Genomic DNA, 57,671 nt, shown 5'->3' with positions numbered 1-57,671 from the left:
CGTTCGCGCGGGAAAGGACCTCGGTGGCGCGGCAAACGATAGATAAACAGGCGATCGTCGAAGCGGCGTATTGCATGGCTTCGGAAAACGGCCTCTCGTCGCTTGGGATCCGCGAGGTCGCTACGGCGTGCGGCGTGTCGGTCGGCACCATCTACAACCACGTTGCCTCGAAAGGCGGCTTGATCGCCGAAGTCGTTGCCATGTTCTGGCGAAACTCGCTAACGGCCGCGGCGTGCAATCCCCTTGAAGACGAGGATTTCGTCGAGTACGTCGAGCGCGTATACGAGGCCATGCGCAATGCGCTCGCAGCGTTTCGATCGGATTGGCTGCCAGAGATCAGGGCCATGATGCTGAGAGGCGAAGCCGTAGGGCACGAGCGCGAAAAGCAGGTGTTCGCGCATATGGGCGATGGCCTGACGCGCGTGCTGGAGTCGGATCCGAATGCCGACGTCGGAAGGCTGGAGGGCATGGCGCCTGAGGATGTCTCGGGGTTCGTGCTCGATTCGATGCTCTCTGCGCTCAGCGAGGGCGCGTCGAATTGCCGTGTGCTCGCTTCGCTGCTGCGCGCTTCGCTCTACGATTCGAGAAGGTAGGTCTCTGCAATGGGTGTGCTTAAAATAGCGACGGAGAAGCTGCTCTTGGTGGCGGGCATCGTCTGGATGATAGCGGGACTCAATATCGCCAATATCGGCATAGGGGCGTATCTCCACGAGGCCGGATGGATATTCTGGGTGCTGCTTGTGGGGACCGTCGTCATCTTCATCGTATTCCACATCTTCGTGTTTACGAAGATGGTCGGCAAGCATGCTAACAGGATCAGGGGCTATGCGGATGATCGGACGCACATCTGGAAGTTCTTTGACAAGAAAGGCTACCTCATCATGGCGTTCATGATGGGCGGCGGTATCGCGCTTCGCATGTCGGGTCTTGTACCCGAATGGTTCATCGCCTTTTTTTATACGGGGCTCGGCCTTGCGCTCGCCGTTGCGGGCATAAGCTTCATCATCCGTTATTTCAAAAGCTCGGATCCGTCGTGTCCCGTCGTGCCGAAGGGTGCCGGGGCCGGGAAAACGACGTCAACGAAACAGTGACGGGCACGCCGCTCTCGAGCCGATTCGTTTACCATAAGGAAAAACGTCTCGAAAGGAGTATCCGGTGCCGAAACTGTTCGTCGTCGAAGACGACGCATCGCTGAGAACGGAACTCCTGCACGTTTTGGAGCTTCAGGGATACCAGTGCGCCGCAGCCGTCCGATTCGATCGCACGGTTGACGAGATACTCGAATACGGTCCCGATTGCGTTGTCCTCGACCTCAAACTGCCCGGAACATCGGGATTCAACATCGTGCGCGACCTTCGGGCAAAAAGCCAGGTTCCCATCATCATGCTCACTTCGTCCGATAGCGAATTCGACGAGCTCATGAGCATGAATCTCGGCGCCGACGACTATGTGACGAAACCCTACAATCCGGCTATTCTGCTGGCGCGCATCCAATCGGTGCTAAGGCGGACGCAACGCCATGCGGCGCCTTCGAGGATAACCCATAAGGGCCTTACGCTCGATTTGGCGAAAGGGGTCGTAACAGCAGGCGACCTCAGCATCGATTTGACCCGAAACGAGCTGAAGATACTCGCCTTACTCATGGAGAACCACGATACGATCATCTCTCGTCAAGAGATCATGAACGAGCTTTGGCAATCGGACGAATTCGTTGACGATAATACGCTGACGGTGAACATCAATAGGTTGCGCAAGAGCCTCGAGCGCGTGGGGGTTACCGACTACCTGGTCACGCGGAGGGGCCAAGGCTACCTTGTCTGAGAGGCGTTTATGAAGCTGTCGGAATACCTTGTCGACAACGTCGTATCGCTTGCGGCGTGGGTCGTTGTCATAGCCGTCATCGGTTGGATGCTCGCCATTCTCGGCGTGGGAACTTCCGCGATCCTGTTCTTGGCGGCCATCATGGTTGCCTGTCTCGCGCTTACGACGGTCTACGGGTACGCGAGACGCAGGCGCTTCTACGACGAGCTCGATGCGATCGTCGAGTCGCTGTCGCGGCAGACGGAAGCCTATCTTGCCGCCGAGCTCATCGAGCGCCCGTCGTTTCTCGAGGGGCGCGTCGCCTACGATGCGATCGGTGCGGCGGGAAAATCCATGAACGACGAGGTGGCGCGCTACCGCGACATGGTAAATTCGTATCGCGAGTACGTAGAGACGTGGATTCACGAGATAAAGACACCGATAGCGGCCGCGAAGATCATGTCTTCGGAGCTTCACGGACCGGAGGCCGACAAGATCAAATCGGAGCTTGGGAGGATCGAGGGATACGTCGAGCAGGCTCTGTATTACGCCCGGTCCACCTCGTTGCAGAAAGACTATTCGATCAGAGAGGTCAACCTTGCCTCGTGCGTGCGCGAGTCGGTCAGGAAGAACGCTCAGCTGCTTATCGGCAGCGGCGTCGGCGTGTGCGTCGACGTAGACGACGATGCGGCGGTATTCGCCGACGCTAAATGGCTGCAGTTCGTGCTCGGGCAGATTCTCGCAAATGCGGCGCGATACGATTCGACTTCCATCGTTGCGACGGCGCATGTCGAAGACCAGGGAACCGCGGCTTCGCGAACGGTGCTCGAGATAGCCGATAACGGCTGCGGCATTCCCGCCTCCGACATCGATTCGGTGTTCGAGAAGGGGTTCACCGGACGTAACGGCAGAACCCATGGGACTTCGACGGGTATGGGTTTGTACCTCTGCGCCGTCATGTGCGCCGAGATGGGCCTCGGTATCGCCATCGCTTCGGAGGAGGGGAGCGGTACGCGGGTGATGATCGCGTTCCCCCATGACAGGCGGCGGCTCGATGCCCTGCGCTGAGCGCGCCTGCGCCGTAGGCTCATCCGAAAAAAACCGCTAGCTTACAAAAGCGTAAGAGAGCGGTAAGCCTGATCGATGGATCGCGCGAGCGGCCTCCTCTAGGATGTTCGGTGTCAAGAAAAGGAGGCAGTCATGAACGAGAAGGCTGTAATCAGGATACTCGAGGCGATCGATGCGGTCAGACGCTTGATCTCCCCGTTGCACGCAGCAGGAAGAAGCGAGGGATAGACACCATGGCAGAAGCTTACGCAACCCCTATTTCGAGCAGTACCGAAGCGGCCCGCACAGGCCAGGGTTTCGGCGGTGTCCAGCCCATTTTATCCGTGCGGCATATCGAGAAGGTGTACGGCACCAAAGATTCGATCACCCATGCGCTCTCGGGCGTGAGCTTCGACGTGGTGCCCGGCGAGTTCATCGGCATCATGGGTCCTTCGGGCTCCGGCAAAACGACGCTCTTGAACTGCGTTGCAACCATCGATACCGTGACGAGCGGGCATATCCTCATCGGCGGGCGCGACATCACGAACCTGCGCTCTCGCGAGCTTGCGCGGTTCAGGCGCGACGAGCTCGGCTTCATCTTCCAGGATTCGAATCTGCTCGATACCCTGAACGGGTTCGAGAACATCTCGATCGCGCTTTCGATCAAGGGCATTCCCGCCAATCAGATCTCAGCGAAGGTGAACGCCATCGCCGAAACGCTCGGCGTTTCCGATGTGCTGAAGAAGTATCCCTACCAGATGTCGGGCGGCCAGAAACAGCGCATCGCCGCGGCTCGCGCCATGGCGGCCGATCCGAAGCTCGTACTTGCCGACGAGCCGACCGGCGCGCTCGATTCCCGCAGCGCGACGATCATGCTCGAAACCATGGAGATGATGAACGCGCATCTCGGTGCGACGATCATGATGGTCACGCACGATTCCTATGCCGCTTCGTTCGCCAAGCGCATCCTGTTCATCAAAGACGGCACGGTGTTCAACGAGATACGCAGGGGCGACACCTCGCGGAAGGATTTCTTCGGCCGGATCATGGAAGTGGTCACATTTTTGGGAGGCGATGCGGGCGATGCGCGCTAAACTAGCCGTCCGCAACATAAAGCGGTCGTTCAAAGACTATGCGATATACTTCATAACCCTCGTGTTCGGCGTTGCCGTGTTCTATGCGTTCAACTCGATCCAGAACCAATCGGTGCTGTTCGATCTCAAGGACGAGGCAACCGAGAGCATCTTCATCATGACCGGCCAGTTCCTCGGTATCTTTTCGGTGTTCATAGCCTGCGTGCTCGGGTTCCTCATCATCTACGCGAACAGGTTTCTCATCCGCCGCCGCAAGCACGAGTTCGGCATCTACCTGACGCTCGGCATGAAGCCTTCGACGGTCTCTCAGATCGTGTTGATCGAGACGCTCTTGGTGGGCATCGTATCGCTTGCGATCGGCCTAGCGCTCGGCATCGCGCTCTCCCAGGGGCTTTCGTTCTTGACGGCGGCGCTATTCAGCATACCCATGGTTCAGTACCAATTCGTGTTCTCGGGCGACGCTTGCATGCTCACGCTTATATGCTTTGCGGTGATATACCTTATCGTCGCCCTGTTCAACACCTTCACGGTGAGCCGCTACAAGCTGATCGATCTGCTTTCCGCCCGGGCGAAGAACGAGAAGATGAAGATGAGAAGCCCGTGGGCGAGCCTCGTGCTGTTTGTGGTTTCGGTCGCGGTATTGGCCGTTGCTTATGCGCTGCTCGTACAGAACGGGCTCGTCATGCTCGACGACCCGAAGTTCCTCTGGGCGACCGTGCTCATGGTCGTGGGCACGACGTTGTTCTTCTATTCGCTGTCGGGGTTCGCCATCGCGATGCTGCAGCGCAGCAAACGCGTGTACTACAAGGGCCTCAACACCTTTACCGTGCGTCAGATCGCGAGCAAGATAAATACGGCGTTCGTGTCGCTTTCGGTGGTCTGCGTGATGCTGTTTTTCAGCATCACCGTGTTCTCGTGCGGCATGGGTATGGTCGAGGCGTTTACGAGCGGCGTCGAAGACGGAACGCGCTACGATGCCACTTTGACGGCGAACGTGTTCTGGGACAGCCAGAACGTCGAGGACATGGATCCCGAGTACCGAGAGGACGCCAAACGCGTTATCGCCTTAGGGAGGGAAAACGACTTCGACATCGAAACGTACCTGGCCTCGTTGGGCGTTGATTGGGACGCCTTTGCCGAGCGCGTCATGCAGCTCGATATATACCAGGCGCCCGATCTGATGTACGGGCAGCTTGTCGACACGAGCACGCTCGGGCTTGCCGAAGACAGGGCTGCCATGGTCGAGACAACGCCCGTCCAGATCATCAGCGCATCGCAGTTTAACGCACTGCGCGAAGCGACGGGGGAGGATCCGGTCGACGTCGGATCGAACGGCTACGTTGTGAACAACCTCGCAGAATCGGGAAGCGTGCTTTCCGATCGGCTCGCCCAGCTCGACGGCGATGTGACGGTAGGAGGCGTCGCCCTCGAAAGCAAGAGCGATCGCGTATACGCCCAATCGCTCGATGTCCACTCCTTCGCGGGCGATGCCGCGCAGCTCATCGTACCCGATGACGTTATTGCCGCCGTGAGGGACCAAGGGGCCGTGCCCTATATGAGCTACCTCAACATCGACTACAAGGCGGATCGGACCGAAGGCGATACGGCTCTTATGGAAGCGCTCGGCAAGGCTCTGCCGCCCGACGATCAAACAGCGCGAAACGGGTTCGCCTACAAGAGCGATTCGTGGCCCGTGTCGATGACGTTCACCGCACAGGAGGTCATTGCGCAATCGGGCGGCATGCGTATGCTCATCACGTACCTTGCGCTCTACATCGGCTTCGTGTTCCTCATCACGACCGCCGCCGTGCTCGCCATCCAGCAGCTTTCCGAAGCCAGCGACAGCATCGAGCGCTATCGGCTGCTCTCGAAGCTCGGGTGCGATCGCCCGATGATCGCGCGGTCACTGCTCGCCCAAGTGCTCATCTACTTCATCGCGCCGCTCGGTCTTGCGGTGTGCCACGCCGTTTGCGCGATCGGCGTAACGAGTACGAGCCTGTTTACAAGCGTCGGCGTCTCGATTACCGGGCCTACGCTGATGACCGTGCTGCTCGTTGTGGCGGTGTACGGGTCGTATCTGCTCGTTACGTACGGTGCTGCGCGCGGTATCATCGGCCAGGCCATCGACTCGCGCAGGTAGGCGGCATGGCGTGCGGGCGGTGCAGACCCGCCCGCCATGTCAAACGGGCGGGGGCGAAGCGGGAGCGCTGAGCCGATCGGCCCGATCGGGGTCGCATGCGCCGGACGAGGGAACTCGTGGCAGAAAACGCAAGGTTTTCGTCGCGCTAGCGTCCAAAGTCGCGCCTTCCCACCCGATGCAATTCCTTGCAGGAAGGCCCTACCTGGGGTAATCCGTTTACAGGGGCGGCGGCAGCGCGGGGCGCCCGCTTCCGGCGACGAAAACCTTGCGTTTTCTGCCACGAGCAGGCGATTCCGCAACACTCGTGCGTCCATGCGTCCGGCCTATGCTGCAACGCCGGACCACGGCCGACCCCGGCTATCTGCCGAGAAGGTGGCGTAGGGCGGCGATGGGATGCGCCTTCATCATGCGGGGCCCCGAGTAGCGCATGACCGTGCGGATGCTCTTTCGCTCTTCGGGCTTGTAGCAGTGGTGCTCGCACTCGTCGCACGAGGTCTTGACTTCCATCTTGCGGCAGCGTTGCGTACGGAGCACCGCGTAGTCGTCGATGGCCTTGCACTCCTCGCAAAGAGACTCGCCGCAGTAGGCGGTTTCGCTCCGGTCGCGGTCGCTGTGGTTGCCGGCGCAGTACAATGAGATCATCTGGGAGATGGTGCGCTCCTCGCGCAGGCGCCGCTTCGCTATGTTCGGTGTGTCTTCCATGGAGCGAAGAATAGCACTTCCTGTATCGATGCAGAAGTTAAACGAGGCGAATTTCGGGAAATCCCTAAGGGCGGGCTGTGCGAGGATGCGTGCGCATTGCAAGCTGCGGGCGTATCGCGATCCGCAGCGGGAAACCTCGCGGTGCAGGCTGCCTCCGACCTTGGCGTGCAGCGTGCGCATCGCGGGCTGCGAGTCTGAAGCGCGCCGTAAGCGAAGCGAACCCGCCTTCCGCGCCTTTCGCCGCACGGGGCGCCCCCGCCTTCCGTCGCGCTCGAAAGGGCGCTATCGAACAGAATGTGCAAATCATTTGAATAGGGAACGATTGTTCTAATTTTGTTCCGCTTTTGAGACCGTCTGCGTTACAATGGGCGTTTGCGTGATACGTACGGTCGGACTGTCAGCCGAGTTTGCTCTGGAAGCCGGACGGCCCGAAAGCGAAGCGAAAGAAGCTAACGAATATGGCACAGAATTCAATCGTCATCAAGGGTGCTCGCGAGCACAACCTCAAAGATATCGACCTGACCATTCCGCGTGACAAGCTCGTTGTGATCACGGGATTGTCGGGTTCCGGAAAAAGCTCCCTGGCGTTCGACACCATGTACGCCGAGGGGCAGCGCCGCTACGTCGAGAGCCTGTCGAGCTACGCCCGTCAGTTTCTCGGCCAGATGAACAAGCCCGACCTCGACAGCATCGACGGGCTTTCGCCGGCGGTCTCGATCGACCAGAAGACCACGAGCAAGAACCCCCGCTCCACCGTGGGCACCACGACCGAGATCTACGACTATCTGCGTCTGTTGTTCGCCCGCGTGGGCGTGCCCCATTGTCCCGAGTGCGGCCGCGAGATCAAGAAGCAGACGACCGATCAGGTGGCCGATGAGATCCTCTCGATCGGCGAAGGCGCGAAGGCGCTCGTCATGGCACCGGTCGTCGTCGGCCGCAAGGGCGAGTTCACGAAGCTCTTCCAGGATCTGCAGAAGGAGGGCTTCTCGCGCGTCCGCATCGACGGCGAAGTGAAGAAGCTCGACGGCGAGACGATCGTGCTCAACAAGAAGATCAAGCACTTCATCGACGTCGTCGTCGACCGCGTAGTGCTCAAGCGCGACGCGGTCAGCCGTATCGCCGAAGCGGTCGAGATGGCCACGAAGCTCGCCGACGGGCGCGTGCTCGTGCAGGTGCTCGGCGAAGACGGCAAGCCCAAGGCGAGCGGCGCCACCTCTTCGGGTGCAACGGGCGGCTTGCAGGAAGGCGAGTACGTGTTCTCGCTCGCGCTCGCGTGCCCCGAGCACGGCCACTCCATGGACGAGCTGCAGCCGCGCGACTTCTCGTTCAATGCGCCTTACGGCGCCTGCCCCGATTGCCTCGGCATCGGAAGCAGGGAAGAGGTCGACGCGAGCCTTTTGGTTCCCGATCCGTCGCTCTCGCTCGACGAGGGTGTTATCGCGCCGTTCACCTCGGGGAACTACTACCCGCAGGTGCTGCGTGCCGTTGCAAAGCATATGGGGGTCTCATCCGATACGCCCTGGGAGGACATGCCGAAGAAGGTGCGCGATGCGCTGCTCTACGGGCTTCCCAAGGAGAAGGTGCGCGTCGATTACGTAACCGTCGACGGGCGCGAAACGTACTGGTACATCGATTGGGAGGGCGCCTGCGCTGCGGTCATGCACCGCTACCAGGAGTCCACGAGCGATAGCCAGCGAGAGAAGTACGCGCAGTACTTCGCCATCGTTCCGTGCCAAACCTGCGGGGGCAAGCGCCTCAAGCCCGAGATCCTCGCCGTCACGGTGGGGGGCAGGAACATCCACGAGGTCACCGAGATGAGCGCCGTCGATTCGCTCGCCTTCTTCGAGGGCCTTTCCTTCACGGGGTCCGACGAGCAGATCGCAGGGCCCATCGTGAAGGAGATTGCGGCGCGCCTGCGCTTCCTCGTCGACGTGGGGCTCGACTACCTTACCCTCGAGCGCGCAACCGCTACCTTATCGGGCGGCGAGGCGCAGCGCATTAGGCTCGCCACGCAGATCGGCGCGGGTCTGATGGGCGTGCTCTACATCCTCGACGAGCCGTCCATCGGTCTGCACCAGCGCGACAACGAGCGCCTGATCGCGACGCTCGAACGGCTGCGCGACCTCGGCAACACCGTCATCGTCGTCGAACACGACGAAGATACGATCCGCCATGCCGATTACGTTATCGACATGGGCCCCGGCGCGGGGGAAAACGGCGGCGAGGTGGTCGCCGAAGGAACGCCGAAGCAGATCCTCAGGGCGAAGAACTCGTTTACGGCGGATTACCTGTCGGGCCGCAGGNGCGAGGTGGTCGCCGAAGGAACGCCGAAGCAGATCCTCAGGGCGAAGAACTCGTTTACGGCGGATTACCTGTCGGGCCGCAGGAAGATCGAGCTGCCCGAAGAGCGCCGCCACGCGAAGCGCGGGGCCATCAAGCTTTTAGGCGCAACCGAGAATAACCTCAAGAACGTCGACATCGAGATCCCGATCGGCGAGCTGACCGTCGTGACCGGCGTATCGGGTTCGGGCAAGAGCTCGCTCATCACCGACACGCTTGCGCCTGCGCTCGCAAACCGCGTCAACCATGCCCGCCGTCGCACGGGGGCTTATCGGAAGATGACCGGCAGCGATCTGCTCGATAAGGTCATCAACATCGACCAGAGCCCCATCGGGCGCACGCCGCGGTCGAATCCCGCCACCTACATCGGGCTGTGGGACGACATCCGTCAGCTCTTCGCATCCACGCAAGAGGCCAAGGCGCGCGGATACTCGCCGGGCCGCTTCTCGTTCAACGTGAGCGGCGGGCGCTGCGAAGCGTGCAAGGGCGACGGCCAGATCAAGATCGAGATGCACTTCCTGCCCGACGTGTACGTGCCGTGCGAGGTGTGCGGCGGCATGCGCTACAACCGGGAGACCCTGCAGGTAACGTACCGCGGCAAGAACGTCTACGACATCCTCGAGATGACGGTTGAAGAAGCGCTTGCGTTCTTCGAGAACATCCCTGGTATCAAGCGCAAGCTCCAGACGCTGCACGATGTGGGGCTTGGGTACATCAGGCTCGGCCAGCCCGCCACCACGCTGTCGGGCGGCGAGGCGCAGCGCGTCAAACTCTCGAGCGAACTGCAGCGGCGGCAAACCGGCAAGACGTTCTACATCCTCGACGAGCCGACGACGGGCCTCCATTTCGAGGATGTGCGCCAGCTCCTCGAGGTTCTGCAACGGCTCGTCGATGCGGGCAATACGGTGCTCGTCATCGAACACAACCTCGACATCATCAAATGCGCCGATCACCTCATCGACCTCGGCCCCGAAGGCGGCGATCGCGGCGGTACGATCGTGGCGACGGGAACGCCCGAAGATGTTGCGGCGGTGCCCGAGAGCTATACGGGACGGTTCCTTGCGAAAATACTCGATCAAGCCAAGGGCGGACAAGCTCAGGGGAAGGCGTCGTAGCGGCGCACCCCTGCCGGCATACCCCTGCAGGATTTCAATCGCATTGTCTCCGCGCACCGCTTCGGCGGTGCGTTTTTTCGCTGCGGTTGCGCCGATCGTGAAAACTTAGGGAAGCGTCTTTACCGCAGGGTAGCGGCGTGCGACAATGCTCGCGGCTTATTTCAGGGGATTGCCGGATTACTTCGAACCATAAAGAAAGGGCGGGCGGTGGCCGTGCAGGGCAACCATGTGATGAGGGGCGTCGTATGCGCTCTGTTCGGCGGTGTGCTGTGGGGTTTCTCGGGCACGTGCGCCCAGCTCCTCATGTCGACCTACGACGTTCCCGCTTTGTGGATCACCTGCGTGCGCATGAGTATCGCGGGAGCCCTGTTTCTCGCGGCGACGGCGGTGAAGGATCCACGCGGCCTTGTCGCGGTGTTTCGCGACTGGCGCTCCCTCATATCCATTGCGGCGTTTGCGCTGTTCGGCGTTCTTTTGACCCAAGTGAGCTATCTGCTCACCATCGGGTACACCGATGCGGGCACCGGCACCATGCTCGAGCAGATCGGGCTTGTGTTCATAATGGTCTACGTATGCCTGCGCACCCGCAGGCTTCCCAAGCTGCGCGAGGCGATCGGGCTCGTTTTCGCCCTCATCGGCATGGTCGTCATTTCGACGCAAGGGAACCTCGGGGGTCTCGCCATTCCGATAGAGGGGTTGGCGTGGGGTTTGGTGGCGGCTCTTGCGCTCGCATTCTACACCCTTATGCCGGCGCGCGTGCTTAAAAAGTGGGGGTCGCTCATTGTGACAGGTCTCGCAATGACGTTCGGCGGTGCGGCTGCAACCGCGTTCGTGCAGCCGTGGACGATCCCGGTTGCCGTCGAGCCGGGCATGGTCGCAACGATGGCCGCGATCGTCGTGGTCGGCACGCTTGGGGCCTACATGCTCTACCTGCAGGGCATCACCGATGCGGGGCCGGTCAAGGCGAGCCTTCTGTGCGCCGTCGAACCGGTGTCGGCGATGGTCATTTCCGCGGCGTGGCTCAAGACGGCGATAACCGTTTACGACATCGGGGGATGCGCCCTCATCCTCGTAATGGTACTGCTCGTTACGCAGAGGGAGGAAAAGCCCGCAGCGGAAGACGGCGGTTTCGAGCAGGCACCCGATGCCCCCTTGTTCTTGGGGCCCGCTGCCGTGCTCGGCTATTTTTCGAGCCGCGTGGCCGAGCGCGACGATTACGGGACGGCGATGGCGCTGCTCGACGAGGGCCATAAAACGTTCAAAGAACTCGGCATCGATGAGGGGAGAAAGAAATATCCCTCGCCGCGCCGACTCATGCACAGCATAAAGAACAAAACGACGCACCTCATCGAAAACAAAGACGGCGTGGCTATCGGCATGTACGCCGTATCCTTCAGCCCCGATCCGCAGTACGGCAAACCGTTTTCCGGAAGGTGGCTTACGCAGGATTCTGGGGGAGAGCCGCCGTATGCGGTACTCCACTGGGTGAGCGTAGCGCCTGCCGCCAGGAGAAGCGGCGTCGGGCGCTTCATCCTCGACGATGCCGAGAGGCTCGCGAGGAAGCGGGGAAGGGAATCGCTGCGAGCGGATATCTATCCCGAGAACGAGCCGATGCGCGCACTGCTCGAGAAGTACGGGTATTCGGAGTGCGGCGTAGTGGCGGTGAAGGACTATTTCGGCCGCGAGAAACGCCGCGTGGCCTTCGAGAAGATGTTGCGATGAATCGGTGAAGAGCGCCATCGAACCAGTGAGTATGCGCCGCTAGGTCAACAATTTCGAAAAGACGGCGTAAGAACATGGAAAAAACCATTGAATCGCGGTTCGGTGATTGCTATTGTGTCTGTTCGCTTAATTTTACTAGAGAAAGAGCACGGTATTGGAGCTGAGGAAAGCGGAGTTCTCCGATCTGGACCGCATCATGGAAATACTGGCCGACGGCCGGAGCGCCCTTGCGGCTTTGGGCATAGACCAATGGCAGGGCGGATATCCCGCACGAGAGGTGATCGAGCATGATATAGCCCGCAGGGAAGCCGTTGTCGTCGATGACGAGAACGGCAATCCCGTGGCGACCGCGATGGTGGCCTGTCGCGAAGAGTTCGACTACCGCGAAATAACCGACGGCGCGTGGCTCACCGAATCGCTGCCCGGCGATCCGTGCTACGTCGTCGTGCACCGCGTTGCGGTGACGGGCGATCGAAAAAACGGCGGCATCGGCGCTTCGATTCTCGAATATGCCGCATGGCTTGCCGAGGAGCTCGGATGCTCAAGCGTCCGCATCGACACCCACCCCGGCAATATCCCCATGCAGCGGCTTCTCGAAAAGAACGGCTTCTCGAAATGCGGAATCATCTGCATCAGCCATGCAGAAGGCGCCACGCCCGAGCGCTACGCTTACGAGAAGATGGTCGGCGTTGCGGCTACCCGTGAGGCCAAGCCTCTCGTTGCAATGCGCTGACCTGCGGAAAAGTACGATATATCCGAATAAGGATCCCCGTTTGCTCTGAAATTATGTCACTTGGTCGGAACCTGAAACCCATGGTTTCGACGAAGGTATAATGGATTGCACCATGTCGAATGTATCTCGTGAAAAAATCGCGCTCGTCGTCTTCGTCGGGCTTATCGCTGCCTCGCTGTGCGGACTCGTCGGCTATCTGGCTATCGGCCACTCGTGGAACGTTGCCGCTTCGAACATCGATGACGCTGCAGGTCGTATGGACGGCTACACGGCAATCGTCTTCAAGGGGACGGTTGATCCCGAGGAAACGGCGAAGAGCGGATCGGGTGCGAAATCCGGCCAGCAGGGTACGGCCGACCCCGATGCGCTCGATAAAGCAGCCGACGAAGCCGAGGCGGGCCTTTCGGGCCTTGAGGCTCCGGGCGCCACGAGCGACGATTCCGACGGCAAGGAGAGCGCCGACAGTCCGGCTCAGCGGAATGCGGGTTCGGGTAAAGACGAGAGCGCAGCAAGCGGCTCCGGCAGTGAAAAACATGCGCAGAACGGTTCCGCAGCGGCAAAACAAGGCGAGACCGCCGCCGATGACGATGAGCCCGGTCCCGATGTCCCGTCATCCGACGCAAACCCGTCTGGAAACGGATCGACATCCTCGTCCTCGCCGAGCGCCAAGAAGAAAACGCCCATCGATGTCGAGGAGGTCGAGCAGAGCTATCTCGATAAAAACGCGACGGTATTCTCCATCGATTCGGAGAACCCGGGAAGGTACCGCGAGGGAACTATCCTTAAAAAAGGCGATCACCGATTCGGCATCTTCAGCGTTGCACCGAGGATGACGACGAAGATGATCGAGAAGCAGATCGAGTACTTCGAGGAGTACGAGGTTGACTTCATCGTCGTTTTAACGCCGGATAAGAAAATCGTCGAAGAGGTTGCGGGGATCGACATCGTCATATCGACGCAGGACGAGGGGCTGTTCGTCATGGGAGAAACCATCAACGGAACGTTTTACGTGAACGCGCCCCAGCTCGGATCTGCGGGCATCATCCTCATTTCGCCGAGCAACGTTGTTTCGGCCAAAGTCGTGCAGCCGAGCTAATGCGGCAATCCTCTCGATAGGAATGCCGATCGCTTTCGGCTGGCATTCCGCGAAGCCGTTTTCAGGCGCTTCGAACGAGTTCGTTCCATCGCCCTTTCGTAAGCACGTGACAGAGGAAATCTTCCGGTATGCCGTCTTGGCCGATTTCGACCAGGTGCCGCGTGCCTTCGTATTCGAAGCCGCACTTGTCGATCACCCGTTTCGAAGCTGCGTTCCAGGGATAGCACGTGCAGGAAATCGCCTCGAGTCCGAGCTCTTCGAAACCGTAGGCGATCACGGCCCGTGCGGCCTCGGTCGTGTATCCCTTGCCCCAAAACCGAGCCCCGATGGCGTATCCGAGCATGAGGACCTTATCGTAGTTGCGAGCGGGGTCGGATATGAGGCCGACCGATCCGATCACCATGCCCTGCGGCCTGCTTTCCGAAACGGTCGCTTCGGGCGCGATGGCCCATACGTGGCCCTGCGAAGCGATGTCGTTGATGAACGAGAGGGAATCGTCGAGGCTGCGGTGGGGCGGCCACCCGGCATCGTGGCCGATGCGCGGGTCGCTCGAGTAAGCGAACACGTCGTCGGCATCCGAAGGCCGAAACGCGCGCAGCGTCAAACGGCCGGTCGACAGGCGGGCTACGGCGCTGACGGGGTCGTCTAAGCGGCGCTCCGTCCCCGCCGTCTTTCCAGCCGATGTCTCTTGGGGGTTTTCCGTTTCGCTCATGAAACCGTCCTTTCGGGACTACCGCGCGTCTGCGATGAACAGGATGTTGAGATCGACGGCGGTGGATACGCCCGCAACCGTGCCGTCGTTGGCATACTGCCATATTGAGAAATCGAACTGCCCCGAGGGCGTTGCCGCTCCGTATTCCGCAAACCAGACGTCGATGCCTTCGAGCTGCGAAAGATCGAACCGTGCTATATCGCGCTTGTTGCCGTAGACCATCGGCTCGTACCCCGCTTCGGCGATACGGGTGCAGAAAGCGAGGGCGTTCTCGGTCATCTGCTCCCGCGAAAGCCCGTCTGCGCGTCCCTCGATGCCCGCTACCGGCTCGTGGTCGTAGACGATCGGATAGGCCAATTCGGCGTCGCCGAGCATGGCGAGCACGAAATCGGCTTCCTCGAGCGCCTCTTCTGCAGTAATGGCTTGCGAAAAGAAGTAAACGCCGACGGGGATGCCGGCTTCTCTAGCTCCGGTCATGTTTTCGACGTAGCGCTCGTCGAGATACACGGCTCCCTCGGTGGCTCCCCGATTGCCGATCCTGATGAACGCGAAATCGATACCGTCGGAGGCGACGGCGTTCCAGTCGATCGCCCCCTGATGCTCCGATACGTCGATTCCCGTGAACGAGCAGACCTCGCCGCTTTCGGCGTAGGTGTAGCGGCCGTCCTCCTTGGCAAGACCCGACCAGTCATAGGGGCTCACGTAAGCGGGCTTCGAAGGGGCTTGCTCTCCTGAAGACGAGCAGGCTGCAAGCGCGAGAAGCGCCAGGGCGAGCGCTGCGGTGAAGAGGATGCGAAGAGACGTGCGGTTCATGCGTTCCTTTCGAACGATGGGTAAACGGGGGCCCGAAGGTTGACGTGCACCGAGGATCCCCGTGCGATCGAAGCGATAATCGTAACGGAAGGGCATCGAGCGGGAAAGCCCTGCGAAAGATGCACATAAACGAAACGCCCCGATTCATCGGAGCGTTTCGCGTTGAGCCGCTGCGTTAATCCGGCGGTTGCCGGCAGAACTACACGATGCCCTGCGCCATCATGGCGTCGGCGAGCTTCTTGAACCCGGCGATGTTTGCGCCCATGACGTAATTGCCCTCATGGCCGTACTCCTTGGCCGCGTCATCGGCTGCGTGGTAGATGTTCTTCATGATGCCCTGCAGCTTGGCGTCGACCTCTTCGAACGACCAGGATAGGCGCTCGGAGTTCTGGCTCATTTCGAGTCCCGAAGTGGCTACGCCGCCGGCATTGGCGGCCTTACCGGGGCAGAATACCACGCCGTTTTCCATGAGGTAATCGGTTGCGTCCATGGTGGTGGGCATGTTAGCTCCCTCGGCGACGATCTTGCATCCGCTGGCCACCAGCAGCTTGGCGTCGTCGATCAGAAGCTCGTTTTGGGTAGCGCACGGCAATGCGATGTCGACGGGAACCGACCAAACGCCCTTGCCGTCATGGTATTCGACGCCTTCCTTGCGGTTCGCGTATTCGGAAATGCGCGCGCGTTCGACTTCCTTGATCTGCTTGACGAGGGCGAGATCGATTCCTGCGGGATCATGGATCCAGCCGGTCGAATCGGACATGGTGACGACTTTGGCTCCGAGTTCTTGAGCTTTCTCGGTCGCGTAGATGGCGACGTTGCCCGAACCGGAGACCGCGACGGTCTTGCCCTCGAACGAATCGTCATGGCAGTTGAGGTACTCTTGCACGAAGTACACGAGGCCGTAGCCCGTCGCCTCGGTGCGTACGAGCGAGCCGCCGTACGAGAGGCCCTTGCCGGTGAGCACGCCGACCCATTCGTTGCGGATGCGCTTGTACTGGCCGAACATGAAGCCGATCTCGCGGGCACCCGTGCCGATGTCGCCCGCGGGAACGTCGGTGTTCGCGCCGATATGGCGGCAGAGCTCTGTCATGAAGCTCTGGCAGAAGCGCATGATCTCCATGTCGGACTTGCCTTTCGGGTCGAAGTCGCTGCCGCCTTTGCCGCCGCCCATGGGAAGGGTGGTGAGGCTGTTCTTGAAGATCTGCTCGAATCCGAGGAACTTGATGATGCCGAGGTTCACGGAAGGATGGAGGCGCAGGCCGCCCTTGTAGGGTCCGAGGCAGCTGTTGTACTCGACGCGGTAGCCGCGGTTGACGTGAACGCCGCCCTTGTCGTCGACCCACGGAACGCGGAACATGACCACACGCTCGGGCTCGACGATGCGCTCGAGCAGCCCTGCCTTCTCGTATGCGGGGTTGGATTCGATTGCTGGCTTGAGCGACGTGAGCACCTCGGTGACGGCCTGGATGAACTCGGGCTCGTTCGGGTTCTTCTCCTTGACCTGCTCGATGACGTTATCGACATAACTCATCAAAGGACCTCCTTTATGGGGTTGTACGGATTGTTCCATTATAGGGAGGTTCACGAGGGGGAAACCAAGATTTAAAAAAGACGAAACAATAACGCTGCCGACGGACACGTCATCTTCGGCGGTGAGCGGGAATTCGCCCGACTCGGCGGCCGATCCTTGGTTTTGCAGCAGAAAACGGAGGTTTTTCGTCGCAGCGGAGGGGGGCGGCCTTGGCGTCGTGATGTGTGCGTCGGAAATGGTGCGTTTGTCCAGTTCGGCGGCATGCCAGCGGTCGCCTCTCCTTGAAAACGGGTCTTCGGGGCTTGTGCGGCGACGTAAATCTTGCGTTTCCTGCCATTATACGGGAAGTCGGCGGCCAAGCGGATGTCGGTAGCGCCCGACCGCGGCGGTTCGACCTCCTGGCTTTCTGCCCGCGCGGGCATCGTGAACGCTGATGTGCATCCGCGTTCCTTTGAAGGAACCGTGAACGCGGGTGAACGTCCGTTTGCCCTATATCGTATACTGGCAACATGGAAAAACTCGAACGCATCAAAAACGAACTCGCGAGCGTACCGGCGCTGCCCGGCGTATACTTGTGGAAGGACAAGTCGGGCCAGGTCATCTACGTAGGCAAGGCCAAGCAGCTCCGTGCGCGCATGCGCCAGTACGTGAACTACCAGGACGACCGCGCGAAGATCCCTTTGCTCGTCGACCAGATCGACTCGTTCGACTACCTCGTGACCGAAAACGAGCACGAGAGCCTCGTGCTCGAAAAGAACCTCATCAACCAGTACTCGCCGTACTTCAACGCCGACTTCAAGGACGACAAGAGCTACCCGTTCATCGCGCTCACCAAGGGCGACGTGTTCCCGGCAATCAAGTACACGCGTGAGAAGCACCGCGCCGACACCAAGTACTTCGGCCCCTACACCGATAGCCGCGCCGCGCGCGAGATGGTGGACATCGCGCGCAGGGTCGTGCCGCTGTGCTCGACCTCGTGTGCCGATTGGCGCCGGATGAAGCGCAAGCTCGAGAGCGAGGACCTCGGGGCGTTCCTCGGAGCCGACGGCGTGAAGCCGTGCTTCGACGCCCATGTGGGGCTCGGTCCCGGCGCCTGCTGCGGCGGCATCACGCCCGAAGAGTACCGCGATAACGTCAAGCGCATCGAGCGGTTCCTCTCGGGCTCGCACCGCGAATTCGTCGAGGAGCTCGAGGCGGAAATGCAGGAGGCGGCCGCAGAGCTCGATTTCGAGCGGGCAGCGCGCATCAAATCCCGCATCGGTACGATCAACTCGCTGTGCGACAAGCAGCATGCGGTTTCCTCGCGCAACCTCAACGCCGATGTCGTAGGCGTGTTCCGCGAGGAAACGATCGCGGGAGTCAACGTGTTCATGATCCGCGAAGGCCGTATCATCAACAGCAACGAATTCATCCTCAACAAGGGCAAAGACGTTCCTGACGAAGATCTCGTGCACGTGTTCCTTCTGCGCTACTACGACACGACCACATCCGTTCCGCACGAGGTCATCGTGCGCGACGAGCCCGATGACGCGGAGGTCATGCAGGAATGGCTGACCGAGAAGCTCGCGAGCCCGTACGGGGCGAAGGTCAGGCTCACCGCCCCGCGGAAAGGAGAGAAGGCCGATCTGCTCGACATGGCCGAGACCAACGCGAAGCACGCGCTCATGCGCTACAAGGTGCGCACCAACTACGAGGACAAGCGCATCAACGACGCGCTGCTGCAGCTCGAGAGCGCCCTTGCGCTCGACGAGCCGCCGATGCGCATCGAGTGCTTCGACATCTCCACCATCCACGGCAGCTACACGGTGGCCTCGATGGTCGTGTTCACCAACGGTAAGCCCGACAAGAACCAGTACCGTCGGTTCAAGATCAAGACACCGCTCGACGAGGCGAATGACTTCCTCTCGATGCAGGAGGTGCTCGGACGCCGCTACGCGCCCGAGCGGATGGCCGACGAGCGGTTCGGCAGCAAGCCCGACCTCATCATCCTCGACGGCGGCAAGCCGCAGCTTTCCGCAGCGATCGATATGTTCGACGAGCTCGGCATCGACGACATCGCGCTCGCCGGCCTTGCAAAGCGCGACGAGGAGCTGTTCGTCCCCTGGCAGGATACGGGCCCTGTGGTGCTGCCGAGCGGGTCGTCGTCCCTCTACCTCGTCAAGCAGGTCCGCGACGAGGCGCACCGATTCGCCATCACGTTCCACCGCGAACTGCGCGGCAAGGGCATGACGGCAAGCGTGCTCGACGACGTGGTGGGCTTGGGCCCCGTGCGCAAGAAAGCGCTCATGAAGGCGTTCAAATCGTTTCGCAACCTCAAGGCGGCGTCGCTTGAGGAGATCAAGGCGTCGCGAGCCGTACCCGTCGAAGTCGCCGAAGAGCTGTACGCGGTGCTCAGGCAGTATAATGAGAAGGAAAACACCGAGCAGGCCGCCGAAGGCGAAGATGCGCGGGCAGGCGCGGAATGCGTACACGACAAACACCCAACCGAGGAGGCATCATGAACGAAACCGCCATCGGAGACGGAGCATCCTGTTCAGAGCAAGACGCTCGCATCATGCCCGAACTCGTCATCGTGACCGGCATGAGCGGCGCGGGCCGTACCGAAGCGATGCACGCATTCGAGGATCTCGGTTACTTCTGCATCGATAATCTTCCCGCAAGCCTGATCGGAACGCTGCTTGCGCTCGAGGGGATGCCGGGGCAGCCCGATGCGGCGCGCAGGCTCGCCGTGGTATGCGATGCGCGCAACCGCGATTTCTTTTCGGACCTCATGTGCGAACTCGACGATCTCAAGAAACGCGGCGTTGCCTACCGTCTCGTATTTCTCGACGCCGACGACGACAAGCTCATCGCGCGTTACAAATCGAGCAGGCGCCGCCATCCTCTGTGCGGCGAGGGCATGACGATCGGTCAGGGCATCCAGCAGGAGCGGAGCCTTTTGCGGGCCGTCAAGGATACGGCAAGCGACCTCATCGACACGACCGACATGCTGCCCCAGAAGCTTAAGAACACCATCCGTTCGCTGTTCTCCGAAGGCGACGAGCGCGCGGCGCTCACGGTGACGGTCTACTCGTTCGGATTCAAGCACGGCGCGGCGCTCGACGCCGATATCGTCATGGACGTGCGGTTCCTCCCGAACCCGTACTACGAGCCCGAGCTGAAACGTCTGACCGGCCTCGACGCCCCGGTGCGCGATTTCGTGATGTACCGCAGCGAAACCGAGGAGTTTCAAAAGAAGTGGCGCTCTCTGCTCGATTGCGTCATGCCCGGATACGTGGCGGAGGGCAAGCAACAACTCGCCATCGCCATCGGCTGCACGGGAGGCCAGCATCGCAGCGTTGCGATAGCGGAGTCGACGGGAGAGTACCTCAAGGCCAAGGGCTATCGGGTGAGCATCGCCCATCGTGATCTGTCGCTTGCGGAAACGGGCAAGGGCGAACGGAGCCTGCAATGATGGGCCATCCGTTCAGCCAGGATCCGTCCAACACGGCCGCCTTTGCGGCCATCAGCGGATCCGAACCGCTCGTTTCGGGGAATCAGCATATACGCGCAGTCGTGATCGGGGGAGGAACGGGTGCGCCGGTGTCCATCCGCACGTTGCTCTCCATGGGGTTCGAGACGAGCGCCGTCGTGGCGATGGCCGACGACGGGGGATCGACGGGCATCCTGCGCGAAGAGGCGAACGTGACGCCGCCCGGCGATGTGCGCAAGTGCCTTGCCGCCTTCGCCGCCGATGCGAACGACCCGCTCACCCGCGCTTTCAAATACCGATTCGAGTTCGCTCAGAACCATACGCTCGGAAACCTCATGCTCTCGGCGCTCGAGGATGCGACGGGCTCCTTTCCCGAAGCCATCGCCATCTGCGAAAAGCTGCTTGATGCGCGCGGACGCGTCTATCCGTCTACGCTCGACCGCGTGACGCTGTGCGCCCAGACGCGCGACGGATCCCGCCTCATGGGCCAGGCGAACGCCTGCCGATCGTCGACGGCGCTCCAGTACGTATGGCTGCAGGCCAGCAGGGAGCCCGAACCCTACGGCCCCGCGCTCGAGGCCATTCGCAACGCCGATCTCATCGTACTCGGGCCGGGGTCGCTGTTCACCTCGATCATCCCGAACCTGCTCGTTCCCGGCATCGTCGAGGCGATCAAGACCTCGAAGGGGCGCACCCTGTTCGTGTGCTCGCTTGCCGACATGCAGGGGGAGACGTGGGGCCTGTCTGCCAAGGAGCACGTTTCGGCGCTCATGGACCACGGTATGCGCGGCCTGCTCGATTACGTCTTGGTGCACGCACCCGAACCGCTGCGCCCCGAGGACGCGCTTTCGGAAAGCTACAATGCAGCGGTGGGGGAAGGCGACAGGGTTTCGACGATGTCGGAGCTTGGCGACGCCCAGCTTTCGGGGCGCGTCCGTCCGGTTGCGGTGTCCTACGCCGACGTGCAGGCGATACAGGCGGAGGGCCCCGTGGTCGTAGCACGCAACCTCGTCGATCCCCAGCGCCCGACGTGGCATGATCCCCGTGCGCTTAGGGCTGCGTTTGCGGGGGTGATGAGACTATGTCGTTCACCGCGGAGGTGAAAGACGAGCTCGCACGCGTTGCCCCGATGTGCAGCCACTGCGACAAGGCAACGCTTGCGGCGCTCGTGCGCATCGAGGGTACGCTCTTCTTCGGCGGCCCCGGTCGCTACCGCATCGAGATAGCGACCGACGTGCCGAGCGTGGCACGCCTCGTGATCAAGCTTCTGCACGGCATATACGAGCTCAAGACCAACCTCACCGTACGCAGAAGCGTTCTGCACAAAACGCCGAACTACCTCATCGAAGTGCCGACGCAGCCCAAACTCGAAGGCGCGCTGCGCGATATGGGCGTACTGTCCGGGGAGGGCCTCGAGATGGGCATAATGCCCGAACTCGTAGAAAAGCAGTGCTGCGCGGCGGCGTATCTGAGGGGCGCGTTTCTCGGCAGCGGGTTCATCTCGAACCCGCGCGGCGATTTCCACTTCGAGATCACGGTGGAGTCGGAAAGCCTTGCCGAGGGGCTTGTCGAGCTTATGGCGAGCAAGGGGATCAACGCGCGCGTCATGCAGCGGAGAAGCTCGTACATGGTGTACCTGAAGAGCGGTACGGCGATCCTCGAGTTCCTCGCGTTCGTCGGAGCTCATCACAGTGCGCTCTCCATGGAAAACGAACGGGTCATCAAAAGCGTGCGCAACGATGTGAACCGCATCACCAATGCCGAGATCGCCAACCAGGCGAAAGCCGCCAACGCTTCGGTCGATCAGATATTCGCCATCCGCAAAGTGGTCGATGCCTACGGGATGGAGAACCTGCCGCCCGCATTGCAGGAATTCATCAAGCTGCGGGTAACCAATCCCGATGCCACGCTCAAAGAGCTCGGCGAGAAAGCCAATCCTCCGCTGTCCAAATCGGCGGTGTATCACCGCGTTCGCCGTATTGAGCAGATGGCCAAGGAGCTTGGGGATTAAACTGAAATCCGCAACCGATGCCATCCGCCGCGGATGGCATCGGCGCGTGCGAAGCGTCTCGAAGCCCGTTGGTTCGGATGCTTTTTTTGTGGGAATGCCTGCGGTTATAGGGGCTTTGTTGCCTGCAAGGGTACCATTGCCTCGAAGACGCAGGCCCGCTTGAGTATCTTTATGGAAAGGGGATACGAATGACAACCAAGGTAGGTATTAACGGATTCGGTCGCATCGGCCGTCTGGTGTTCCGTGCGATGGCGAACGATCCCGAGCTCGAAGTGGTCGCCGTAAACGATCTGGGCGACATTCCGACGATGGCCCACCTGCTGAAGTACGATTCCATCCATGGACGCGCATTCGACGCCGTCGAGGTGACCGAAGACGGATTCGTCGCCGACGGCCGTGCGGTCAAGGTTCTTTCCGAGCGCGAGCCCGCAAATCTCCCCTGGGGCGAGCTCGGCGTCGACATCGTCGTCGAATCGACGGGCTTCTTCACCGACGGCACGAAAGCCGCCGCACATCTCGAGGCCGGCGCGAAAAAGGTCATCATCTCCGCTCCCGCGAAGAACGAGGACATCACCATCGTCATGGGCGTCAACGACGGCGACTACGATAAGGACAAGCACAACATCATCTCGAACGCGTCGTGCACGACGAACTGCCTCGCCCCGTTCGCCAAGGTTCTGCTCGACACGTTCGGCATCAAGCGCGGTTATATGAATACGATCCATTCCTATACCAACGATCAGAAGATCCTCGATCTTCCCCATAAGGACCTGCGCCGCGCCCGTGCCGCTGCGCTGTCCATGATCCCGACCACCACCGGTGCCGCCCGTGCGGTGTCGCTCGTGCTTCCCGAGCTCAAAGGCAAGCTCGACGGATTCGCAACCCGCGTTCCCACTCCCGACGGATCGATGGTCGACCTCACGGTCGAACTCGAGCGCGAGGCGACGATCGAGGAGATCAACGCAGCCATGAAGGCGGCTGCCGAGGGTCCGATGAAGGGTATTCTCGAGTACACCGAAGATCCGATCGTATCGGTCGATATCGTGGGCGACGCCCACTCCTCGGTCTTCGATAGCAAGCTCACTATGGTCATGGGCGGCCAGGGTACTTTCGCCAAGTGCATTTCCTGGTACGACAACGAGTGGGGCTACTCGAACCGCGTGAAGGATTTGGCGAAGATCCTGCTCTAACGGGTGAGAACTCAAGCCGACGCTGCAAAGCCCCGAGGCACCCAATCTTGTCGCTTTGGGCCCGGTTCGCGTGCGAAAGCGCGCATCGCCGGGCCCTCGTGGCAATCTCGGGCACCTCGGGGCTTCTTGATGGCTTCGGCGAACCTGCGATAGTGCGTTTCGATCATGTATCAAGGAGGCTGTTCCATGTCCGATATCAAAACCCTCGAATCGGCAGACGTTGCCGGCAAGCGCGTGCTCGTGCGCGTCGATTTCAACGTCCCGCTCAAAGACGGCGAGGTGGCCGACGACACCCGCATCAGGGCCGCGCTGCCCACTATCGATTACCTTGCGGGCAAGGGCGCTCGGCTCATCCTGATGAGCCACTTGGGGCGTCCCTCGGGTACGGGCTTCGAGGAGGCCTTTTCTCTCCGGCCTGCTGCGCGCCGCTTGAGCGAACTTCTCGGGCGTCCGGTGGTGTTCGCTGCCGATACCGTGGGCGAGGACGCTCAAGCGAAAGCCGCATCGCTCGAAGACGGGCAGATACTGCTGATCGAGAACCTGCGCTTCGATTCCCGCGAGAAGAAAAACGATCCGGCGTTCTGCGAAGAACTTGCCAGCCTCGGAAGCGTGTACGTGAACGACGCGTTCGGCACGGCGCATCGAGCCCATGCTTCGACTGCGGGCATCGCATCGCTTCTGCCCGCCTATGCCGGGTACCTGCTCTCGAAGGAGGTCTCGACGCTTACGGGCATGCTCGAGAAGCCGAAGCGCCCGTTCGTTGCCATACTCGGCGGTTCGAAGGTGTCGGACAAGATCAAGGTCATCGATGCGCTCATCGAAAAGTGCGACACGCTCATCGTCGGAGGCGGCATGTGTTTCACGTTCTTGCTCGCTTCGGGCAAAGAGGTGGGCACCTCCCTCAAAGAAGAGGATTGGATCGAGCGCGCCGCGGCGACGCTTGCCCGCGCTAAGGAAGCCGGCGTTGAGATATTGCTGCCGGTCGACGTAATTGCGGCCGATGCGTTTTCGGAAGATGCCAAGACGGAAACCGTTTCGACCGACGCGATGCCCTCTGATATGATGGGCCTCGATATCGGTCCCGAGACCGCGAAGCTCTACGCCGAGGCGATAGCTCGGGCGCAAACGGTATTCTGGAACGGCCCCATGGGCGTTTTCGAGATGAAGGCGTTCGAGGCCGGCACCAAGGCCGTTGCCGTGGCCGTCGCCGAAAACCAAGAAGCCGATACCATCATCGGCGGCGGCGATAGCGTAGCGGCTGTCAACAAATTCGATTTGGGAAGCAGAATGACGTTCATCTCGACGGGCGGCGGCGCTTCGATGGAACTCGTCCAGGGCGAGGCCCTGCCCGGCGTCGAAGCCCTCCGATGAACGCATAGCAAGCGAAAGGAATGATGAACATGGCGCGCATCCCCATGATGGCCGGAAACTGGAAGATGAACAACACCATCTCCGAAGCCGTCGTCCTCACGCAGGAGATTTCCAACCAGTACGAGAAGAAAGAGTGGGAGGACGCCGTCGAGATCGTGCTGTGCACGCCGTTCACGGATCTCAAACCCGCAAAGACCGTGCTCGACTTCGACAAGGTCAAGATCAAAGTTGCTGCCCAGAACGTGTACTGGGAGCCTTCGGGGGCGTTCACGGGCGAAATCTCAGTGCCCATGATAAAGGAGATCGGCTGCGCCTATTCGATCGTCGGCCACTCCGAGCGTCGCGAGCTGTTCGGCGAGACCGACGAGGCCGTCAACAAGAAGGTCAAGGCGCTCATCGCCGAGGATCTCGGCGCTATCGTATGCGTCGGCGAATCGCATGCCGTGCGCGAAGAGGGAACGACGCTCGAGTTCGTGTGCGCCCAGGTGCGCGCGGCGTTTGCGGGGCTCGATGCCGACGAGGTAGCCGCATGCGTGGTTGCCTACGAGCCGATCTGGGCGATCGGCACGGGCCGCACCGCTACGCCCGAACAGGCCGACGAGGTGTGCGCGGCCATTAGGCGTACGGTGGCCGAAATCGCCGATGCCGAAACGGCCGAAGACATGCGCGTGCTCTACGGCGGNNNNGTAAAAGGGGGTGAGGCGGCTGGTGAGGCCGATGGCGGGGTGCCCAGCGAGCCGGTCTGGGCGATCGGCACGGGCCGCACCGCTACGCCCGAACAGGCCGACGAGGTGTGCGCGGCCATTAGGCGTACGGTGGCCGAAATCGCCGATGCCGAAACGGCCGAAGACATGCGCGTGCTCTACGGCGGTTCGATGAACCCCGGCAACGTCGAGGGGCTCATGGCCATGGAGAACATCGACGGAGGACTCGTCGGCGGTGCCAGCCTCAAGGCCGAAACGTTCGTGCAGCTTATCAAAGCCTGCCTGTAGGAGCGCATCCATGGCCTCTGCAGAAAAACGGGATCTGACGCTTCCCGCGTGCCTCATCATCATGGACGGGTTCGGCTTGGCCGAACCCGGCGACGGCAACGCGATCTCCCTTGCCTCGACGCCGGTGCTCGACGAACTGTTCGGCATGTGCTCGAAAACCGTTCTCGATGCTTCGGGCGAACCGGTGGGCCTGCCCGACGGGCAGATGGGCAATTCGGAGGTCGGGCATTTGAACATCGGCGCCGGGCGCGTGGTGTACCAGGAGCTGACGAGGATCAACCGCGCGTGCCGTGACGGTTCGCTGGCCGAGAACCCCGTTATACGGAACGCGTACGAGAACGCGTCGAAGCCGGGGGCGGTGCTCCACCTCATGGGCTTGCTCTCGGATGGCGGCGTGCATTCGAGCAACGCACATCTCTACGCGCTTTTGGAGCTTGCCGCTTCGATGGGCGTTCCCGAGGTGCGCGTGCATTGCTTCATGGACGGGCGCGACGTGCCGCCGAAGAGCGGCCTTGGGTTCATCGAGGAGCTCGAAGGCGAGATGGAGCGCATTTCCACGGACAAAACCGCCCTGTCCATCGGATCGATCGACGGGCGCTACTACGCGATGGACCGCGACAACCGCTGGGAGCGCGTCGAGCGGGCGTACCGAGCGATCGTGGGGGGAGAGCCGTATTCGGCGATCGACCCCGTCGATGCGATGCGCGCGTCCTACGACGCCGGCGTGACCGACGAGTTCTTCGAGCCCATATCGTTCGACGAGCGGGGCGTACGCGACGGCGATTCGGTCGTATTCTTCAACTTCAGGCCCGATCGCGCCCGCGAGCTGACGCGCGCGTTTACCGATGGAGACTTCGCGGGTTTCGAGAGGGAAGCGCATCCTCGCGTTTCGTTCGTCTGCCTGACCGAGTACGATCCGACCATCGGCGCGCCGATTGCGTTTGCGAAGGAATTCCCCCGAAACGTGCTTGCCGACGTGCTCGCAGAGTCGGGGCTCGTCCAGTACCACATAGCCGAGACCGAGAAGTACGCGCACGTGACTTTCTTCCTGAACGGGGGAGTCGAAGCGCCGAAGGCCCAGGAGGTGCGCAAGCTCGTAGCGAGCCCGAAGGTTGCGACCTACGATCTGCAGCCCGAGATGAGCGAGCCGGAGGTGGCTGAGGCGCTCGCCTCTGCCATACGCGCCGACGAAGCCGACGTATACCTGGTCAACTTTGCAAACTGCGATATGGTGGGGCATACCGGAAGCATTCCCGCTGCGATCGAAGCGGTCGAAGCGGTCGACGCGGGTGTGGGCGAGGTGCTTGCTGCGCTGCGGGAAAAGGGCGGCGTTGCGCTTCTGACGGCGGATCACGGCAATGCCGACAAGATGCTCGCCGAAGACGGTACGCCCTTCACGGCCCACACCACGGCGCTCGTCCCCCTCGTTTTGATCGACTACGCCGAAACGGGGCGCCAACTCGCCGACGAAAGGGGTGCGCTGTGCGATATCGCACCGACGCTGCTCGAGCTGATCGGGTTATGTGCGCCTTCCGAGATGACGGGCAAAAGCCTACTTGCGTAAAGGTGCAGCATGCGGTTATAATCGATAACTTGTGAGCGAATGCAGAGAAGTACGGTTTTGAGGAGAGAGATACGTTGAACCCCTTGTTGATTATCACGCTGGTTTTGCTGGTTGTTTCGGGCGTCGGCTTGATCATATTCATCTTGTTGCACTCGGGTAAGGGCACCGGCATTTCCGACATGATCGCCAGCTCGGTCTACTCGACGCAAACGGGTACGAGCATCGTGGAGAAAAACCTTGATCGCATCACGATTATCTTCGCGGTTGTATTCCTGCTCTCGCTTTTGGTGCTCATGATCATCTATCCCCACGGAACTATCCGATAATAGTTGAAAAAAGTTCTGTACAACGGCTCAGGTTTTGGTAGAATATCCAACGTTGCTTTTGAGCAATGCATACGTCGGAGTGGTGGAACGGCAGACACGCTAGCTTGAGGTGCTAGTGCCCACATTACGGGTGTGCGGGTTCAAATCCCGCCTCCGACACCAGGAAATCGAAGGGAGTCTACGGACTCCCTTTTTCGTATAGTCAGGCAGTCCGAGCTGGTCTTGGACGCAACGGGCGAAAGGAAGGGATCATGGCGAGAACGGCGATGCTGGCAAAACCTCCCGTATCCGATCGCATGCGCTCGATTAGGCGCGTTTTATGGGTCATCCTGTTTCTGAACCTCGGTGTAGCGGCCGCCAAGTACCTGTACGGAGCAGCAACCGGCTCGGCCGCCATGCAGGCAGACGGCATCCATTCCGTATTCGACTCGGCGGGAAACGTCATAGGGCTTATCGGCATCGCGCTCGCATCGCGCCCCGCCGACGAAAGCCATCCGTACGGGCATGCGAAGTTCGAAACCTACGCGAGCCTCGCCATCGGCATCCTGCTGCTGCTCGCCGCCTTCGAGGTTGGAAGCAGCGCCGTCGTGAAGCTCGTATCGCGAAACTATACGGCCGATGTGACGCCGTTTTCGTTCGTCGTGATGATCGTGACGCTCTGCGTGAATCTCGGCGTCACGTTTTACGAGAGACGGCGAGGAAAAGAGCTTAAAAGCGAGGTCCTCGCAGCCGATGCAAGCCATACGCTGTCGGATGCGCTCGTGTCGGTGGGCGTCATCGTCGGGCTCGTTTTCGTGGCGCTCGGTTTTCCCGCGGCCGATCCGATCGTCGCGCTCATCGTCACCGTCGCAATCCTGGCGACCGCTTACGACGTGTTCAAGCATGCGCTCGCCACGCTTTCGGATCATGCGCGCATTCCCGAAGACGAGTTGAAAGCGTTCGTCATGGGAATTCCCGGCGTTAAGGAGGCGCACCGCATCCGAACGAGGGGCACCGAGGGCGAAGTGTACGTCGATCTGCACGTCTGCGTAGACGAAGACATGACGGTAGGCGCGGCGCACGACCTGAGCGAGCAGGTCGAAGATGCCATCAAGCTGCGTTACCCCCAGGTTATCGAAGTTCTCGTGCATATCGAGCCCGACGACGGCCACGAGGACTGAGCGCGGCCACGAGGACTGCGGGGCTCGGCGTGCTCCGATCGATCGAACGATGCGCGCATCGTTCGTTGCGGATTCGAACAACTGGTTGCGAGCGGAGGAGAAAGCGTGATCAAGACGGTGTTTTTCGATGTGGGCTCGACGCTTATCGATGCGGACCCCGATATCGACGGCGCCTTTCACGAGGTTGCCGTCCGACGCGGCCATGAACTCGAGCGGGCCGAGGTGAGCGTCCATCTTCCCGCTGTGAACCGCTTCTACGAAGAGGAGTATCTGAGGGACGGCGATTTTTGGTGTTCTCCCGAGGGGTCGGTCGAGATGTACCTCGACATGTACCGCTATCTCAGCCACCTGACGGGCTTGGGCCACGATGCCGAGGGGATAGCCCGGGAAGTGAACGAATCCTATTGCCGGCCGGCGCACTGGCGGATACTCGACGATGTCCTGCCATGCCTCAAGGAGCTGAAGAGACGCCATCTGAGGCTCGGAATCGTATCCAATTGGTCTTCGAACCTCGAGAGCCTTATCAGGGGCCTCAGAATGGCTCCGTACTTCGATGAGATCGTTTCGTCGGCCGATGTGGGATACCGCAAGCCCAATCCCATGATCTTCACCATCGCAATGGAGCGGATGGGCATCGAAGCGGGGGAGGCGGTTCATGTGGGCGACCGTCCCGATGCCGACGGTAGGGGAGCCGAAGCCGCGGGCATAAGGCCGATCATCGTCGACAGGGCGGGAGCTTGCGAGGACTGCGGGTATGCAACCGTGCGATCGCTCGCCGAGCTTGTCGAGCGCTTCTGAGCGCGCGTCGGCAACGGTTTCGCAAACGACGGGTAATCGGAGGATTGCGGATCGCCGCTTCGTCCGAAGCCGGGCGTAACGGTGGTATATTGAACGGAGGGCGGCTGACGGCCGCGTGCGACGAAAGCGTGCTGATATGGCGAGCGAACAGGCAATCGTAACCGTGCTGTGCATGGTGTACAAAGACGACGAGATTCTTCTGCAGGATCGCGTGGCCGAAAACTGGCCCGGGGTGACGTTTCCCGGCGGCCATGTCGAGCACGGCGAATCGTTCGTTGAAGCGGTGAAGCGCGAGATATGGGAAGAGACCGGTCTCACCATCGAGCACCCGCGTCTCTGCGGCGTCAAGCAGTTTCAGTCGGAAGACGACGAGCGCTATATCGCGCTGCTATTCAAGACCTCCGAATTCTCGGGCGAGCTCTCGTCGTCGGCCGAGGGTAAAATGCGCTGGATCAAACGCGCCGATATCGATTCGTATCCGCTTGTCCCCGATTTCAGGGAGCTGCTCGCCGTATTCGATTCAACCGAACTGCAGGAGTTCATGTACCGCACCGGCAAAGACGGGAACAGCTGGTTCGAGCTGCACTAGAGCGCGCGGGATCGTTCCGAAGCCGTCGACTGCCCGAGACGGCGGCAAACCGGCAAGGGCAGGGCATGAAAAAACGCCCGAAGGCGTTCAGGGAATTTCTGGAGGCGACGCCCGGATTCGAACCGGGGGTGAAGGCTTTGCAGGCCTCTGCCTTACCACTTGGCCACGTCGCCATGCGTGCGTCTTCATCGAAAAGGCCGGCCATACACAGTTATGAATGACCGGCCCGAATCTACGATGGAGCGGACGACGGGGTTCGAACCCGCGACCCCGACCTTGGCAAGGTCGTGCTCTACCAGCTGAGCCACGTCCGCAACGCAAGGAGATATGATACTGAAACCGACCACCGAGCGCAAGCCCTTTTTTTGAAAAATTCTCAGATAAGATTTTTCAAAATATCCTTTGCCAGAAGCGCTCAATCTGGTAGTATATCCATTCGCTGGTGCGCAACGCCTACGCGATGCGTCAAAGCGGGCGATTAGCTCAGGGGGAGAGCACTACCTTGACACGGTAGGGGTCAGAAGTTCAAATCTTCTATCGCCCACCATTGATATCGAAGGAGCCTTCACCGATCGAAGGCTCCTTTTCGTTTTCCGCCCAGTCGGCATCGCCGTCTTTGCCGCTCTGATTCTCTCGATGCCGCCGATGTAGAGCGGAAACTCTTACGCCGATTCGACGCCGGACTCGTGCGGAAGCGGGTTCGCCTGTCCGCGTTTTAGCGCGGCGGTCCGCCTTTTCGCCCGCACCGCGTCCGATCTGGTTGCATGCCGAGCGCAAGTGCTATCATGGAACAGGCAGAATAATCGGGTACGGGCACGGACGGGGATATATGGCTGCATCGAATTTTCCGGAAGATACGCTTGCCGGCGCTTGCGCCGAGTACACGCAGGCGGTGTCGAAGGTTTGCGAGCGCTACGGGTTCGACTTCGTCGCCATCGGGCTGACCGCCTTCGTCGGCGCCCCGTTGAAGTGGATATACAGCGCGGGAGCAACCGGCGAGCGCCATAAGCGCATCGTACTGGCCCCCGGTCACGGCATCGGCGGCATCGTCATCAAATCCGGTAAGCCCATGCTCTTCACCGACATCGACGAGGAGATCGACCCTCAGGAGTACTCTTCGTACCCTATCGTGTTCGCGGAGGACCTCCGGAGCTTCTGCGCCTTGCCGCTGAAGAAAGGCGGGCGCGTAGTGGGCTCGCTGCTCGCTGCGTTCCGTTCGGTCGACGAAAACCATGTCGATGTGTACCGGCGTATGATCGACGACCTCGATGGCACGATCTGCGACCTCGAGGTCGTATCCGAAGGCTTCATGAACTTCGAAAAGATCGTCGAAGAGAAACGCCCGGCCAAGAGCGATGCGCCGATACCCCATTCCGAGATCACCCGCATCATCGGTGCCCAGGAAGACGAACGCAAGCGGATTTCCCGCGAGCTGCACGACGGCATCGCCCAGGAGCTCTGGTCGGTATCGTTTTCCCTCAAGCGCCTGCACGGCATGGTGGGAAGCGAGCAGGAGTGCACCATTATCGACGAGGCGGGCTCCAACATCGAAAGAATCCTCGACGAGCTCCACAACATCACGGTCGAGCTACGGCCTTCGGCACTCGACCATCTCGGCTTCGCTTCGGCCCTTCGCTCGCAGGCTGCCATATTCGAAAAGACCTACGGAGCCGAAATCGTGTTCGAAGGCGATTTGACGACCGAGCGATTTCCCCAGGCTTTGGAAACGCAGGCCTACCGCATATGCCAGGAAGCCATCCTCAACGCCTGCAAGTACTCCGATTCCGATAAGATCCACGTTTCGATCGAAAACGCGGGCGGATGGCTCCATGTGAGCGTTTCCGACAGCGGACGCGGCTTCAACGTCGACAGTCCCGAGATACGGGGGTCCGGATGCGGGTTGCCGGGTATGAGGGAACGAGCCAATCTGATCGGCGCAACGCTGTCGATCGAATCGGGGGGAAACGGCACGACGGTCACGCTCGTCGCCCCCATGGGCATGGATGGGGGGTTGCATGATTAGGATCGTATTGGCCGACGACCACGAAATCGTCCGATCGGGTTTCAGGATGCTGATCGAACAGGATCCCGACATGGCGGTAGTCGGCGAGGCGGCCGACGGCATGCAGGCGTACGAAGTGGTGGCGCGCGAGAAGCCCGACGTGCTTCTCATGGACATCTCGATGCCGCCGGGACAGAGTGGCCTTGTCGCTTGCGAGCGCATTGCGAAAGACCATCCCGCAACGCGCATCGTGATCGTCACCATGTTCGCCGAACCCGAGTACCTGTACTTTACGCTGCGCGGCGGCGCTTCGGGCTATGTGCTCAAGAACTCGAGTTCCGACGAGCTTTTAGGAGCCGTCAAATCGGTTGTCGGGGGCGGAACCTACATCCACCCCAAAATGGCCGCGAGCCTTACCAAGCAGCTGTTCGCTACCGAGGGGGGCAAAGATGCCGATGCTTCCTACAAGAAGCTCTCGACGCGCGAGCTCGAGATCTTGCAGCTTCTGGCGAAAGGGTATACCAACAAGGAGATATCGGAGTTGATATTCCTTTCGGTGAAAACCGTCGAAGCCCATCGCAGCAAGATATATGCGAAGCTCGGCCTCAAGACGCGGGCGGATCTCGTCGCCTACGCGATGGCGCACAAGCTGCTCGATATATAGGGTGCCGGCCGCCGTACGAACGGCGGCGCACGCAAGGGAAAACACGGGAGCCGCTGTTATTCTGGCCTGCGTTTCCCCTCGTGGCGGACGGCGCTGCGGTTTTCCGTCTATCGGCTGCGCCTTGGACGGGCACGGTAATGATCGAGCCCCGGTTCGATCGAAAGCGCTTTCGCGGGGCAGGAGTCGACGCATTTTCCGCACACCATGCAGTCTCCCGCGCTCACGTACATCGCCTGCTCGAGCAGGATGGGATCGAGGATCTCGGGGTCGGCCAGGCATGCTTCTTTGCAGGCGTTGCAGTGGATGCAGGCCTTCGGGTCGATGCGCACGTTGAGAAATCCGAGCCGCCCTACCGCTTCGTAGAAGCCGCCGAGCGGGCAGAGGGCGCGACACCATACGCGATGGCTCCAGAACAGCTCGAGCACGACGATGGCGACAAGCACCCAGAGCCCGGCAACGCTTCCAAGGAGAATCCCCTTGTTCACGGCGCTGATCGGCGAGAACGCCTCGAACACGGGAACCGAGGTCACCGCGGAGGCGACGATGACCGCGAGCGCGATCCCGAGCTTGGCGTGGCGGGGAACGGTGCGCTCGGCAACCTTCAAACCGAGTTTCCCCCGCAGCCAGTCGACGCCTTCGAGCAGCAGGTTCACCGGGCATACCCAGCCGCAGAACGCCCTGCCCCGAACGGCTGCGTACAAAACGAGTATCGGCAGAGCGAAAAGCAGCCAGTCGAACGAGAAGCTTTTCGACGCGGCGGTTATCTGGAGCACGGCATACGGGTCGAGCAGATCGAGGCCCAGCAGGTGGGAAGACGAAAGCGTGCCGTACAAGGGCATGTCGGAGGGTGTGGGTACGGGATCGTCTCCGCCTTGGACGAGCCCGAACAGACCCCACCCGCTTGCGACAACGAGGGCCGCGAAGGCGATCAGCACGCCTGTTTGCACGATTCTGCGTGCGGTAAGCCAGCGTTTGCGGGGGGATCTGCCCGATGCTTCGGTACTCATGGTTCGCCTCAAGCCTTTCTGAGGCTGGGATCGTCTTCGAAGTTCGCGTAGACGAGGTTGATGTTCATGACGCCGTCGATCTCGATGAAGCTGCTTGCGACCGCATGCGAGGCGTCGACCGTTTCGGCTTCGATGGTCACGACGAGGCGGTTCTCCTCCCTGTTGTGGACCTCGACGCCGTCGATGGCGGCGAGGCTCTGCGCGATGGCGTCTTCGGTGCCCGGCACGGCGTCGACGACGAGGCTTGAGATAACCATGGGATGTTCCTTTCTGGCCGCTAGGCGACCGGATGGCAGGTGATGCACTCCGCGCGGATGGGGTCGAGCTCCTTGGAGTCGTAGCTCCCGTCGACGTAGTGGTCTTCGGGGATGATGACGGCTCCGGTCAGCTGGGGGTTGGCGAGCGATCCGTTGCCGTGGCATCCGTAGCACATACGGGAGCCGCCGCGCTCGAACTTGCCCTCGTGGTCTGCGGGCTGGAGGGCAGGCGCGCCGAGGGCGCCCGCTTTCGGATCCGAGGTGCCCGAGGGCGTGGCACCGCTTTCGGAGCATCCCGCGAAGAGGCCGAGCGAGCCGATGACGGCGAGGCACAAGCAGGTCGTGATAATGCGCTTTTTCATGATCGGCTCCTTAAACCTTTTCGATGGAGACGCAGGTCTTCTTGTAGTCCGGCTCCTTGGACAGCGGGCAGTAGTAATCGTGCACGGCAAGGTTGACGAGGGTCTCCTGCGCGAAGAACGGTGCGAACACGACTCCCGGTGCGGGCTCGGTACGGCCGGCTGTCGAGACGTGTATCTCGAATTCGCCGTGGCGCGACTTCACGCGCACGAGATCGCCGTCTGTCACGCCGAGCTTGGTGCAGTCGTCGGGGTGCACGTTGAGCTGCGCTTCGGGCAGTGCGCGGTCGAGTTCGGGAATGCGGCGCGTCATCGTGCCGGTGTGCCAGTGCTCGAGCAAGCGCCCCGTGCAGAACCAGAAGGGGTATTCGTCGTCGGGTTCTTCCGCGGGAGGTTCGTAGGGACGAAACACCACCGACGGCTTTCCTTTGGCGGTCTTGTAGAAGCTGATCCCGCCCGCGAGGCCCTCTTCGCCGTACTGGGCGATGCCGACTTCGTCGAAGCCCTCTTCCTGCGAGCCGTTGGCGAAGCGCCACATGGTGGGAAGCCACGTGCCGTCCACTTCTCGGACGGGCCAGGTGAGGCCGTGGTTGGCGAGGTACTCCTCGTAGGGGGCGAGCTGCTTCGCCTCCATCTTGAGCTTGCCCTCGAATTCTCCCGAGGCGTTGTCGTTGATGGCCTTCGCCTTCTCGTTGAGGTCGGGGTTCGAGAACGTCCGGTACTCCTCCCAGATGTCGATGTTGGTCTGACGCGAGTCGCCCTTGAAGTCGCCTGCCGATTTGTCCCAGATGAAGCCGAACAGCGTGTCGAACGCATCCCGGCCGTCGATCTGCTCGCCCTCGAGCACGCGGCTTGCAACCTGCAGGATGATCCAGAGGTCCCACTTGGCGTCTCCCGGAGGATCCACCGCCTTCTCGAACACGGCGGTACGGCGCTCCGCGTTGCCGAACTGCCCTTCGCGCTCGACCCAGAGCGCTGCGGGCAGCACGACGTCGGCATACTGGGTGGAAAGGGTGGGGTAGACCTCGTTCACGACGACGAACGTGTCGAAGACGCCTTTCTGGTCGCCGCGGCCGAGGAAGCGGGTGAGGTTGGGCATCGACTGCGCCCAGTTGTTGTGGGCCGACCAGAGGAAGTCCATGTTGCCCTTCGACATCTCGCGGAAGATCTTGACCGTATGGAAGCCCGGTTTCTGGATCTCGTCGAGGTAGCCCTCCGGCAGGTTCCAGATGGCCTCCGAATAACGACGGTGCTGCGGGTTGGCAACGAGGAGGTCGGCGGGAAGGCGGTGCGAGAACGTGCCCACCTCGCGCGCCGTGCCGCATGCCGTCGGTTGTCCCGTGAGTGAGAACGGGCCCGAGCCCGGCTGGGCGATCTTACCCGAGAGGAGGTGGATGTTGTAGATGTTGTGGTTCATCCAGGTGCCGCGGTTGTGCTGGTTCACGCCCATGGTCCACAGCGACATGACCTTCTTATCGGGGTCGGCGAACACGTCGGCGAGTTCCTTGAGGTCCTCGACGGCGACACCCGAAAGCTCGGAGGTGTACTCGAAGGTGTAGGGCTTGAGCATTTCGGCGTACTCGGCGAATTCGATGTTCCATACCTTGTCGACCGATTGGCCGACGTCGCTTGCATCGTAGCCGTCGTCGTAGGCGTTGCCGATGTTTTCGGTACCCGCTTTGAACTGCAGGTGATCCTCGACGAAATCGGCATCGTAGAGCTCGTTTTCAACGAGATAGTTGGCGATGCAGTTTGCGATGGCGAGATCGGTGCCGGGGTGGAAGACGAGCGTCTTGTCGGCGCTCGCGGAGGTGCGGGTGCGCAGCGTGCCGAGGTCGTAGTGCTTGACGTTCGGGTCGTTGAGCTTGCGCGCCGTGAGGCGCGAGTAGAGCACCGGATGGGCCTCAGCCATGTTGGCGCCCCAGGTGACGAACACGTCGGCATAGTCGAGGTCGGTGTAGCATCCGGCAGGCTCGTCGGTTTGGAACACGTTCATGAAGCCGACGACCGCGCTCGCCATGCAGAGGCGCGCATTCGGGTCGATGTTGTTGGAAAGCAGGCCCGCCTTCCAGAGCTTCGCGGTGATGTAGCCTTCGGTGATGGGCTGCTGGCCCGATCCCCAGAACGCAAGACGCGATTTATCGGCCTTCCATGTTTCCTTGAGCTTCGATGCCACGAGATCGAGCGCCTCGTCCCAGCTCGCCTCCCTCAGGCCGCCCTCGGTGCCCTTCGTCGACGAATCGTCGCGGATGAGCGGCGTCGTCAAGCGGTCCTCGCCGTAGAGCACCTTGGCGAGGTAGTAACCCTTGACGCAGTTGAGCCCTTTGTTCGATTGGTTGTCTGGGTCTCCGGTCACCGATACGAGGCGGCCGTCCTTCACTTCGCAGATAACGCCGCATCCGCACCCGCAGAAACGGCAGACGGCGCTGTACTTCTGGGTGTCCCCGCCCGAAACCGCGCTTTCGCTCTGGCCCGAACAGGCCACGAGCATGGAAAGCGAGCCGCCGGCTGCTGCGGTCGCAAGGGCGACTGCCGTCGCCTTCACGAATTCTCGTCTGGAAATCTCCATACCGCTTTTCCTCCCACTTGTCTTGTCTGTACGCTTTGTATGCAAACTCTGCTTCGGGCGATCCCCTCAGGCAGAGGAGATGCCCGTTAGGTCGAATCGCCGCGAACCACTTTGATGGCGACTTCCGGCTGCCCGATGACGCATCGTTCGACGCAGAGGCCGCAACCGACGCAGGCTTGCTCGTCGATGACCGGCGCGAACACGGAATGGATGGAATCGCCCTCGCGGAGGCGGTAGTCGATGGTGATGGCCCGATCGATGAGGGGGCAGGCGCGATAGCACACCTCGCAGCGCATGCCCTGCAGCGCGATGCAGAGGTCTTCGTCGATGACCGCATGCCCCATGTCGACGTCTTCGACCGCTGCGACGTCGCGCAGCGCATCGGTGGGGCACGCGGCGGCGCAGGGGAAGTCGTGGCAGAGCCTGCATGCCTGATTGCGCAGGTCGAGCGTCGGGGAACCGACGGCAGAACCCGCATCGGCGCTGGCGGGAACAAGCGCTGCGTAAGGGCAGGCTTCGATGCAGCGCCCGCATTTGACGCAGCGGGAAGAGAAGTCTTTCTCTCCCTGTGCTCCCGGAGGCCTGATGAGGCCGTCGGTCGGATGGGCGATGTAGGCGACGGCCTGAACGCCGAGCAAGGCCGCTGCTGCATATGGCAAGTATTTCGCGATACCCATGAAACCCCTCATTTCGTCTTATGCAATCGTGCATCCAGACGAAACCTCGGACAATCGGGGGTGTTACGGGTTTTAGGGAGTGAAATACCCCTTGCAAGGTAGGGATTATTACTATTCAAATATCAGCATAATAATGAACAGGGTAAAAAACAACAGGTTACCGAGATCCAGAAGAACCGTTTTGAATCGATTTAGCTGTACAAGCGTATTCCGACGTAAACGGCCGTGTCGGGGAGGCCGTCAACCGAATAGACGCCCGATAGCGGACAGGCGGACACCTGCCAGCTGTACGTATATCCGTCGATGTCGACCGTACCGGCCTGGAACGTATTGCCCGAACCGTCGACGCCGGAATCGCCGTAAGCAGACGAGTCGAGGCCCTCGGCTATGATGGCGTTCTGTATGGCTGCATCGATCGACCCGGAGGCGAAATCGGTGTATTTGAGACGGTAATCGGTTCCGCTCGAACGGTCGACGATCATTTCCCAGGATCCGTTGAGCAGCTTGGCAGCATCGGCTGCGGAGAGCTTGGTGATTCCCTGCAGGTACAGAACCCCCGCTTCTTCGAGGCTCACATCGCTCGGAAGTTTTATAAGGTCGAACCCGACCCCGGCAGCGGCGATCTCCTCGTCGGTCTTGTCGTAGACCGTGTAGCCCGCCTCGTCGAAGGACGCGCGTATGCCCTCGTCGTCGTAGGAAGTGAGACTTGGCAGCGAGGGGAGGTCGAGCGACACGTCGCGATTGAGGTTCTCCTCTACCGATGCGGCAGCGCGAGCCGGTGCGTTGACCACCACGTCGATGACCTTGAACCCGAAGTATCCGCCGATGCCGAGCGCGACGAGAAGAAACGCTGCGGCTATCAAACGCTGGGGCGCAGGCATGCTGAACGGTCGTGAAAGCCTGCTTCCGTCGAGATAGCGTACCGCATCGTCGGTATCAACGTACGAGGGCTTGTTGTCGTGCATTGCCATGGCTGTTTTCTCCTGAGGGCTTTTTGTACTTCGGGCATTATAGCATTGCGCAGCGACAATGCTCATGGTAGGATACTCCGCACCGTGGGGGAGTAGTTGGCATATATCCTATGCGGCACGTCAACATCCTGGGTAAAACCTGGCGTGTCTGAAATAACGAGACTCATGGCGCAGTGGAAAAACTGTGCCGGAGTCTTTTTTTATGACCGGATACGGCCCCGGCGCAGTACAGACGAGTAAAGGAGAACCTGTGGATCTATCGATCTTTACGACACCTGAGGCGTGGATCAGCCTCGTCGCGCTCATCTTCCTCGAGATCGTGCTCGGCGTCGACAACCTCGTGTTCATTTCGATCACGACGAACCGCCTTCCCGAGGAAAAACAGCATATCGGCCGTAAGCTCGGCTTGGCCGGCGCGCTCATCATGCGCATCGTCTTCCTCTGCTTCGCATCGTATCTGGTGCATATGACCGATCCGCTGTTCACCGTCGATCTCGGTGCGTATTCCCATGGGTTCTCGGTGCGCGATCTCGTATTGCTCATCGGCGGCGCCTACCTTATCTACAAGGGCATCGCCGAGCTGCGCGATATGCTCAGGCTTACCGAAATCAAAGCCGAGCATTGCGAGGAGCATAAAGCGCTTCATATGGTCACGTTGCCTCAGGCGGTGGGCACTATCATGGTCATGGACTTGGTGTTCTCCATCGACTCGGTCATCACGGCCGTCGGCATGGTCGATCAGCTCATCATCATGATCATCGCCGTCATGCTCGCCGTATTCATGATGATGATTTTCATCGATCCCATCTCGAACTTCATCAACGGTCATCCCGAGATGAAGATGCTTGCCCTCACGTTCATCGTCGCCATCGGCGCCCTGCTCGTGATCGACAGCGCGGGATTCCATACCGGCATCGAACTTCTGCACATGCCGCTTGAGAAGCTCATGGTCTACTTCGCCATGGTGTTCTGCATCGTGCTCGAGTTGATCCAAATGCGCTACAACAAGAATTACGCCGCCTGGAGGAAGGATCGCTGGATCGAGGATACCGCCAAGCAGGTCGAGCGCGTGCGTGAGGAAATGCTCGAGAAGATGGAGAAGGACAAGAAAGCCGTCGAAGAGGGTACCGTACCGACGCCGGCGTCGGTTATCACGCCGGTCATCATCGGCAGCAACGTCTACATCATGATGCCGGTGGACGGGGAGGATGCGACCACGTTCAAGGCCCTTATGGAGGCCCCCCACAAGGCGAACGTGCCGATGGACGCTCCGCTCGAGATCGAAGCCGAATACGTCGAGGTCGAGGACATCGATCAAAACGAGAAGCCCGAGGAGCCCGAGGAGCCGACTGCTGGAAAGTAATCGCCCCGCTGAAGCGTCCTGCCCGTTCTCGGCATCGACTTCGTTCAGAGAACAGACGGTGCGGGCGGCTGCCCGTATTGCTGCATAACACGCGCGCATAAAAGCGGCTGTCCGATGAGGGCGGCCGCTTTTCCGTGTGCGTGCGCATTCCCGACGAGCCGAGCTGGGCGCATCGCGGCGTTTCGGACGGTTGGAATCTCCGCCGACGCAGTGAGGCTTCCGCTTGAATGCACGATACGCGATGCGTGATGCGGCGGACGCGGTTCCGCTTTTTGGGCAACTCGATAGTCGAGCGGGAAAACTGACTGAGATTGACGGCTTGGTGGATTTTCATCGCCATGTTGCATCGTGCTCCTGAAAAAGAAATGGCAAAAACGCAGGTAGTGTCGTTTGACCGTACGCAGAGGTCATCCAATCCAGTGAAACATATCCACCAAGCCGTCAATCTCAGCCAGATTGTCAATGTGCCGCAACGGCACAGCCTGCGCCGGGCGCTTCACTCCGTCACGTACGACGATCGGCGTGAAGCGCGCATCGTGTAAGTCTCGGGGGAATTCGAATCGCCTTTGCCAAGGCGATTGCGCCGTGCTGTCCCGAGTGGTTTGGTTTATGGTACTGTTAAACCATGACTATCCTCGTAAGCCATACGTCTGCGCTTGAATACTGGAACACCGTCGGTGCGAAGTTTCTGCGCGACGGGGCATCGCGAAGAAAGGCGACCGAGGCGGCGCGCCTAGCGCTCGATTGCACCGATAAGCCCCGTCTCGAAAGCGGCAACCTTCGTCCGGGCGGATGCACGCTGCCGTTAAGCGTGCTGGTTGGCAATGCATGCGCACGGACGAGTACGAGCGCGATCGCAAGTCGATACGTTGGAGGAAAACTTCCCGACAACTCGTTCGCGGATGCGGGCAAGGGATTTCTTGTGAGCACGCCCGAATTTATATTCGTGCAGATGGCAACTCGGATCGGACTGGCAGAGCTCATTCGGCTCGGGTTTGAACTGTGCGGCACGTATGCCGAGAACGGCAAACCTGCATCCGGAGCCCGTTGCATGGCCCCGCTTACTTCCTCCGTAAAGCTTCGAGCTTTCCTGGAAGGCGCTCCGGAGGTATACGGAAAGAAGAAAGCCGCTCGCGCTCTGCGTTACGTTTTGGACGGATCGGCTTCTCCGAGGGAGACGGTGCTGGCAATACTGCTGAGCCTCCCGTACCGATTGGGCGGATTCGGGCTTGACGGGCTTTTGCTCAACTACCGTATCGATACGGGAAGAAGATCGCAATCGATGGCCGATCGAAGGTATTGCGTATGCGACCTTTACTGGCCGGAATCGAAGATCGCCGTAGAATACGATAGCGATCAGTGGCATACGGGTGCAGCGAGGATAGCGAGCGACGCGAAACGTCGTAACACGCTGCTGGCGCAAGGCATTCGCGTTGTCGGCGTGACGAGGGCGCAGCTCGACGACGTCGAGGAACTGCGGAAGGTCGCACGGTTGCTGGCGAAGATGATGGGCAGGCGGCTGCGGTGCATGAGCCCGGAGTCGGTAGCAGCCCACTACGCGCTCCGCGCCGAACTCCAGGTTTCCGTGCGTCCGGACTGAGGAATCCGCTGCGTGCGACCCTTGCGACGGAGCCGATCGGCTATCGGCCGGGCGCATGCGCCACCGCAAAGCGGTGCCTCTGAGGGGCCTTCGGATTGTCAGGCGCTCACACCGCCAAACCGTCAGGAGAACAGGTCGTAACCTTCGTCCGAGATGAAGAGCTTGGTGGCTCCTTTGAGGATGTGGGCCGAAAACGGTGTGGTCAGCTCGGTAGCCTCCCCGTCGTACTGAACCTGCATCGGGGGATCGGCCGACACCTCGATCTTCGAGCCGCGATGGATTTCGAGCGCGTCGCTGCGATCGGGAAAATCTCCGCCGCGGTCGAGCAGTCCCGCAACGACGGCAGGGATAAGCCCGAATGCGTTTTCAGCCTTGAGCACGACGACCTCGAACTCCCCGTCGCGCGGTTCGTTTTCGTGAGTGACCGAGATATCGAACTGGATCTTCGAGAAGTTCACGAGGAGGATGCCGAGCCCCTCGCGCTCGATCGTCTCGCCGTCGATGGTGAGCGTGAACCGGGAAACCTCGGGAAGGGGGTTCGTGATGGCGGCAGAAAAGTACGCCATGGGTCCCAGCAGGCGTTTGTTGGGTTTGGCGTCATGCATGATGGCCGCATCGTAGCCGGCTCCCGCCATGATGGCGAAGCCGAACGTTTTGCCCGCGACCTCTATTTCCCCGAGGTCGAAGTCGAGCGTCTGACCCGACTTGACGAGCTTCGCCAAAGCGTGCGGCTCGAGGGGCGAGGCGAGGTTGAGCGTGAGGATGTTGGCCGTGCCGGCGGGGAAGGGCAGGATGGGGATGCCGGTGTTGCGCAGTTCGTAGCAGACGGCGGCGACCGTCCCATCGCCTCCGCTCGCAACGACGGCATCGTAGGATGACGCATCTTCGAGCATGTCGGTCAGATCGGTTGTTCCGTCGGTCGAACGGATGCAGACTTCGTCGCCATCGGACACGAACGAGCGAACGAAGTCGTAGATCGCGCCTTCGCCGAAGCCGGATGAGAGATTGTTGACAATAAGCAGTTTCACAGATTCCCTTTCTGTTGCTATGATAGTACATCATACGGAATGAGAAAACACGAAGGACGTCCCTTGTACATAGCAAACCAAGACGAACTCGTGTCGTTTGTCGATCGTGCGAAAGCGTCGAGCGTTCTGGCAATCGATACCGAGTTCCTGCGCGAGAAGACCTATTATGCCCGCCTTTGCCTGCTCCAGATGGCAACCGACGACGAGACGGTCATCGTCGATCCGTTTGCGGTCGATGATCTTGGCGTGCTCGCACTGCTGCTTGAAAACGAATCCATCGTGAAGCTCTTTCATGCAGCGGGGCAGGATCTCGAGATCCTGTACCGGGAAATCGGCGTGCTGCCCAAGCCGGTGTTCGACACGCAGATCGCCGCGGCCCTGCTCGGCCACACCCAGCAGATCGGTTACGCCGCCCTCGTGTACTCGGAATGCGGTGTTCAGCTGAAGAAGATCGACTCCTTCACCGACTGGTCCCGAAGGCCTCTTTCGGAATCGCAGCTCAGCTATGCGGCCGACGATGTGATATACCTGCCGAAGCTTTACGCTTCGATGCATGCGGCCCTCGAAGAGAAGGGCCGGCTTCATTGGCTCGATCAGGATTTCGAATCGCTTTCGGACCCGGGTCGCTACGAGATCGACGAACGCGACCGCTACCGCAGGCTCAAGCGCGTGTCCCAGCTTTCGAGGAAACAGCTGTCGGCGGCTCGCGAGGTGGCTGCTTGGCGCGAGGTGGAGGCCCAGCGTCGGGATGTGCCGCGCAAGTGGATCGTAACCGACGAGCAGATCGTCGAGGCATGCAAGCGCGAAGCCCGCACCATCGACGAGCTCTTCATGGTGAGGGGCCTTGGAGACCGTTTGAGCACGAAAGACGCTCGAGCGGTGGTGGGGCTCATAGCCAAGGGCATCGACGCTCCGAAAGAGACCTGGCCCGAGACCGATCGCACTGGCAAGAACGAGCGCAACGTCGACGCGGAACTCGATTTGATGTGCGCGCTCGTGCGCTTGCGAGCGAAGGAGAACGGGGTTGCATTCCCGACGCTCGCCTCGCACGACGATCTCGCGCGGGTGGCGCGGGGCTATACCGAGGGGATCGATCTGCTCCGCGGATGGAGGCGCGCCCTCGTGGGAGCCGAACTCCTCGACCTGCTGGCGGGCAACATTGCCTTGAGTCTTGAAAAAGGTGCGCTCAAGGTTACGAAAACTTCACAGTAATCATGTGATGTTTTCGAACGGATGACCGATTCCCGTATAATGGTTTTCGAAACATGGAAGCTCAGACGCAGGCATGATCTGCGCGCATATCTAAGGAGACTGAGAGCGCTATGCCAATTAGCCCCCTCTATATCGCATTGATCGTCGTTACGCTCGCCATCGGCGGGTTTGCGACCTTTTACGTCAACTCCAAGTTGAAGAAGTACAAGAAGGTTCCGTCCGCGCTCGGCATAACGGGTGCCGAGATGGCGCGCCGCATGCTCGCCGCCAACGGGGTGTCCGGCGTTTCGATTCATCAGGGCGCACCCGGGCAGGATCACTTCGATCCGCGCAGCAACTCCATCTCGCTCGGACCCGACGAGTACAACGGCACGAGCATCACGGCCATCGCGACGGCCTGCCACGAAGCGGGGCACGCCGTGCAGTTCGCGCAGGGCTATTCGCCCATGAAGATCCGCAGCGCGCTCGTCCCCGTGGTCAACCTGGCGTCGAACGCCTGGATGTTCCTGTTGCTCATCGGCATCTTCATGAACCTTATGGGCCTTGTCGACCTTGCGATCATCATGTACGCCGCTGCGGTGCTCTTCCAGATCGTGACGCTGCCCGTCGAGTTCAACGCGAGCCGCCGCGCCATGGCGTACCTCGGTACGACCGGCGTGTCGCAGGGCGAGCAGACAGGTGCCTTCTCGGTGCTGCGCGCCTGCGCATTCACCTATGTTGCTGCGGCCCTGACCTCCATCCTGCAGCTGCTGTACCTGCTGTCCCTTCGCGACAACAACTAGGCGATCGCGCATGCCGGAGGATTTCGAGCAGCGCCAAGACGAACCGTTGAGCGTTTCGGCGGCGCTTGCGCTTGCCAAGAAATCGCTCGAGTCGTTCACCGTCAAGCTCATCGGCGAGGTCTCCGAGGTCTCGAACAAGCCCGGATACAAAGCTGTGTACTTCTCGGTCAAGGATTCCGGGGCGAGCATGCCCTGCATGATGTGGCTCAACCGCTACAAGAGCGCGGGCGTTGATCTGCGGGTCGGCATGCTCGTCGAGCTGACGGGGCGGTTCACCCTGTACGCGCCGAAAGGCCGTATGAACTTCGACGTATTCGGCCTTTCCCTCGCGGGCGAGGGAAACCTGCGTTTGCAAGTGGCGAACCTTGCCAAAAAACTCGAGGCCGAAGGCCTTATGCGGCCCGAGCGCAAGAAGCCCCTTCCGCAGCTTCCCGAGCGCATAGGCCTCGTAACCTCCCCGCGGGGTGCGGCGGTCCACGATGTGCTGCGAACGCTGAGAAGGCGCTATCCGCTTGCACGGGTCATGCTCGCAGGCGTCGCCGTCGAAGGGGAGCATGCGCCCGCCGGGCTGATAGCGGCGCTCGAGGCGGTACGGGATGCGGGGGCCGAGGTCGTGCTGCTCGTGCGCGGCGGCGGGTCGTTCGAGGATCTCATGCCGTTCAACGACGAGGCGTTGGCGCGTGCCATCGCATCGCTCGGCGTGCCGGTGGTTACCGGTATCGGACACGAGCCCGACACGAGCATCGCCGACATGGTGGCCGACGTGAGAGCTTCGACGCCGACTGCGGCGGCGGAGACGGTAAGTCCGACCTTTGAGAGCCTCGAAGGTGAGCTCGACATCGAGGGGTCGAACCTTTCCCGCGCCTTGACGACGAGGATCGAGCGGGCGCTTTCGGCGGTCGACCGCATCGCCGATCGCCCGGTGTTCGCCGACCCGAACATGCTGTTCGCCGTGGAAGCGCAGAGCCTCGACTTGTTCGAAGACCGCCTGCAGCGGGCCATTCCGATCAATCTCGATCGCGATCGCGTGAGGCTCGCCCATCTCGAGGAGCGAGTCCGCTCGGCGGGCGCTGCGATGCTGCCGCGTTTCGAGAACCAGCTCGCCATGGGTGCCGCGCGCCTGCACGACCTATCGCCGCTCACGATTCTTTCGAGAGGCTACGCGATCGCCAAAGACGAACAGGGCTCCATCGTCAAGAGCGTCGATGCCATACGGCTCGACGATACGGTCCAGGTCGAGGTTGCAGACGGCCGTCTCGGCTGCACCGTCGAGAAGATAGAGAAGATTACGAGTGAGAACATTTTGTTTGGAGGCTTAGATGAACGATAACGCGCGGCCTATCGAAGAGATGACGTTTCGGGAGGCGATGTCCGAGCTCGAGGGAATCGTCGGCGTGCTCGAGGGCAACACCCTTGAGCTTGAGGATTCCCTGAAAAGCTACGAGCGCGGCGTTGCACTGCTCGCCGCGTTGAAGAAGCGCCTGAACGAGGCCCAGCAAAAGGTCGATGTCCTCATGGGCGAACTCGAAGCGGGTGCAAACGATGCAGCCACCGATACGACCTTGTCGTAGAATGTCATCGTAGCGGCAGAAACGAAAACCTGAAACCGATGCAGGTCAGAAGGAAAGGAACCGGTATGGACGATTGCATTTTCTGCAAGATAGCGGCAGGGGAGATACCCGCAACCGTAGTGTACGAGGACGAACGCGTTCTTGCATTCGAGGATCTTAATCCCCAAATGCCCGTTCATGCGCTCATCATCCCCAAAGAGCACTACGCCAACATCGGGGACGCCGTCCCCGACGATCTTATGGGCCACGTATTCAACACGGTGAAGAAAGTCGCCGAAATCAAAGGCATCGCCGATTCGGGGTATCGGGTCATCGTCAACACCGGATCCGATGCGCAGCAGACCGTCCACCACCTTCATGTGCATGTACTCGGTGGCGCGCCGATGAATTCGGGATCTCCCGCTTTGTCGTAGGGTTCGCTCGCCCGTGCGGCGAGCTCGATGCGCCCGCGTCCCTTTCCGCTGCTCGCCGCAGGCGATGCGGCGATGATGGATTGCGGGTTCGGCTTGCGGTGCGAACCGCGGGCAGCTCGGGCCGCGTATGCGGCCTTTTTCTTTATTCTTGGGTCGATACCTGTGGATTTTCTATAACATGCTGCCGCTTGCCGAGATCCTTGACCACTCAATCGGACAGATGGGCTGATAACCCCTAAAATTAATAGCTTACCGAGTGCACAAGGAGGCGGAATATTGAACGTATTGGTTGTCAACGCAGGTTCATCGTCCCTGAAATACCAATTGGTCAACGTCGAGCAGCAGAAGCTCCTCGCCAAGGGGATCTGCGAGCGGGTAGGCTCGAGCGGGGCATTTCATAAGCACGGACTCGATGAGAACGAGCATGTGCTCGATGCCGAGATGAAAGACCACGATGCCGCAATGGCGCTCGTCATCGATGCGCTTCTCGACGGACCCACGAAAGCCATCGATTCGCTCGACGAGATCGACGCGATCGGGCATCGCGTCGTGCAGGGCGGCAAGTACTTCGACAAATCGGCTCTCATCGACGACGACGTGATTGCCAAGATCGACGAGCTTGCAGAGCTCGCACCGCTTCACAACAAGGCAGCGCTCATGGGTATCCACGCCTGCCAGAAGCTCATGCCGAACGTTCCGATGGTGGCGGTGTTCGACACGTCGTTCTTCCAGACGCTCCCCCCGAAGGCGTACATGTACCCCTTGCCTTACGAGATGTACGAGAAGCATGCCATCCGCAAGTACGGCGCCCACGGAACCTCGCATCGCTACGTGGCCGAGCGCGCCGCCGTCGTGCTCGGGGAACCGCTCGACGAGCTCAAGCTCATCACCTGCCACCTCGGGAACGGCTGCTCCGCCTCGGCCATCGATCACGGCGTCGCCGTCGATACCTCGATGGGTCTCACGCCGCTCGACGGCCTCATGATGGGAACCCGCTGCGGCGCGATCGATCCCGCCATCGTTCCGTTCATCATGGAGCACGAGGGTCTGACCACTTCCGAGGTCAACGACCTCATGAACAAGAAATCGGGCCTTTTAGGCATTTCGGGCATCAGCAACGATCTGCGCAGTGTCAAAGAGGCCTCCGAGCAGGGACACGAACGAGCCCAGCTCGCTTACGACATGTACTCGAACTCCGTTAAGAAGTACATCGGGCAGTACATCGCCGTCATGGGCGGCGTCGACGCCATCGTGCTCACGGCGGGCGTCGGCGAGAACTGCGAGAAGATGCGCCGCATGATCTTCTCGGGCCTGCAACCGCTCGGCATCGTGCTCGACGAGGAGAAGAACCGCCACCGCGGGTTCGAGCGCGAGATCTCGAGCGACGATTCGAGGGTCAAGATCATCGTCATTCCCACGAACGAGGAGTACATGATCGCCCGCGACACCTACGAAATCGTGTACGCCAAGAGCCAGCTTGTGGAGGCGTAAGCCGAAAGCACGCGCTCTCGGCATCTCGTTGCCCCGCAAAAACGAAGCGACCCCGATGATCGGCAAATCATCGGGGTCGCTTTTTCTTCGCTACAGCGCTGCGAAGCGCTCGCGCGGATGGTGTCAGTTCGCCGCCTTCTTCGCCTGTGATTGCACGCAGGTGATTCCGATCACGCCGACGATGTCCTCGGCCGAGCAGCCGCGGGACAGGTCGTTCACCGGCGCGGCAAGGCCTTGGGTGATGGGGCCGTAGGCTTCGGCCTTCGCAAGGCGCTGCACGAGCTTGTAGCCGATGTTTCCGGCATCGAGGTCGGGGAAGATAAGAACGTTGGCCCTGCCCGCAACCGTCGATTCGGGTGCCTTCGACGCGCCCACCGAGGGCACGATGGCGGCATCGAGCTGCAGCTCCCCGTCGATGGCGACACCGGGTGCGAGCTCCCGGGCTATTTCGGTCGCCTCGATGACCTTGTCGCGGTCGGCGTTCGCCGAAGCGGATCCGTAGGTCGAGTGGGAGAGCATGGCGACGACGGGTTCGGTGCCGATGAGCGTCTTCCATGACCCGGCCGAGCTCACCGCGATGTTCGCGAGCCGTTCGGAATCGGGCTGGATCTCGAGGCCGGAGTCGGCGAACAGGAACACGCCGTTGTTGCCGTATTCGCAGTCGGGGACGATCATGATGAAGAACGCGCTCACGAGACGAACGCCGGGTGCGGTTTTCAGGATCTGGAGCGAAGCGCGCAGCACGTCTGAGGTGGAGTGGCAGGCACCGCACACCATGCCGTCGGCGCGGCCGAGCTTCACCATCATGTTGCCGAAGTACAGTACGTTGTCCATGAGTTCGAGCGCCTGCTCTTCGGTCATGCCTTTCGCCTTGCGAAGTTCGTAGAGCGCGGAGGCGTATTCGGCGCGTTCGGGGGCGGTGCGCGGATCGACTACGGCAGCGCCTTCGAGGTTGTAGGAACTCGCGTTGATCGCTTCGGCGTTCCCGAGGATCACCAAATCGGCGATATCGTCGGCCAAGATTGCCTCGGCTGCTTTAAGCGTCCGCTCGTCGTCTCCCTCGGGCAACACGATGGTCTGCTTATCGGATGCAGCCTTCGCAAGGATGGTTTCGATGAATGATCCCATGTTGGTAATCCGTCCTTTCTCGATTTGTCCAAATTATATGATAATGGGACGAGGTGCAATGTCTCACGGTAAAATGGTTTCTCGGCAGAATATGCAGGACAATAGCAAGCCGCGCTGCATCGGCGGAAATGAGCCGGGGCGCCGCTTCGTCTCATACATTTCCTAAAGGAAGGGTTCACATGGGTGTACAGGTGCGCAGTTTAAAGGAGCTCGACGTCGCCGACTACGATGCGGTTGTCGTGGGAAGCGGTTTTGCGGGTGCCGTCGTGGCTCGAGAGCTTGCCGAACGGGCGGGCAAGCGCGTGCTGATCGTGGAGAAGCGGGCGCATATCGGCGGCAACATGTACGATGAGCTCGATGAGAGCGGCATCCTCGTCCACCGTTACGGGCCGCATATCTTCCATACCAACGACAAGCGCGCTTTCGAGTACATCAGGCGCTTCACCGAGTGGCGCGATTACGAACACGAGGTGCTCGCCGATTGGTACGGCACGTACATGCCCGTTCCGTTCAATAAGAACTCCATGGAGATCGTCTACGGCGAGGAGAAGGCCGCCCGCCTCATCGACAAGCTCATCGAAACGTTCGGCGACGAACGCAAGGTGACCATCAACGAGCTGCGCGCCCAAGACGATCCGGAGCTTTCCGAGATCGCCGACTTCATCTACAAGAACGTGTTTCTGTACTACACCCAGAAGCAATGGGGCCTCACGCCCGAAGAGGTCGATCCGAGCGTAACCGCGCGCGTGCCCGTGTTCGTTTCGCGCGACAACCGCTACTTCCAGGACGCCTACCAGGGAATGCCCGCCGACGGCTACACGGCGGTGTTCGAGAACATGCTCGACCACGAGCTCATTGACGTATGCCTCGAGACCGAGGCCGAGAGCGTTTTCGATCTCGAGTTCGAGAGCGATGACGAGAACGCGCCGCTTTGCGCCATCTCCATCAAGGACGTGGCGATCACCGGGCCCATCGTCTACACCGGCCCGCTCGACGAGCTTTTCCTCTCGCGGTTCGGCAGGCTTCCGTACCGCAGCCTCGACTTCGTCTACGAGACCCACGATGCCGATCACGTGCTTCCGTGCGGTACGGTCAATTTCACCGTAACCGAAGATTATACGCGCATCACCGAGTTCAAATACCTGACGGGGCAAGATCATCCCAAGACGACGATCATGAAGGAATACTCCCATTCCTACGACGACCCGAAGACGCAGATCCCGTATTACGCGATCATCAACGAAGAGAACGCCGCGCATTACGATCGCTACCTCAAACTGACGAGCGGCCTCGACAACTTCCATCCGCTCGGACGGCTCGCCGAGTACCGCTACTACAACATGGACGTCATCATCGGCCGTGCGCTCGCGCTCGCCGACGAACTCGTCGGCGAAGAGTAGTCGGCGGTATGGCTATGAAGACAATATCGTTTGCGGTACCGTGCTACAACTCCGCATCGTACATGGACGTCTGCATCGAGTCGATTCTGAAATGCGGCGACGATATCGAGATCCTCATCGTCAACGACGGGTCGACGAAGGACGACACGGCCGAGAAAGCCGATGAATGGCAAGCGCGCCATCCCGGCATCATCAAGGCGATCCACAAAGAGAACGGCGGACACGGTTCTGCGGTGAATGCGGGGCTGGCCGCGGCAACCGGCCTGTACTACAAGGTGGTCGACTCCGACGACTGGCTCGACGAGGCCGCCATGCGCGAGATCATGGCCTATCTGCGCGAGCAGGCGACGCGCGAGAACCCTACCGACATGGTGATCGGGAACTACGTGTACGAGAAGGTGCACGAGGGCAAGCGGACCATCATGCACTACCGCAACGTGTTTCCCGAAAGCAAGGAGTTCGGGTGGGAGGACGTCGGGCACTTCTCCCAAAGCCAGTACCTGCTCATGCATTCGGTCATCTACCGAACGGAGCTGCTGCGCGACATCGATCTGAAGCTTCCCGAGCACACCTTCTACGTCGACAACATCTTCGTGTACGTTCCGCTTCCGCATGTGAAGACGATGTACTACCGCGATGTCGACATGTACCGGTACTTCATCGGACGCGAGGATCAGAGCGTCAACGAGAGCGTCATGATGTCGCGCATCGATCAGCAGCTTCGCGTCACACGCGTCATGATCGACTCGGTCCGTCTTCCCGACGACGTCTCGGATAGGCGCCTCGAGCATTACATGGAGAACTACCTGTCCATGATGATGTGCATCTGCTCCATTTTCCTGCGCATGCAAAACACCGACGAGTCGGAAGACAAGCGCGAGGAGATCTGGATGTACCTCAAGGACAGCAACGAGACGCTGTACCGCCGCATCAGGCGCAGCGTGCTGAACATGGGAACGAACCTTCCCACCGAGTTCGGAAGGCGCATCGGCCTGACGGGATACCGCATGGCCCAGAAGATTTTCAAATTCAATTGACGCAGCACCTCGCGGCGCCCGGCCTCGGTTTTCGGGTGGAAGCGCACGCCGCGTAGGCGCTGGTTTACACTGTTCGATTAAAGCCCGGCTTCGGCCGGGCTCATTTGTAGTCGGAGGAGTTCTTCGAACCCGATCCGGTGGTTCGGCGCTCCATCGCAATCTCGCGCCCGAATCTGACGGCTGCGTCGCCGAACCGGTCTTTGACCTTATCGGTTGCGGCGAGCAGTCCGCTGCGTTTTTCATCGTCTGCAATGACGGGCTTCACGTCGTCGTCGCTCGGAGCCTCCTGCGAAACGTCGAACAGCGCCCCCTGCACCGGCTCTTCACCATCGAAACCCGCCATGCCCACGCCGATCAACCGAACGGGAATGCCCGGCTCCCAGATCTCACGTGCCATTCGGTACAACAGGGGGGTGAAGAACAGATCGTCGTCGGTCGGTTCGTCGAGCCTTCTCTGCACGCTTCTGACGCTGCGGTCCGAAAACCGCAGTTTCAAACTGACCGTATGCCCGCGCATGCCCTTCTTACGCAGGCGCCTGCCCACCTTCGACGCCATCGTGGCGATGCCCGCCTCCACATCCTCGACCGTCGAGAGGTCTTCGGCAAAGCTCGTCTCGTTGGATACCGACTTGACGGGATCGTCGTCGGATACCGGCGTTATATCGCCGCCGTTGGCCCGCGCCATGATCATCTCGGCGTTTTTCCCGAAGATATGCTTGAGCAGGGACTCGTCGGCCTTGGCGAGCTCTCCGAGCGTGCGGACGCCGTGCGCGGTGAGCTCCTTTTCGGCGGCGGGCCCGATGCCGCTCATCGTACGGATGGGCAAAGGGCTTAAGAAATCCTTCTCGCGTCCGGGGTACACGATCGTAAGGCCCTGGGGTTTATCCATGTCGGAGGCGATCTTGGCGATCGTCTTGGTTGTGCCGAGGCCGATCGAGCAGGTTACGCCCAGTTCGGAAACGCGCTTCTGGATGCGCTGGGCAACGAGGATGGGGTGCTCGGCAACGTGTGCGGTGGGGGAGATGTCGAGAAACGCCTCGTCGATGCTCACCTGTTGTATGCGAGGGCTCTCGTCGAGGAGTATTTCCATGATGCGCTTCGACATCGCACGGTAGCGGCTGTAGTGCCCGTGCGTCCATATCGCATCGGGGCACAGGCGTGCGGCTTGCGAGGACGGAATCGCGCTGCGCACGCCGTAGACGCGCGCCTCGTAGGATGCGGTCGAAACGACGCCTCGCTTGTCGGGGTCGCCGCCGACGATGACGGGCTTACCGCGCCATCCGGGATGGTCGAGCTGCTCGACCGAAGCGAAAAACGCATCGAGGTCGACAAGCAGGATCGCCGAGCCGTGCCAAGCGGGAAGCTGCCCGGCGGCATCGACTTGCGGCCCCTCGCCGCCGACGTTATGTCCGTGTGTGCGATACATGGTGTTCATAGTCTAACATGTCGGGCATAAGGCACTTGAATTGTGCTAGGATTGGTTACCCCGCGACGGGGATCGTCGCGTCGCACGGTACGGAGGGAGAAAGACATGTCGGCTTTGTTTGGGTTCAACGCTCGTTCGGGCGTTCGCGACGCCACGACGGCGCAGCCCGAGAAGCCTCTGTCGTTGCCCTACGAGCTTCGAACCGAGATGAACTGGGTCGACTTTTCGGGAACGGCAAACCCCCTCGGTACGCCCAAATCGTTCATCCGGGCGATGCACACAGCGCTCGTCGACGGCGAATTGAGCTATATGCCCGACCGCAGCGCCCATACGTTCCGTGCAACGCTTGCGCGGAAGTTCGGCGTTGCCCCCGAATCGTTTCTGTGCGGCACTTCGGTAAGCGACATGGTCCGCTCGGTTGCGCAAACGTACCGCCCCTGCTCGGTGGGCGTCGTGTCGCCTGCGGCAGCCGAGTTCATGCTGGCCGTCGCCAATGCGGGCCACGACGTTGTCGAGCTTTCCACCCCGCATGCGTTCGTCGTTCCCGACGTGCACGCGGCGCACGATAACGGTTTGAAGTTCGATGCTGCGGTGCTTGCTAACCCCACGTACCCGACAAGCCGCCTGCTGCCCAAGCAGACGCTGGTCAATTACCTGGAGGCATGCTCGTGGGTGGTCGTAGACGAGAGCCTCATCGAGCTCACCCTCGGCGGCGAGAGCATGATTTCCCTGACCGACCGCTACCGCAACCTCATCGTGATACGGTCGCTCTCGTCGGCGTTCGCCATGCCCGGCGTTCCGATCAGCTACTGCATCGCCCATCCCGATACGATCGCCCAGATAGAGCGCTTCTTCGACAATTCGGGTCTCTCCATGTTCGCCGAGGTCGTCGGGGCGCACGTGTACGGCGAATCGGCCGATTACCTCGAGCGAACGCGCGAGTTCCTCGATACCGAGATCCCGTGGATGCAGTGCATGCTCAACCTCATCCCCGGCATTCAGATATTCCCGGCCGAAGCGAACTTCGTCATGTGCTCGTTCGACAACGCGGCGCCGATGGATCTGGCGGTTGCAAACACCTCCGAGCTCGTGCTGCGCCTGCAGCTTGCGGGTTTCCTCGTGAGAAAGCTCGAGGGGATGCCCGGGATCACCGGCGGCAAGTACTTCTGCGTCGGCGTGCGGAGCCGCGAGGACAACGAGAAACTGCTCTCCGCGCTCCGTGAGATCATCATCGGCAGGCGCTAGCTAGCCCAGCCGTACGCGAGCCTCCTTCCTGCGCATGCGTCCCGGCGAACACGATCGTCGCCAGTGGGCGCCGTCGTTTCCCAAGCGCAAGCCGCCTGCCTCGCGCGACCGCATTGTAGCCGATCCTGTAAAAAAGCCCCCGACCGCCGTTGAGCGGTCGGGGGCATCGATTCGACTCGGCCCGGCGCTCGATCAGCGCCTGTCTGCCAGGAAGAACAGTGCGAGCGTGCCGGGACCCGAGTGAGCTCCGATGACCGGGTCCACGTAGTTGATGTGGACTTCGCCCACGCCGAACTCCTCGCGTACTTTGCCGGCAACGTACTCCGCATCCTCGATGCAGTCGCCGTGCGTGATGAACACGACCTGCTCGGAAATCGGCTCGACGGCCGATTTCCTCATGTGGTCGACCAGCGCGTTGAGCGACTTCTTGCGCCCGCGAACCTTCTCCATCGGGATGAGGTGGCCCTCGTCGTCAACGTGCATCACGGGCTTGATGTTGAGCATGGTTCCGGCCCACGCGCTCGTTTTCGAAACGCGGCCCCCGCGGAACAAGAACATGAGGTCGTCGACCGTGAACCAGTGGGCGAGGCGAAGGCGGTTGTCCTTCACCCATTCCGCGACCCCGTCGATGTCCATGCCCTCGCGTTTCTTCTGCACCGCGTAATACACGAGCAGCCCTTGGCCGCCCGATGCCGCCAGCGTTTCGACCGAGCGTATCGTGCGCTCGGGGAACTCGTTCTTCAGATCCTTCAACAGAAGGTCGATCGCCTCGTAGGTTCCGGAAAGCCCGCTGGAGAATCCCAGATAGAGTATGTCCTGCCCTTCTTCGAGCAGGTTCCTGAAGAGCTTTTCGGAATCGGCGAGGTTCGGCAGGGAGGTGGTGATGACCTTTCCCTCGCGCATCATGGTGTAGAACTGCTTCAGATCGGTTCGTTCGCCTTTGAGATAGCTTTGGTACTGCTCGCCATCGATCATGAACGTGAGCGGAAGAATATGGAGACCGAAGTCGTCGATCATATCCTCTAAGAGATTGCAGCTCGAATCGGTAACGATTTCAAAGCCCATGGGTCACCTCGAATCATGCTTGTCGTTAAATCGTGTCCTGAGCCAGTATAAACATTCTCGTACGACCCCGTATGTCACAATTTTGAAAAGTATCGTAAGGCACGGGGGAAATGAGGAAATTCCCCTATAATGTTCAAGTTTGATGCGATTATCCGGGCCGCTGGCCCGAGTGAATACGATAACCTGAGGAGACGGCGTGGGAAACAGCTACAAGGAAACGATGAATCTGCCCAAAACCGATTTTGCCATGCGTGCGAATCTGCCCGAAAACGAGCCGAAGCGCTTGGCGAAGTGGGAGGAGGCCGACCTGTACTGGAAGGTGCTCGAGAAGAACAAAGACGGCGAACCCTTCGTTCTGCACGACGGCCCCCCGTACGCGAACGGCCCGATCCATATCGGACACGCGTTCAATAAGATCCTCAAGGATTTCGTGATAAAAAGCCATGCCCAGCGCGGTTTCTATACGCCCTACGTCCCAGGGTGGGACTGCCACGGCCAGCCCATCGAGCATATGGTCGAGGTGACGCTCGGCCCCGACAAGATGGCCGCCATCGACCAACCGACCCTGCGCCGCCTGTGCCGCGAGTGGGCCGAGAAGTACGTCGACGTGCAGCGCGAAGGCTTCAAGCGCCTCGGCGTCAACGCCGATTGGGATCATCCGTACCTCACGTTCACGCCCGGATACGAGGCGGGCAACGTCGAGATATTCAAGAAGATGTACCTCGACGGCGCGATCTACCGGGGCCGCAAGCCCATCCATTGGTGCAAAAGCTGCCATACCGCCCTCGCCGAGGCCGAAATCGAGTACAGCGACGAGACGTCGCCCTCCATCTACGTCAAGTTCAAGCTCGACACGGTTCCGGGCGTCTTCGAGGCTGCCGGCGTCGATGCGGACGCTTACGTGCTCATCTGGACCACCACGCCCTGGACGCTTCCCGCCAACACGGCGGTGAGCTTGGCTCCCGATGCCGATTACGTGATGGTCGAAGTCGACGGGAGCTACCTCCTCATGGCCCTCGACCTCGTCGAGCAGGTGGCCGAGACGGCGGGCTGGGATACCTACCGCATCGTTTCCGGTGCCGACGGCGAACCCGTTGCCCTGAAAGGCCGCGAGCTCTACGGCCTCACCTATACCGCCCCCGTTCGCCAGGACCTCAAGGGTACCGTGATCTACGGCGACCACGTGACGCTCGACACCGGCACCGGCGCGGTCCATACCGCACCGGGCCACGGCCAAGACGACTACCTCGTAGCCATCGAGTTCGACATCCCGCTGCTCATGCCCGTCGACGACAACGGGCGTTTTACCGACGAGGCGGGCCAGTTCGCTGGGCTCGATACCGACGAGGCGAATCCCGTCATTATCGAGTGGCTGCGCGAGCAGGGAACGCTCGTCGCCGAGAAGAGCATTACGCACAGCTACCCCCATTGCTGGCGCTGCCACAAGCCCGTGATCTTCCGCGCAACCGACCAGTGGTTCGTCTCGATGGACAAAACCGGCCTGCGCGAGAACACCATGCGCGTCATCGAGAACGACGTCACATGGATTCCCGAATGGGCCTCGAACCGCATCGGCTCGATGGTGGCCGACCGTCCCGACTGGTGCATCTCGCGCCAACGTTCGTGGGGCGTGCCGATCCCCGTCTTCAAGTGCGCCAAGTGCAACAGCACCGTGGCCACCGAGGAGACGTTCGACGCGGTGATCGAGCTCTTCCGCACGGAGGGCGCCGACGCGTGGTTCACGAAGGATCCGAGCGAGTATTTGCCCAAGAGCGTCGCGTGCGAGGTGTGCGGTTCCCACGAGCTCGTTCCCGAGAAGGACATCCTCGACGTGTGGTGGGAGAGCGGCGTGAGCCATACGAGCGTGTGCCGCTACCGCGCAGACGAGGGCCTCACCTTCCCGGCCGACATGTACCTCGAGGGCTCCGACCAGCATCGCGGGTGGTTCCAGTCCTCCATCCTCACAAGCGTGGGGGCCTACGGAGTGGCTCCGTACAAATCGGTCATGCACTGCGGATTCACGATGGACGCCGAGGGCAAGAAGATGTCGAAATCGGCGGGCAACGGCATCGATCCGGCCGACGTC

50 protein-coding genes and 4 tRNA genes are annotated in these 57,671 nt (G+C 60.8%); 38 read left to right on the top strand and 16 right to left on the bottom strand.

Features of this window, described 5'->3' with window-relative positions; translation table 11 throughout:
• Positions 1 to 23: 23 nt before the first annotated feature.
• The 6 genes from C1722_RS04625 to C1722_RS04600 all read left to right on the top strand — a co-directional run bounded on the left by C1722_RS04625 (position 24) and on the right by C1722_RS04600 (position 6,081).
• The gene (locus C1722_RS04625; protein WP_180995036.1) at positions 24 to 593 is read left to right on the top strand and encodes a TetR/AcrR family transcriptional regulator; all 570 of its coding nucleotides are present in this window, start codon (positions 24 to 26) and stop codon (positions 591 to 593) included.
• Between the two features lie 9 nt (positions 594 to 602).
• Entirely contained in the window at positions 603 to 1,091 is a 489-nt protein-coding gene (locus tag C1722_RS04620; protein WP_102378201.1) for a hypothetical protein, read from the top strand.
• Between the two features lie 64 nt (positions 1,092 to 1,155).
• Entirely contained in the window at positions 1,156 to 1,821 is a 666-nt protein-coding gene (locus tag C1722_RS04615) for a response regulator transcription factor (RefSeq protein ID WP_102378200.1), read from the top strand.
• A gap of 9 nt (positions 1,822 to 1,830) precedes the next feature.
• The gene (locus C1722_RS04610) at positions 1,831 to 2,868 is read left to right on the top strand and encodes a sensor histidine kinase (RefSeq protein WP_102378199.1); all 1,038 of its coding nucleotides are present in this window, start codon (positions 1,831 to 1,833) and stop codon (positions 2,866 to 2,868) included.
• A 233-nt stretch (positions 2,869 to 3,101) separates the two neighbouring features.
• Positions 3,102 to 3,941, top strand: a complete 840-nt coding sequence (locus tag C1722_RS04605; RefSeq protein ID WP_102378198.1) for an ABC transporter ATP-binding protein — start codon at positions 3,102 to 3,104, stop codon at positions 3,939 to 3,941.
• Positions 3,931 to 6,081 (top strand): ABC transporter permease, encoded by a 2,151-nt coding sequence (locus tag C1722_RS04600; protein ID WP_102379535.1) that lies wholly within the window; start codon positions 3,931 to 3,933, stop codon positions 6,079 to 6,081. Before C1722_RS04605 ends, C1722_RS04600 begins: the two co-directional genes overlap by 11 nt.
• Positions 6,082 to 6,438: 357 nt before the next feature.
• Here C1722_RS04600 and C1722_RS04595 read toward each other — a convergent pair whose 3' ends face one another.
• The gene (locus tag C1722_RS04595) at positions 6,439 to 6,783 is read right to left on the bottom strand and encodes a nitrous oxide-stimulated promoter family protein (protein WP_102379534.1); all 345 of its coding nucleotides are present in this window, start codon (positions 6,781 to 6,783) and stop codon (positions 6,439 to 6,441) included.
• 458 nt (positions 6,784 to 7,241) lie between these two features.
• Between C1722_RS04595 and uvrA the strand changes: the two genes are divergently transcribed.
• The 4 genes from uvrA (at position 7,242) to C1722_RS04575 (ending at position 13,789) form a co-directional block, all read left to right on the top strand.
• Positions 7,242 to 10,238, top strand: a complete 2,997-nt coding sequence (gene uvrA, locus C1722_RS04590; RefSeq protein ID WP_102378197.1) for an excinuclease ABC subunit UvrA — start codon at positions 7,242 to 7,244, stop codon at positions 10,236 to 10,238.
• A gap of 207 nt (positions 10,239 to 10,445) precedes the next feature.
• Positions 10,446 to 11,960, top strand: a complete 1,515-nt coding sequence (locus tag C1722_RS04585; protein WP_342352751.1) for a GNAT family N-acetyltransferase — start codon at positions 10,446 to 10,448, stop codon at positions 11,958 to 11,960.
• A 154-nt stretch (positions 11,961 to 12,114) separates the two neighbouring features.
• A complete protein-coding gene (locus tag C1722_RS04580; protein WP_244902446.1) occupies positions 12,115 to 12,693 on the top strand; it encodes a GNAT family N-acetyltransferase in 579 nt (192 codons plus the stop codon).
• Between the two features lie 112 nt (positions 12,694 to 12,805).
• Positions 12,806 to 13,789, top strand: a complete 984-nt coding sequence (locus C1722_RS04575; RefSeq protein WP_102378196.1) for an ICP22 family protein — start codon at positions 12,806 to 12,808, stop codon at positions 13,787 to 13,789.
• 61 nt (positions 13,790 to 13,850) lie between these two features.
• On the opposite strand, the gene C1722_RS04570 is transcribed toward C1722_RS04575, so the two are convergent.
• The 3 genes from C1722_RS04570 to gdhA form a co-directional block, all read right to left on the bottom strand.
• Positions 13,851 to 14,501 carry a GNAT family N-acetyltransferase gene (locus tag C1722_RS04570; protein WP_102378195.1) on the bottom strand — a complete coding sequence of 217 codons (651 nt, stop codon included), beginning with the start codon at positions 14,499 to 14,501 and terminating at the stop codon, positions 13,851 to 13,853.
• An 18-nt stretch (positions 14,502 to 14,519) separates the two neighbouring features.
• The gene (locus tag C1722_RS04565; protein WP_244902445.1) at positions 14,520 to 15,314 is read right to left on the bottom strand and encodes a glycoside hydrolase family 25 protein; all 795 of its coding nucleotides are present in this window, start codon (positions 15,312 to 15,314) and stop codon (positions 14,520 to 14,522) included.
• 199 nt (positions 15,315 to 15,513) lie between these two features.
• Entirely contained in the window at positions 15,514 to 16,845 is a 1,332-nt protein-coding gene (gdhA, locus tag C1722_RS04560) for an NADP-specific glutamate dehydrogenase (protein ID WP_102378194.1), read from the bottom strand.
• Positions 16,846 to 17,354: 509 nt separating this feature from the next.
• Here gdhA and uvrC point away from each other — a divergent pair.
• The 13 genes from uvrC to C1722_RS04495 all read left to right on the top strand — a co-directional run bounded on the left by uvrC (position 17,355) and on the right by C1722_RS04495 (position 30,318).
• Positions 17,355 to 19,346, top strand: a complete 1,992-nt coding sequence (gene uvrC, locus C1722_RS04555) for an excinuclease ABC subunit UvrC (RefSeq protein WP_102378193.1) — start codon at positions 17,355 to 17,357, stop codon at positions 19,344 to 19,346.
• A complete protein-coding gene (gene rapZ / locus C1722_RS04550) occupies positions 19,343 to 20,299 on the top strand; it encodes an RNase adapter RapZ (RefSeq protein ID WP_425226283.1) in 957 nt (318 codons plus the stop codon). The genes uvrC and rapZ overlap by 4 nt, the downstream gene beginning before the upstream one ends.
• Positions 20,296 to 21,420, top strand: coding sequence for a gluconeogenesis factor YvcK family protein (locus tag C1722_RS04545; RefSeq protein ID WP_102378192.1), 1,125 nt, complete (start codon positions 20,296 to 20,298; stop codon positions 21,418 to 21,420). The genes rapZ and C1722_RS04545 overlap by 4 nt, the downstream gene beginning before the upstream one ends.
• Positions 21,399 to 22,328, top strand: coding sequence for a DNA-binding protein WhiA (gene whiA, locus C1722_RS04540; protein ID WP_102378191.1), 930 nt, complete (start codon positions 21,399 to 21,401; stop codon positions 22,326 to 22,328). The genes C1722_RS04545 and whiA overlap by 22 nt, the downstream gene beginning before the upstream one ends.
• A gap of 188 nt (positions 22,329 to 22,516) precedes the next feature.
• Complete coding sequence (gene gap, locus C1722_RS04535; protein WP_102378190.1) at positions 22,517 to 23,518, top strand: type I glyceraldehyde-3-phosphate dehydrogenase; 1,002 nt, start codon at positions 22,517 to 22,519, stop codon at positions 23,516 to 23,518.
• 186 nt (positions 23,519 to 23,704) lie between these two features.
• A complete protein-coding gene (locus C1722_RS04530; RefSeq protein WP_102378189.1) occupies positions 23,705 to 24,889 on the top strand; it encodes a phosphoglycerate kinase in 1,185 nt (394 codons plus the stop codon).
• Between the two features lie 20 nt (positions 24,890 to 24,909).
• Positions 24,910 to 25,881 carry a triose-phosphate isomerase gene (tpiA, locus tag C1722_RS17545; RefSeq protein WP_425319337.1) on the top strand — a complete coding sequence of 324 codons (972 nt, stop codon included), beginning with the start codon at positions 24,910 to 24,912 and terminating at the stop codon, positions 25,879 to 25,881.
• A gap of 10 nt (positions 25,882 to 25,891) precedes the next feature.
• Positions 25,892 to 27,445: a 2,3-bisphosphoglycerate-independent phosphoglycerate mutase gene (gene gpmI, locus C1722_RS04520; RefSeq protein WP_102378188.1), complete on the top strand. Its 1,554-nt coding sequence runs from the start codon at positions 25,892 to 25,894 to the stop codon at positions 27,443 to 27,445.
• Positions 27,446 to 27,519: 74 nt separating this feature from the next.
• A complete protein-coding gene (secG, locus tag C1722_RS04515) occupies positions 27,520 to 27,771 on the top strand; it encodes a preprotein translocase subunit SecG (protein ID WP_102378187.1) in 252 nt (83 codons plus the stop codon).
• 73 nt (positions 27,772 to 27,844) lie between these two features.
• A tRNA-Leu gene (locus C1722_RS04510) sits at positions 27,845 to 27,933 on the top strand.
• Positions 27,934 to 28,022: 89 nt separating this feature from the next.
• On the top strand, positions 28,023 to 28,931 hold the full coding sequence (locus C1722_RS04505) for a cation diffusion facilitator family transporter (protein WP_102378186.1): 909 nt from the start codon (positions 28,023 to 28,025) through the stop codon (positions 28,929 to 28,931).
• 105 nt (positions 28,932 to 29,036) lie between these two features.
• Positions 29,037 to 29,729, top strand: coding sequence for an HAD family hydrolase (locus C1722_RS04500; protein WP_102378185.1), 693 nt, complete (start codon positions 29,037 to 29,039; stop codon positions 29,727 to 29,729).
• Between the two features lie 136 nt (positions 29,730 to 29,865).
• The gene (locus C1722_RS04495; RefSeq protein WP_102378184.1) at positions 29,866 to 30,318 is read left to right on the top strand and encodes an 8-oxo-dGTP diphosphatase; all 453 of its coding nucleotides are present in this window, start codon (positions 29,866 to 29,868) and stop codon (positions 30,316 to 30,318) included.
• 99 nt (positions 30,319 to 30,417) lie between these two features.
• Here C1722_RS04495 and C1722_RS04490 read toward each other — a convergent pair.
• Positions 30,418 to 30,491, bottom strand: a tRNA-Cys gene (locus tag C1722_RS04490).
• Between the two features lie 65 nt (positions 30,492 to 30,556).
• Positions 30,557 to 30,632: transfer RNA gene (locus tag C1722_RS04485), tRNA-Gly, on the bottom strand.
• A 158-nt stretch (positions 30,633 to 30,790) separates the two neighbouring features.
• Here C1722_RS04485 and C1722_RS04480 point away from each other — a divergent pair.
• From C1722_RS04480 to C1722_RS04470, 3 genes are all read left to right on the top strand, one after another.
• A tRNA-Val gene (locus tag C1722_RS04480) sits at positions 30,791 to 30,865 on the top strand.
• 282 nt (positions 30,866 to 31,147) lie between these two features.
• Positions 31,148 to 32,341, top strand: coding sequence for a GAF domain-containing sensor histidine kinase (locus C1722_RS04475; RefSeq protein ID WP_102378183.1), 1,194 nt, complete (start codon positions 31,148 to 31,150; stop codon positions 32,339 to 32,341).
• Positions 32,334 to 32,984: a response regulator transcription factor gene (locus tag C1722_RS04470; protein ID WP_102378182.1), complete on the top strand. Its 651-nt coding sequence runs from the start codon at positions 32,334 to 32,336 to the stop codon at positions 32,982 to 32,984. The genes C1722_RS04475 and C1722_RS04470 overlap by 8 nt, the downstream gene beginning before the upstream one ends.
• Positions 32,985 to 33,091: 107 nt before the next feature.
• Here C1722_RS04470 and C1722_RS04465 read toward each other — a convergent pair whose 3' ends face one another.
• The 6 genes from C1722_RS04465 to C1722_RS04440 all read right to left on the bottom strand — a co-directional run bounded on the left by C1722_RS04465 (position 33,092) and on the right by C1722_RS04440 (position 38,824).
• Complete coding sequence (locus C1722_RS04465; RefSeq protein WP_102378181.1) at positions 33,092 to 33,991, bottom strand: 4Fe-4S binding protein; 900 nt, start codon at positions 33,989 to 33,991, stop codon at positions 33,092 to 33,094.
• 8 nt (positions 33,992 to 33,999) lie between these two features.
• The gene (locus C1722_RS04460; RefSeq protein ID WP_102378180.1) at positions 34,000 to 34,248 is read right to left on the bottom strand and encodes a chaperone NapD; all 249 of its coding nucleotides are present in this window, start codon (positions 34,246 to 34,248) and stop codon (positions 34,000 to 34,002) included.
• Between the two features lie 20 nt (positions 34,249 to 34,268).
• The gene (locus tag C1722_RS04455) at positions 34,269 to 34,610 is read right to left on the bottom strand and encodes a ribonuclease H family protein (RefSeq protein ID WP_102378179.1); all 342 of its coding nucleotides are present in this window, start codon (positions 34,608 to 34,610) and stop codon (positions 34,269 to 34,271) included.
• A 10-nt stretch (positions 34,611 to 34,620) separates the two neighbouring features.
• Entirely contained in the window at positions 34,621 to 37,176 is a 2,556-nt protein-coding gene (gene napA, locus C1722_RS04450; RefSeq protein WP_102378178.1) for a nitrate reductase catalytic subunit NapA, read from the bottom strand.
• Between the two features lie 86 nt (positions 37,177 to 37,262).
• A complete protein-coding gene (locus C1722_RS04445; protein WP_102378177.1) occupies positions 37,263 to 37,853 on the bottom strand; it encodes a 4Fe-4S dicluster domain-containing protein in 591 nt (196 codons plus the stop codon).
• A gap of 191 nt (positions 37,854 to 38,044) precedes the next feature.
• Complete coding sequence (locus C1722_RS04440) at positions 38,045 to 38,824, bottom strand: teichoic acid transporter (RefSeq protein WP_102378176.1); 780 nt, start codon at positions 38,822 to 38,824, stop codon at positions 38,045 to 38,047.
• A 250-nt stretch (positions 38,825 to 39,074) separates the two neighbouring features.
• Here C1722_RS04440 and C1722_RS04435 point away from each other — a divergent pair, with 250 nt between their 5' ends.
• Together C1722_RS04435 and C1722_RS04430 are read left to right on the top strand one after the other, a co-directional pair.
• Positions 39,075 to 40,187, top strand: a complete 1,113-nt coding sequence (locus C1722_RS04435; RefSeq protein WP_102378175.1) for a TerC family protein — start codon at positions 39,075 to 39,077, stop codon at positions 40,185 to 40,187.
• A gap of 625 nt (positions 40,188 to 40,812) precedes the next feature.
• Positions 40,813 to 41,787 (top strand): endonuclease domain-containing protein, encoded by a 975-nt coding sequence (locus C1722_RS04430; protein WP_244902444.1) that lies wholly within the window; start codon positions 40,813 to 40,815, stop codon positions 41,785 to 41,787.
• Positions 41,788 to 41,909: 122 nt separating this feature from the next.
• Here the strand turns inward: C1722_RS04430 and C1722_RS04425 are convergent, their stop codons facing one another.
• Positions 41,910 to 42,815 carry a diacylglycerol/lipid kinase family protein gene (locus tag C1722_RS04425; RefSeq protein ID WP_102378174.1) on the bottom strand — a complete coding sequence of 302 codons (906 nt, stop codon included), beginning with the start codon at positions 42,813 to 42,815 and terminating at the stop codon, positions 41,910 to 41,912.
• Between the two features lie 63 nt (positions 42,816 to 42,878).
• On the opposite strand from C1722_RS04425, the gene rnd reads away from it, so the two are divergent.
• The 6 genes from rnd to C1722_RS04395 all read left to right on the top strand — a co-directional run bounded on the left by rnd (position 42,879) and on the right by C1722_RS04395 (position 48,284).
• A complete protein-coding gene (gene rnd, locus C1722_RS04420; RefSeq protein WP_102378173.1) occupies positions 42,879 to 44,027 on the top strand; it encodes a ribonuclease D in 1,149 nt (382 codons plus the stop codon).
• Between the two features lie 110 nt (positions 44,028 to 44,137).
• On the top strand, positions 44,138 to 44,809 hold the full coding sequence (locus C1722_RS04415) for a zinc metallopeptidase (protein ID WP_102378172.1): 672 nt from the start codon (positions 44,138 to 44,140) through the stop codon (positions 44,807 to 44,809).
• A gap of 10 nt (positions 44,810 to 44,819) precedes the next feature.
• The gene (gene xseA / locus C1722_RS04410; protein WP_102378171.1) at positions 44,820 to 46,139 is read left to right on the top strand and encodes an exodeoxyribonuclease VII large subunit; all 1,320 of its coding nucleotides are present in this window, start codon (positions 44,820 to 44,822) and stop codon (positions 46,137 to 46,139) included.
• Positions 46,129 to 46,380: an exodeoxyribonuclease VII small subunit gene (gene xseB / locus C1722_RS04405; RefSeq protein ID WP_102378170.1), complete on the top strand. Its 252-nt coding sequence runs from the start codon at positions 46,129 to 46,131 to the stop codon at positions 46,378 to 46,380. Before xseA ends, xseB begins: the two co-directional genes overlap by 11 nt.
• Positions 46,381 to 46,445: 65 nt before the next feature.
• A complete protein-coding gene (locus C1722_RS04400; RefSeq protein WP_102378169.1) occupies positions 46,446 to 46,793 on the top strand; it encodes a histidine triad nucleotide-binding protein in 348 nt (115 codons plus the stop codon).
• 276 nt (positions 46,794 to 47,069) lie between these two features.
• A complete protein-coding gene (locus C1722_RS04395) occupies positions 47,070 to 48,284 on the top strand; it encodes an acetate/propionate family kinase (protein WP_102378168.1) in 1,215 nt (404 codons plus the stop codon).
• 123 nt (positions 48,285 to 48,407) lie between these two features.
• Here C1722_RS04395 and pta read toward each other — a convergent pair whose 3' ends face one another.
• The gene (pta, locus tag C1722_RS04390) at positions 48,408 to 49,412 is read right to left on the bottom strand and encodes a phosphate acetyltransferase (protein WP_102378167.1); all 1,005 of its coding nucleotides are present in this window, start codon (positions 49,410 to 49,412) and stop codon (positions 48,408 to 48,410) included.
• Positions 49,413 to 49,591: 179 nt separating this feature from the next.
• Between pta and glf the strand changes: the two genes are divergently transcribed.
• Both glf and C1722_RS04380 read left to right on the top strand, forming a co-directional pair.
• Positions 49,592 to 50,812 (top strand): UDP-galactopyranose mutase, encoded by a 1,221-nt coding sequence (gene glf / locus C1722_RS04385; protein ID WP_102378166.1) that lies wholly within the window; start codon positions 49,592 to 49,594, stop codon positions 50,810 to 50,812.
• An 8-nt stretch (positions 50,813 to 50,820) separates the two neighbouring features.
• Positions 50,821 to 51,849, top strand: a complete 1,029-nt coding sequence (locus C1722_RS04380) for a glycosyltransferase family 2 protein (protein WP_425319336.1) — start codon at positions 50,821 to 50,823, stop codon at positions 51,847 to 51,849.
• Between the two features lie 100 nt (positions 51,850 to 51,949).
• On the opposite strand, the gene dinB is transcribed toward C1722_RS04380, so the two are convergent.
• Positions 51,950 to 53,275, bottom strand: coding sequence for a DNA polymerase IV (gene dinB / locus C1722_RS04375; protein WP_102379527.1), 1,326 nt, complete (start codon positions 53,273 to 53,275; stop codon positions 51,950 to 51,952).
• Positions 53,276 to 53,380: 105 nt separating this feature from the next.
• Between dinB and C1722_RS04370 the strand changes: the two genes are divergently transcribed.
• Complete coding sequence (locus C1722_RS04370; protein ID WP_102378165.1) at positions 53,381 to 54,520, top strand: pyridoxal phosphate-dependent aminotransferase; 1,140 nt, start codon at positions 53,381 to 53,383, stop codon at positions 54,518 to 54,520.
• 192 nt (positions 54,521 to 54,712) lie between these two features.
• Here C1722_RS04370 and C1722_RS04365 read toward each other — a convergent pair whose 3' ends face one another.
• Complete coding sequence (locus C1722_RS04365) at positions 54,713 to 55,585, bottom strand: DegV family protein (RefSeq protein WP_102378164.1); 873 nt, start codon at positions 55,583 to 55,585, stop codon at positions 54,713 to 54,715.
• 196 nt (positions 55,586 to 55,781) lie between these two features.
• Between C1722_RS04365 and ileS the strand changes: the two genes are divergently transcribed.
• On the top strand, positions 55,782 to 57,671 hold a 1,890-nt coding region (ileS, locus tag C1722_RS04360; RefSeq protein ID WP_102378163.1), incomplete at its 3' end, for an isoleucine--tRNA ligase.

The organism is Raoultibacter timonensis, from assembly GCF_900240215.1.
GTDB lineage: Bacteria > Actinomycetota > Coriobacteriia > Coriobacteriales > Eggerthellaceae > Raoultibacter > Raoultibacter timonensis.
This window is presented reverse-complemented; position numbering and strand designations above follow the sequence as displayed.

Excerpts from the sequence above, each read along its gene's own strand:
- C1722_RS04430 (WP_244902444.1), top strand. The coding sequence starts at position 40,813 with ATGACTATCCTCGTAAGCCATACGTCTGCGCTTGAATACTGGAACACC.
- C1722_RS04460 (WP_102378180.1), bottom strand. The coding sequence starts at position 34,248 with ATGGTTATCTCAAGCCTCGTCGTCGACGCCGTGCCGGGCACCGAAGAC.
- C1722_RS04620 (WP_102378201.1), top strand. The coding sequence starts at position 603 with ATGGGTGTGCTTAAAATAGCGACGGAGAAGCTGCTCTTGGTGGCGGGC.
- C1722_RS04365 (WP_102378164.1), bottom strand. The coding sequence starts at position 55,585 with ATGGGCTTTGAAATCGTTACCGATTCGAGCTGCAATCTCTTAGAGGAT.
- C1722_RS04380 (WP_425319336.1), top strand. The coding sequence starts at position 50,821 with ATGGCTATGAAGACAATATCGTTTGCGGTACCGTGCTACAACTCCGCA.
- C1722_RS04370 (WP_102378165.1), top strand. The coding sequence starts at position 53,381 with ATGTCGGCTTTGTTTGGGTTCAACGCTCGTTCGGGCGTTCGCGACGCC.
- glf (WP_102378166.1), top strand. The coding sequence starts at position 49,592 with ATGGGTGTACAGGTGCGCAGTTTAAAGGAGCTCGACGTCGCCGACTAC.
- C1722_RS04530 (WP_102378189.1), top strand. The coding sequence starts at position 23,705 with ATGTCCGATATCAAAACCCTCGAATCGGCAGACGTTGCCGGCAAGCGC.
- C1722_RS04595 (WP_102379534.1), bottom strand. The coding sequence starts at position 6,783 with ATGGAAGACACACCGAACATAGCGAAGCGGCGCCTGCGCGAGGAGCGC.
- C1722_RS04415 (WP_102378172.1), top strand. The coding sequence starts at position 44,138 with ATGCCAATTAGCCCCCTCTATATCGCATTGATCGTCGTTACGCTCGCC.
- C1722_RS04440 (WP_102378176.1), bottom strand. The coding sequence starts at position 38,824 with ATGGCAATGCACGACAACAAGCCCTCGTACGTTGATACCGACGATGCG.
- C1722_RS04605 (WP_102378198.1), top strand. The coding sequence starts at position 3,102 with ATGGCAGAAGCTTACGCAACCCCTATTTCGAGCAGTACCGAAGCGGCC.
- napA (WP_102378178.1), bottom strand. The coding sequence starts at position 37,176 with ATGGAGATTTCCAGACGAGAATTCGTGAAGGCGACGGCAGTCGCCCTT.
- C1722_RS04545 (WP_102378192.1), top strand. The coding sequence starts at position 20,296 with ATGATGGGCCATCCGTTCAGCCAGGATCCGTCCAACACGGCCGCCTTT.
- rapZ (WP_425226283.1), top strand. The coding sequence starts at position 19,343 with ATGAACGAAACCGCCATCGGAGACGGAGCATCCTGTTCAGAGCAAGAC.
- C1722_RS04455 (WP_102378179.1), bottom strand. The coding sequence starts at position 34,610 with ATGAAAAAGCGCATTATCACGACCTGCTTGTGCCTCGCCGTCATCGGC.
- C1722_RS04495 (WP_102378184.1), top strand. The coding sequence starts at position 29,866 with ATGGCGAGCGAACAGGCAATCGTAACCGTGCTGTGCATGGTGTACAAA.
- gap (WP_102378190.1), top strand. The coding sequence starts at position 22,517 with ATGACAACCAAGGTAGGTATTAACGGATTCGGTCGCATCGGCCGTCTG.
- C1722_RS04505 (WP_102378186.1), top strand. The coding sequence starts at position 28,023 with ATGGCGAGAACGGCGATGCTGGCAAAACCTCCCGTATCCGATCGCATG.
- gdhA (WP_102378194.1), bottom strand. The coding sequence starts at position 16,845 with ATGAGTTATGTCGATAACGTCATCGAGCAGGTCAAGGAGAAGAACCCG.
- C1722_RS04600 (WP_102379535.1), top strand. The coding sequence starts at position 3,931 with ATGCGCGCTAAACTAGCCGTCCGCAACATAAAGCGGTCGTTCAAAGAC.
- whiA (WP_102378191.1), top strand. The coding sequence starts at position 21,399 with ATGTCGTTCACCGCGGAGGTGAAAGACGAGCTCGCACGCGTTGCCCCG.
- uvrC (WP_102378193.1), top strand. The coding sequence starts at position 17,355 with ATGGAAAAACTCGAACGCATCAAAAACGAACTCGCGAGCGTACCGGCG.
- C1722_RS04570 (WP_102378195.1), bottom strand. The coding sequence starts at position 14,501 with ATGAGCGAAACGGAAAACCCCCAAGAGACATCGGCTGGAAAGACGGCG.
- pta (WP_102378167.1), bottom strand. The coding sequence starts at position 49,412 with ATGGGATCATTCATCGAAACCATCCTTGCGAAGGCTGCATCCGATAAG.
- C1722_RS04610 (WP_102378199.1), top strand. The coding sequence starts at position 1,831 with ATGAAGCTGTCGGAATACCTTGTCGACAACGTCGTATCGCTTGCGGCG.
- dinB (WP_102379527.1), bottom strand. The coding sequence starts at position 53,275 with ATGTATCGCACACACGGACATAACGTCGGCGGCGAGGGGCCGCAAGTC.
- C1722_RS04445 (WP_102378177.1), bottom strand. The coding sequence starts at position 37,853 with ATGGGTATCGCGAAATACTTGCCATATGCAGCAGCGGCCTTGCTCGGC.
- C1722_RS04565 (WP_244902445.1), bottom strand. The coding sequence starts at position 15,314 with ATGAACCGCACGTCTCTTCGCATCCTCTTCACCGCAGCGCTCGCCCTG.
- xseA (WP_102378171.1), top strand. The coding sequence starts at position 44,820 with ATGCCGGAGGATTTCGAGCAGCGCCAAGACGAACCGTTGAGCGTTTCG.
- C1722_RS04470 (WP_102378182.1), top strand. The coding sequence starts at position 32,334 with ATGATTAGGATCGTATTGGCCGACGACCACGAAATCGTCCGATCGGGT.
- C1722_RS04575 (WP_102378196.1), top strand. The coding sequence starts at position 12,806 with ATGTCGAATGTATCTCGTGAAAAAATCGCGCTCGTCGTCTTCGTCGGG.
- C1722_RS04465 (WP_102378181.1), bottom strand. The coding sequence starts at position 33,991 with ATGAGTACCGAAGCATCGGGCAGATCCCCCCGCAAACGCTGGCTTACC.
- C1722_RS04400 (WP_102378169.1), top strand. The coding sequence starts at position 46,446 with ATGGACGATTGCATTTTCTGCAAGATAGCGGCAGGGGAGATACCCGCA.
- gpmI (WP_102378188.1), top strand. The coding sequence starts at position 25,892 with ATGGCCTCTGCAGAAAAACGGGATCTGACGCTTCCCGCGTGCCTCATC.
- xseB (WP_102378170.1), top strand. The coding sequence starts at position 46,129 with ATGAACGATAACGCGCGGCCTATCGAAGAGATGACGTTTCGGGAGGCG.
- C1722_RS04475 (WP_102378183.1), top strand. The coding sequence starts at position 31,148 with ATGGCTGCATCGAATTTTCCGGAAGATACGCTTGCCGGCGCTTGCGCC.